General features: G+C 39.4%; 39 protein-coding genes (1 of these 39 only partly in view). 22 read left to right on the top strand and 17 right to left on the bottom strand.

Annotated elements, in window-relative coordinates; all coding sequences use genetic code 11:
• Nucleotides 1–91: 91 nt before the first annotated feature.
• Together J7E57_RS05425 and J7E57_RS05420 are read right to left on the bottom strand one after the other, a co-directional pair.
• On the bottom strand, nt 92–793 hold the full coding sequence (locus J7E57_RS05425; protein ID WP_215125934.1) for a tRNA1(Val) (adenine(37)-N6)-methyltransferase: 702 nt from the start codon (nt 791–793) through the stop codon (nt 92–94).
• A 1-nt stretch (nt 794) separates the two neighbouring features.
• Nucleotides 795–1,175 carry a VOC family protein gene (locus tag J7E57_RS05420; RefSeq protein WP_215125933.1) on the bottom strand — a complete coding sequence of 127 codons (381 nt, stop codon included), beginning with the start codon at nt 1,173–1,175 and terminating at the stop codon, nt 795–797.
• A 268-nt stretch (nt 1,176–1,443) separates the two neighbouring features.
• On the opposite strand from J7E57_RS05420, the gene purL reads away from it, so the two are divergent.
• Nucleotides 1,444–5,106, top strand: coding sequence for a phosphoribosylformylglycinamidine synthase (gene purL, locus J7E57_RS05415; protein ID WP_215125932.1), 3,663 nt, complete (start codon nt 1,444–1,446; stop codon nt 5,104–5,106).
• 737 nt (nt 5,107–5,843) lie between these two features.
• Here purL and J7E57_RS05410 read toward each other — a convergent pair.
• Together J7E57_RS05410 and J7E57_RS05405 are read right to left on the bottom strand one after the other, a co-directional pair.
• The gene (locus J7E57_RS05410; protein WP_215125931.1) at nt 5,844–6,194 is read right to left on the bottom strand and encodes a hypothetical protein; all 351 of its coding nucleotides are present in this window, start codon (nt 6,192–6,194) and stop codon (nt 5,844–5,846) included.
• Between the two features lie 19 nt (nt 6,195–6,213).
• Entirely contained in the window at nt 6,214–7,062 is an 849-nt protein-coding gene (locus J7E57_RS05405) for an energy transducer TonB (protein ID WP_215125930.1), read from the bottom strand.
• 202 nt (nt 7,063–7,264) lie between these two features.
• On the opposite strand from J7E57_RS05405, the gene J7E57_RS05400 reads away from it, so the two are divergent.
• Both J7E57_RS05400 and J7E57_RS05395 read left to right on the top strand, forming a co-directional pair.
• A complete protein-coding gene (locus J7E57_RS05400) occupies nt 7,265–9,439 on the top strand; it encodes a glutamine synthetase III (protein WP_215125929.1) in 2,175 nt (724 codons plus the stop codon).
• Nucleotides 9,440–10,852: 1,413 nt separating this feature from the next.
• Entirely contained in the window at nt 10,853–12,034 is a 1,182-nt protein-coding gene (locus tag J7E57_RS05395) for an AIR synthase related protein (protein WP_215125928.1), read from the top strand.
• A gap of 59 nt (nt 12,035–12,093) precedes the next feature.
• Here J7E57_RS05395 and J7E57_RS05390 read toward each other — a convergent pair whose 3' ends face one another.
• Entirely contained in the window at nt 12,094–12,375 is a 282-nt protein-coding gene (locus J7E57_RS05390; protein WP_215125927.1) for a hypothetical protein, read from the bottom strand.
• 234 nt (nt 12,376–12,609) lie between these two features.
• On the opposite strand from J7E57_RS05390, the gene J7E57_RS05385 reads away from it, so the two are divergent.
• Nucleotides 12,610–13,245 carry an acetyltransferase gene (locus J7E57_RS05385; protein ID WP_215125926.1) on the top strand — a complete coding sequence of 212 codons (636 nt, stop codon included), beginning with the start codon at nt 12,610–12,612 and terminating at the stop codon, nt 13,243–13,245.
• 93 nt (nt 13,246–13,338) lie between these two features.
• On the opposite strand, the gene J7E57_RS05380 is transcribed toward J7E57_RS05385, so the two are convergent.
• Both J7E57_RS05380 and J7E57_RS05375 read right to left on the bottom strand, forming a co-directional pair.
• Entirely contained in the window at nt 13,339–13,926 is a 588-nt protein-coding gene (locus J7E57_RS05380; RefSeq protein ID WP_215164938.1) for a hypothetical protein, read from the bottom strand.
• A gap of 26 nt (nt 13,927–13,952) precedes the next feature.
• Entirely contained in the window at nt 13,953–17,297 is a 3,345-nt protein-coding gene (locus J7E57_RS05375; RefSeq protein ID WP_215125924.1) for a TonB-dependent receptor domain-containing protein, read from the bottom strand.
• 616 nt (nt 17,298–17,913) lie between these two features.
• Here J7E57_RS05375 and lpdA point away from each other — a divergent pair.
• The 9 genes from lpdA to asnS all read left to right on the top strand — a co-directional run bounded on the left by lpdA (nt 17,914) and on the right by asnS (nt 28,927).
• The gene (gene lpdA / locus J7E57_RS05370) at nt 17,914–19,302 is read left to right on the top strand and encodes a dihydrolipoyl dehydrogenase (RefSeq protein WP_215125923.1); all 1,389 of its coding nucleotides are present in this window, start codon (nt 17,914–17,916) and stop codon (nt 19,300–19,302) included.
• A 182-nt stretch (nt 19,303–19,484) separates the two neighbouring features.
• Nucleotides 19,485–20,324: an MBL fold metallo-hydrolase gene (locus tag J7E57_RS05365; protein ID WP_215125922.1), complete on the top strand. Its 840-nt coding sequence runs from the start codon at nt 19,485–19,487 to the stop codon at nt 20,322–20,324.
• Entirely contained in the window at nt 20,325–20,885 is a 561-nt protein-coding gene (locus J7E57_RS05360) for a GNAT family N-acetyltransferase (protein ID WP_215125921.1), read from the top strand.
• Nucleotides 20,886–20,998: 113 nt separating this feature from the next.
• On the top strand, nt 20,999–21,358 hold the full coding sequence (locus tag J7E57_RS05355) for a hypothetical protein (RefSeq protein WP_215125920.1): 360 nt from the start codon (nt 20,999–21,001) through the stop codon (nt 21,356–21,358).
• 758 nt (nt 21,359–22,116) lie between these two features.
• Complete coding sequence (locus J7E57_RS05350; RefSeq protein ID WP_131534154.1) at nt 22,117–22,644, top strand: ferritin; 528 nt, start codon at nt 22,117–22,119, stop codon at nt 22,642–22,644.
• Between the two features lie 1,032 nt (nt 22,645–23,676).
• Nucleotides 23,677–25,125 carry a circularly permuted type 2 ATP-grasp protein gene (locus tag J7E57_RS05345; protein WP_215125919.1) on the top strand — a complete coding sequence of 483 codons (1,449 nt, stop codon included), beginning with the start codon at nt 23,677–23,679 and terminating at the stop codon, nt 25,123–25,125.
• Nucleotides 25,126–25,135: 10 nt separating this feature from the next.
• Nucleotides 25,136–26,071 carry an alpha-E domain-containing protein gene (locus J7E57_RS05340; protein WP_215125918.1) on the top strand — a complete coding sequence of 312 codons (936 nt, stop codon included), beginning with the start codon at nt 25,136–25,138 and terminating at the stop codon, nt 26,069–26,071.
• A 113-nt stretch (nt 26,072–26,184) separates the two neighbouring features.
• The gene (locus J7E57_RS05335; RefSeq protein WP_215125917.1) at nt 26,185–27,174 is read left to right on the top strand and encodes a transglutaminase domain-containing protein; all 990 of its coding nucleotides are present in this window, start codon (nt 26,185–26,187) and stop codon (nt 27,172–27,174) included.
• Nucleotides 27,175–27,478: 304 nt separating this feature from the next.
• Nucleotides 27,479–28,927 (top strand): asparagine--tRNA ligase, encoded by a 1,449-nt coding sequence (gene asnS / locus J7E57_RS05330; RefSeq protein WP_215125916.1) that lies wholly within the window; start codon nt 27,479–27,481, stop codon nt 28,925–28,927.
• 610 nt (nt 28,928–29,537) lie between these two features.
• On the opposite strand, the gene J7E57_RS05325 is transcribed toward asnS, so the two are convergent.
• Nucleotides 29,538–31,199: an FMN-binding glutamate synthase family protein gene (locus J7E57_RS05325; protein WP_215125915.1), complete on the bottom strand. Its 1,662-nt coding sequence runs from the start codon at nt 31,197–31,199 to the stop codon at nt 29,538–29,540.
• Nucleotides 31,200–31,282: 83 nt separating this feature from the next.
• Between J7E57_RS05325 and J7E57_RS05320 the strand changes: the two genes are divergently transcribed.
• Complete coding sequence (locus J7E57_RS05320; RefSeq protein WP_029275823.1) at nt 31,283–31,903, top strand: L-threonylcarbamoyladenylate synthase; 621 nt, start codon at nt 31,283–31,285, stop codon at nt 31,901–31,903.
• A 1,181-nt stretch (nt 31,904–33,084) separates the two neighbouring features.
• On the opposite strand, the gene J7E57_RS05315 is transcribed toward J7E57_RS05320, so the two are convergent.
• Nucleotides 33,085–33,366, bottom strand: a complete 282-nt coding sequence (locus tag J7E57_RS05315) for a hypothetical protein (protein WP_215125914.1) — start codon at nt 33,364–33,366, stop codon at nt 33,085–33,087.
• 655 nt (nt 33,367–34,021) lie between these two features.
• Between J7E57_RS05315 and J7E57_RS05310 the strand changes: the two genes are divergently transcribed.
• From J7E57_RS05310 to nhaA, 3 genes are all read left to right on the top strand, one after another.
• Nucleotides 34,022–39,238: a CehA/McbA family metallohydrolase gene (locus tag J7E57_RS05310; RefSeq protein ID WP_215125913.1), complete on the top strand. Its 5,217-nt coding sequence runs from the start codon at nt 34,022–34,024 to the stop codon at nt 39,236–39,238.
• Nucleotides 39,239–39,276: 38 nt separating this feature from the next.
• Nucleotides 39,277–40,167 carry a type IX secretion system membrane protein PorP/SprF gene (locus J7E57_RS05305; RefSeq protein WP_215125912.1) on the top strand — a complete coding sequence of 297 codons (891 nt, stop codon included), beginning with the start codon at nt 39,277–39,279 and terminating at the stop codon, nt 40,165–40,167.
• Nucleotides 40,168–41,349: 1,182 nt separating this feature from the next.
• Nucleotides 41,350–42,504, top strand: coding sequence for a Na+/H+ antiporter NhaA (gene nhaA, locus J7E57_RS05300; protein WP_215125911.1), 1,155 nt, complete (start codon nt 41,350–41,352; stop codon nt 42,502–42,504).
• Nucleotides 42,505–43,310: 806 nt separating this feature from the next.
• On the opposite strand, the gene J7E57_RS05295 is transcribed toward nhaA, so the two are convergent.
• Nucleotides 43,311–43,676: a winged helix-turn-helix transcriptional regulator gene (locus J7E57_RS05295; RefSeq protein ID WP_215125910.1), complete on the bottom strand. Its 366-nt coding sequence runs from the start codon at nt 43,674–43,676 to the stop codon at nt 43,311–43,313.
• 99 nt (nt 43,677–43,775) lie between these two features.
• On the opposite strand from J7E57_RS05295, the gene J7E57_RS05290 reads away from it, so the two are divergent.
• Entirely contained in the window at nt 43,776–44,306 is a 531-nt protein-coding gene (locus J7E57_RS05290; RefSeq protein WP_215125909.1) for an NAD(P)H-dependent oxidoreductase, read from the top strand.
• Between the two features lie 1,231 nt (nt 44,307–45,537).
• Here J7E57_RS05290 and J7E57_RS05285 read toward each other — a convergent pair.
• Entirely contained in the window at nt 45,538–46,845 is a 1,308-nt protein-coding gene (locus tag J7E57_RS05285; protein ID WP_215125908.1) for a hypothetical protein, read from the bottom strand.
• Between the two features lie 340 nt (nt 46,846–47,185).
• Between J7E57_RS05285 and J7E57_RS05280 the strand changes: the two genes are divergently transcribed.
• Entirely contained in the window at nt 47,186–47,476 is a 291-nt protein-coding gene (locus tag J7E57_RS05280; protein WP_215125907.1) for a helix-turn-helix domain-containing protein, read from the top strand.
• 240 nt (nt 47,477–47,716) lie between these two features.
• Here the strand turns inward: J7E57_RS05280 and J7E57_RS05275 are convergent, their stop codons facing one another.
• From J7E57_RS05275 to J7E57_RS05265, 3 genes are read right to left on the bottom strand one after another with little or no spacing between them, the layout of a single operon-like run.
• The gene (locus tag J7E57_RS05275; protein WP_215125906.1) at nt 47,717–47,857 is read right to left on the bottom strand and encodes a hypothetical protein; all 141 of its coding nucleotides are present in this window, start codon (nt 47,855–47,857) and stop codon (nt 47,717–47,719) included.
• A gap of 41 nt (nt 47,858–47,898) precedes the next feature.
• On the bottom strand, nt 47,899–48,336 hold the full coding sequence (locus J7E57_RS05270; RefSeq protein ID WP_215125905.1) for a hypothetical protein: 438 nt from the start codon (nt 48,334–48,336) through the stop codon (nt 47,899–47,901).
• A 2-nt stretch (nt 48,337–48,338) separates the two neighbouring features.
• Nucleotides 48,339–48,608, bottom strand: coding sequence for an ECs_2282 family putative zinc-binding protein (locus tag J7E57_RS05265; protein ID WP_215125904.1), 270 nt, complete (start codon nt 48,606–48,608; stop codon nt 48,339–48,341).
• A gap of 89 nt (nt 48,609–48,697) precedes the next feature.
• Here J7E57_RS05265 and J7E57_RS05260 point away from each other — a divergent pair, with 89 nt between their 5' ends.
• Nucleotides 48,698–49,708 carry a helix-turn-helix transcriptional regulator gene (locus tag J7E57_RS05260; protein WP_215125903.1) on the top strand — a complete coding sequence of 337 codons (1,011 nt, stop codon included), beginning with the start codon at nt 48,698–48,700 and terminating at the stop codon, nt 49,706–49,708.
• 709 nt (nt 49,709–50,417) lie between these two features.
• Here J7E57_RS05260 and J7E57_RS05255 read toward each other — a convergent pair.
• The 3 genes from J7E57_RS05255 to J7E57_RS05245 form a co-directional block, all read right to left on the bottom strand.
• A complete protein-coding gene (locus J7E57_RS05255; protein WP_215125902.1) occupies nt 50,418–53,681 on the bottom strand; it encodes a DEAD/DEAH box helicase family protein in 3,264 nt (1,087 codons plus the stop codon).
• A gap of 191 nt (nt 53,682–53,872) precedes the next feature.
• Nucleotides 53,873–55,063 carry a restriction endonuclease subunit S gene (locus J7E57_RS05250; protein ID WP_215125901.1) on the bottom strand — a complete coding sequence of 397 codons (1,191 nt, stop codon included), beginning with the start codon at nt 55,061–55,063 and terminating at the stop codon, nt 53,873–53,875.
• Nucleotides 55,060–56,544 carry a class I SAM-dependent DNA methyltransferase gene (locus J7E57_RS05245; protein ID WP_215125900.1) on the bottom strand — a complete coding sequence of 495 codons (1,485 nt, stop codon included), beginning with the start codon at nt 56,542–56,544 and terminating at the stop codon, nt 55,060–55,062. Before J7E57_RS05245 ends, J7E57_RS05250 begins: the two co-directional genes overlap by 4 nt.
• A gap of 201 nt (nt 56,545–56,745) precedes the next feature.
• Here J7E57_RS05245 and J7E57_RS05240 point away from each other — a divergent pair, with 201 nt between their 5' ends.
• Nucleotides 56,746–57,081 (top strand): YegP family protein, encoded by a 336-nt coding sequence (locus tag J7E57_RS05240; RefSeq protein ID WP_215125899.1) that lies wholly within the window; start codon nt 56,746–56,748, stop codon nt 57,079–57,081.
• A gap of 291 nt (nt 57,082–57,372) precedes the next feature.
• On the top strand, nt 57,373–57,671 hold the 5' portion of the coding sequence (locus tag J7E57_RS05235; protein WP_215164930.1) for a hypothetical protein. Its footprint extends 106 nt past the window's final position; only the first 299 of its 405 coding nucleotides appear in the window; its start codon is at nt 57,373–57,375; its stop codon lies beyond the right edge, outside the window.

The raw sequence follows: 57,671 nt of genomic DNA, 5'->3' as shown, positions 1-57,671 counted from the left end.
AAAATGGTGATTAAATATTATAAAAAAACACCACAGCGATTATACAATGTTACCATTGTTCCCTACCCGCTATCCATCCAAAAACCATAAGCTAGAAGGCCAGGAAAAAATCCTTCAGCAATTCTTTATAAGCTGTTGTATGCTCTTTTAAAGATTCATAAATATAAAAATCATTTTCCTTCAAAACCGCTTTACCTTTTTTTAAACAGATCACTTGTCTAAAGGTTGGTTTGCTTTGATCAGAATGAATATGGATCCGCACTACAAGCGATAAATTATAATGTGCAGCATTACCAATAACCACATCAGCTTGTTTTATCGGAAGGATTAACCAAATCATACCTTCATCTGCCAATAATCCACTCGATTTTTTAATGAGCATGCTAAAAAAGTCTTCATCTGCATGTCGGGCTATTCCTTTCCTAAACGCTTCACTTTTTAAATCGTTTACAAAAAAGGGTGGATTAGAAACAATCAGATCGAATTGCTGAGCATAGTGATATTGCTCAATTGATGTGTGGTTAATGGTTAACCGCTCACTGAAAACTGATAATTGAAAATTCTTTCCAGCAGTTTGTGCGGCCTGTTCATCAATTTCTACTGCGTGTATATTTGCTTCCGGAAAACGTTGAGCCAACATCAAGGCAATTACACCGGTTCCCGTTCCAATATCCAATATATTTTTAGGTTTTTCGTGATTTACCATCGCCGCAATTAAAACACCATCCGTGTTAATCCTCATGGCGCAACCCGTTTGGTCGACTTCAAACTGTTTGAACTTGAAAATACTCATCCTAAATTTCGTACAACTCTAAAGGCAAACCATCAGGATCAGCAAAAAAAGTAAAGCGCTTTTCGGTAAACTCATCAATACGGATAGGTTCGGTCGTTACACCCTGATCATTCAAACGCGAAATCTCTTTTTCTATATCATCAACCTCAAAAGCTAAATGACGTAAACCCTGAGCCTCTGGCCGCGATGGCCTTGCAGGAGGGTTTTCGAAAGAAAACAGCTCGATCTGATATACACCATTTACTGCAAGATCTAATTTATACGATTTCCTTTCAGCCCGGTAAACCTCTGCCAAAATGGTAAAACCTAATTTATTGACATAAAAATCTTTCGATTTTTCATAATCTGAACAGATAATGGCAATGTGGTGAATGCGAAGCATAAATAATGATTGAATTTTGAATGAGTAAATGAGTGAGTTAGCGTTTAACAAAAATGCGCATTCTCTAATTGAATTAACCAATAATTATTTCAACATTCTCTCATTCAAAATTCACTCATTCTATCATCAGCCATTCTCTCATTTAATAATTCTCTGTTTCGATCATTACATTTTGACATTCAATCATTCAAAATTCTCTCATTCAATCCTGTAATCACACCAGTTTTTTCATATAAAAAAGCTATTTTTGCAACTTCAAAAAAAAAGCATGATTCATTTCTTCCTTAGTCAATCGCAGGCGATTTTTGTTCTACAAACAGACAAAGCGCTTTCTACCACTGATATTACTAAACTTGAATGGTTATTTGGCGGTGCCAAAATCTCGCAAGAAAAAGCGCTAACAGGCTTTTTCGTTGGGCCAAGAGCAGCAATGATTACTCCATGGAGTACCAACGCAGTAGAGATTACCCAAAACATGGACATGCAGGGAATCATCAGGATTGAAGAATTTAAGCAGGTTGACGAAAGTTTTGCTGATTACGATCCGATGCTTTCTCAAAAATACGACAAGCTCGATCAAGAGGTATATACCATCAATATCAAACCTGAACCTATCTTAGAAATCACAGATATTGCTGCTTACAATAAACAAGAAGGGCTTTCTTTAAGCGATGAAGAAGTTGAGTATTTAAATACTTTAGCGCAAAAATTAGAAAGACCGTTAACCGATTCCGAAGTTTTTGGTTTCTCTCAAGTGAATTCGGAACACTGCCGCCATAAAATTTTCAATGGTAAATTTGTAATCGATGGCGTAGAGCAATCTACTTCTTTATTTAAGCTGATCCGCAAAACATCAGAAGAAAATCCTAATGATATTGTTTCGGCCTATAAAGATAACGTAGCTTTTATCAAAGGCCCGAAAGTGCAACAATTTGCACCTAAACGTGCCGATGAGCCTGATTATTATACTACAAGTGATTTTGAATCGGTAATCTCATTAAAAGCAGAAACCCATAATTTCCCTACTACAGTTGAGCCTTTTAATGGCGCAGCAACAGGTTCAGGTGGTGAAATTAGAGATCGTTTGGCAGGCGGGCAAGGTTCGTTACCTTTAGCAGGAACTGCCGTTTACATGACTGCGCTTTCGCGTTTAGAAGATAATCGCCCTTGGGAAAAAGGCGTTGAAGAAAGACAATGGTTATACCAAACCCCGATGGATATCCTGATCAAAGCATCAAATGGTGCTACAGATTTTGGAAATAAATTCGGTCAACCGCTTATTACGGGTTCGGTTTTAACCTTCGAGCACGAAGAAGATTCCAGAAAACTGGGTTTCGATAAAGTAATTATGCTTGCAGGCGGTATTGGTTATGGTAAAGCCAGCCAAGCGCAAAAACTTAAACCACAGGAAGGCGATAACATCGTTATCCTGGGTGGAGAAAATTATAGGATCGGGATGGGCGGTGCAGCCGTTTCATCTGCAGATACTGGTCAGCACGGAAGCGGCATTGAATTAAATGCTATCCAGAGATCGAACCCTGAAATGCAAAAACGTGCTGCAAATGCGGTGCGTGGTATGGTAGAAAGCGATCACAACTCGATTATCTCTATCCACGATCATGGTGCAGGTGGTCACTTAAACTGTTTATCAGAATTGGTTGAAGAAACCGGTGGTTTAATAGACCTTGATAAATTACCTGTGGGCGACCCTACCCTTTCGGCTAAAGAAATTATCGGAAACGAATCGCAGGAAAGAATGGGCTTGGTAATCGGCAATGATCATATCGAAACCTTACAAAAAATAGCAGACCGCGAACGCTCGCCAATGTATACCGTAGGTAAAGTAACCGGCGATCACCGTTTTACCTTTAAATCTGCAACAACAGGTTTAAAACCTATGGATTTTGAATTGGCCGCCATGTTTGGCAGTTCACCAAAAATCGTAATGGACGATCAAACCATCGATCGTAAATATGAAGCCGTAACATATAACAACAACGAATTAAACACCTATTTAGAACAGGTGCTTCAATTAGAAGCGGTTGCATCTAAAGATTGGTTAACCAATAAAGTAGACCGTTGTGTGGGGGGCCGTGTAGCTAAACAACAATGTGCAGGCCCATTACAATTGCCTTTAAACGACTGTGGTGTAATGGCTTTAGATTTTCAGGGGAAAGAAGGTATAGCCACTTCAGTTGGCCATGCACCACTTTCGGCCTTGATTGATCCTGCAGCGGGTAGCCGCAATGCGATTGCAGAATCACTTTCGAATATCGTTTGGGCACCCCTAAAAGATGGCTTAAAGAGTGTTTCACTTTCTGCCAACTGGATGTGGGCATGTAAAAATGAAGGCGAAGATGCCCGTTTATATGCAGCGGTAAAAGCTTGTTCTGATTTTGCCATCGATTTAGGAATCAATATCCCAACCGGAAAAGATTCGTTATCGATGAAACAGAAATACAAAGATGGTGATGTAATTGCACCGGGAACGGTAATTATTTCTGCCGGAGCAAATTGCGACGATATCACTAAAGTGGTTGAGCCGGTACTTCAAAAAAACGGTGGATCAATTTATTACATCAACCTTTCTAACGATACCTACAAATTAGGTGGTTCATCTTTTGCACAGATTTTAAACAAAATCGGCACAGAAACACCTGATGTTAAAGGTGCTGATCAATTTAAAACGGCTTTTAATACGCTTCAGCAATTAATCAAAGCTGACAAAATCCAGGCAGGTCACGATATTGGTAGCGGTGGTTTAATCACAACCCTATTGGAAATGTGTTTTGCCGACCGCGATTTGGGCGCTTCGATCGATTTGTCTTCACTAGCAGAAGCAGATAGCATTAAAGTATTATTTGCAGAGAACATTGGTATTGTATTCCAGGCCGATGCCTCTGTTGAAGAAACCTTTGCTCAGGCCGGCGTTGCTTTCCATAAAATTGGTGACGTAAATGCATCAGCTAAACTGGAAGTTAAAAATGCTGCTGATCGCTTCAGCTTTGGCATCGACCATTTGCGTGATGTTTGGTTTAAAACTTCATACTTATTAGATAGTAAACAAACCGGAAACGGATTGGCGAAAGAACGTTACGACAATTATAAAAACCATGTATTAAATTACACTTTTCCATTACAATTTGATGGAAAGAAACCTGTAATCGATCCGACTAAACCACGACCAAAAGCGGCCATTATCCGCGAAAAAGGAAGTAATTCTGAGCGCGAACTGGCCAATGCCATGTATTTGGCAGGTTTTGATGTGAAAGATGTACACATGACCGATTTAATTACCGGAAGAGAAACTTTAGAAGACATCCAGTTTATCGGTGCAGTTGGTGGTTTCTCTAACTCTGATGTTTTAGGATCGGCCAAAGGTTGGGCAGGTGCATTTTTATACAACGAAAAAGCAAGAGTAGCCTTGGAGAAATTCTTTGCCCGTCCTGATACCTTATCAGTTGGGGTTTGCAATGGTTGCCAGTTATTTGTAGAGTTGGGCTTAATTAATAAAGACCACGAAGAAAAACCTAAAATGCTCCACAACAAGAGTGGCAAACACGAAAGTATTTTCACTTCGTTAACCTTACAAGAAAACAATTCAGTAATGTTATCTACCCTGGCCGGAAGCACTTTAGGTGTTTGGGTATCACATGGAGAAGGAAGGTTCTCGTTGCCATACGCAGAAGATAAATATAAAATCGTAGCTAAATATGCTTACGAAACCTATCCAGCCAGTCCGAATGGATCAGATTACAACACCGCAATGTTATGTGACGAAACCGGCCGCCACCTGGTCATGATGCCGCACATTGAGCGTTCATTGTTCCAATGGCACTGGGCAAATTATCCGCAAGGCCGTAAAGACGAAGTTTCGCCATGGATGGAAGCCTTCGTAAACGCCAGAAAATGGATAGAGAATAAAAGATAATAGAAAATGTAAAATGGATGATGGAATTAAAAACCATCATCCATTTTTCTTTTACAGCATTCTATAGTTGGATCGTCATTTCGACCGCAGTGGAGAAATCTTTTAACATAGTCTAAAGATCTCTCCATTTCGCTACCGATGAAACCTGTGAAACAAGCAAGCATACCATAAGTAAATAAAAACAAATGCTTAAACCGGCAAGCTTCAGTCGAAATGACGGTTTTTTTTGTATTATTCTAAATGATTTATTTTATCATGAAATGAGCGTTCCGCCTTTCATAGCAGCTGTACGCCCGCCATCGCTTATAGTCCTCGTTTCGCTGCACTCCACTGCGGGCTAACCACTCTGTCGGGTTTATCGAACAAAAACCTGTTCTTATGAACACGGCCTGTTTCTACGCCCGCTATAAACCATTAATAGTGCTACCAGCCCTGCCACCTAAACCCGACCGAAGTGGAAAACCCACAGCCTGAGGTACGAGGGCGAGGATTTGAAACAAAGGGCGGGACTGCAATTACAAAAAGGTGCTGTTCCTGCTTTCCAAAAACAGCAACAATAAACCGCAAGAACAAAAAAAAGGCCCGGGCACCGCCCAAACCGTTTCAATTTACTCAACCTCACATTTTTCTATAAGAGCATTAATAGAAAAATTATTTAGTCGTCATGCTGAACTTGTTTCAGCATCTTTCCTTTGGGGTAGACCCAGAAACAAGTTCAGGGTGACGAATTTACCCCACTAAATCCCCTGAATATCTTTCCTAACCTCTTTACGCCAATCCTTTCCAAATTTCCGGTCCATAAAAGCGGCCACTACTTTATTATAATGTTTAATCGAAATATCCGAAGGCATTACGCATCCAAATTCGTAATAAGAGATATTATATTTCTTTTCAAATATTTCCTGCCCTTTGTAATAGACTGGGGCAAAACCACCCTGTATCAAGAATTTAACCCGCCCATTTTTTAAGTCGTCATTGGCCAGCTTAATACTGTACACCTTCGCACTATCAACTGCTATTTTAGCCTTGGCATTTAATTGCACAGCAGCAAAACAGAGAAACATAAATATTGGAATGAGCTTTTTCATCTTAACTACTTTAGTTAATTTAATTAGAAATCTGAAAATTAATCGCCATATTATACCTTACACGCACTGGAACCCCTTTATTTTTCCCTGGCTTCCATAGTGGCGATTTTTTAATTACTTTAATGGCTTCTTCATCACAACCAAACCCAAGCCCCCTTAGTACTTTAACATCGGTTACAGAGCCGTCACGCTCAACCACAAAGCTCACAAACACTTTACCCTGAACATTTTCCTCCTGTGCCTGATAAGGATACCTTAAATTACGTTCCATATATTTAGACCATGCTTTTGCACCACCGTTAAACTCTGGATACTCATCTACTCCTCCAATCGTTAAAACAGCATTCGGATCACCGTTTTCTGCGCCATCTTTAACTATCCCTGTGCCATTACCATTGCCTTTATTATCTGGGATTACCAAATTAGGAGCTTCAATTCCATCCTGAGTTTTATCACTGATCACTGCATTCTGAATTTCTTTAATTGTAGGTGGGTCAGGAAGATCTACTTTATTTACAACAACAATGTTCTGCGATAAAGCAACGGTTTTAACCTTTACCGGATCAGCTTTAGCAGGCTCAACCTTTTTCTCTGGTTCAGGAGTTTTCGGTTTCATCTGATGAATTACATCAGTTAAATCGACAACCTTTGGCGGAGCTTCTACTATAATCTCCTTTGGAAACAATTTAGCATAAATTAAAGGAGAAAAACACAAGAGGATAAAAAGGCTTCCAGATACGAAAAGTGCTCTTGTCATAATCGATGAAGATTTAGACCTTAATTCATAAGCACCATAGTTTTTGTTGCGGTCTGCAAATACAAGATCGAGCCACTCGGTTTTGTATACGTTAATTAAAGAGTTGAACATAGCTTTTAGTTTTATAGCATGATGCGGCAAAATCAGCAATTCCATAAAACATTTAAAAAATCTATTTTCTTTACAAAAAATGAAATTTTTCATCTGAAAAACATTTTTTTATTTCATTTTCAATAAAATTGATAAAAATAATACGATTCTTTTACGAGAATTAATAAAATATACTATTTTTGACAAAAAACATAACAAATTAATGAAAAGCTTAAGAACCATCGCATTAAAAGAGGCTCAAAACAGAATTTCACCAGAAGTTAAAGCACCAGCGGCAAAAATTTCTGACTTTTTTGGCGCTAATGTATTTGATAAGAGAAAAATGAGAGATTTCTTATCTAAGGACGTATATGAAAAATTAATATCATCTATCAACCAGGGTGAGTTAATTAATTCTGACGATGCCAACCAAATTGCAACCGCTATGAAAGCGTGGGCAATGAGTGCTGGCGCAACGCATTATACGCACTGGTTCCAGCCATTAACTGGTACAACTGCTGAAAAACATGATTCATTTTTTGAGCCAAGTGGCGATGGAGCTATCGAGAAATTTGCAGGTAGTGCTTTAGTTCAACAAGAGCCAGATGCTTCTAGTTTCCCTAACGGTGGTATCCGTAATACTTTCGAAGCTCGTGGTTATACTGCTTGGGATCCTTCTTCTCCAGCTTTTATCATGGAAAGCAAAGCAGGTAAAACACTATGTATCCCTACAGTATTCGTATCTTATACCGGAGAAGCCTTGGATTATAAAGCACCTTTATTAAAAGCATTAGCTGCGCTTGATAAAGCTGCTGTTGATGTTTGCCAATATTTCGATAAAAGCATTACTAAAGTAAATGCATCTTTAGGTATCGAACAAGAATATTTCTTGGTTGATGAGTCATTGTTCAATGCTCGTCCCGATTTATTATTAACAGGCCGTGCTTTATTCGGACACATGTCTGCTAAAGGCCAACAATTAGAAGATCATTATTTCGGTTCTATCCCTGAGCGCGTATTCAGCTACATGGTAGATTTCGAAAACGAAGCTTTAAAATTAGGTATTCCTTTAAAAACCCGTCACAATGAGGTTGCTCCATCTCAGTTTGAGTGTGCACCGATTTATGAAGAAATCAACCTGGCTATCGATCACAATCAATTATTGATGGATTTGATGGAAAAAGTTGCCCGCCGTCACCATTTCCGTGTATTGTTACACGAAAAACCATACGCAGGTATCAACGGATCGGGTAAACACAACAACTGGTCGTTAATTACCGATACCGGTAAAAACTTATTGGCACCAGGTAAAACACCTAAAAACAACTTAATGTTCCTTGCTTTCTTTGTAAACACAATTAAAGCCGTTAGCGAGCATGCCGATTTATTACGTGCAAGTATTGCATCAGTAAGCAACGATCACCGTTTAGGTGCTAACGAAGCGCCACCTGCAATTATCTCTATCTTCCTAGGTTCTCAGTTGAACGATGTGTTAGATGAGATTGAGCACTCACGTATCAGCAAAAAAATCAAAGAAGATAACGCACTTTGGTTAGGTATTCCTAAAATCCCTCAGATTTTATTAGATAATACCGACCGTAACCGTACTTCTCCTTTCGCATTTACAGGTAACAAATTTGAGCTTAGAGCTGTTGGATCTTCAGCAAACTCTTCTGCACCAATGACGATCTTAAACGCGATTATGGCTGAGCAATTGGTTAAATTTAAAGTTGAAGTTGATAAATTGATCAAAAAAGGTGATAAAAAAGACATCGCTTTATTAACAGTAATCAAAAAATACATCAAAGAATCTAAAGGTATCCGTTTCGAAGGTAATGGTTACAGCCAGGAGTGGGAAGATGAAGCTGCAACACGCGGTTTATCAAACATCAAAACTACACCAAAAGCTTTAGATGCTTATTTAACTGAAAAATCTGCTGAGTTATTTGCAACAACAGGTATTTATAGCACACGTGAGATTCATGCCCGTCATGAAATCATGTTAGAAAACTTCTATAAAAAACTACAGATCGAAGCACGTGTAATGGGCGAAGTGGCTAACACTGCCATTATCCCAGCTGCAATTGCTTACCAAAACTCTTTAATCGAAAACGTACAAGGATTAAAAGCAATTGGTGTAGATAGCAAAGTTTCTATCGATATCGTTAAAAAATTATCAGAGCATTTAGAAATTGTTAAAACCAATATCGATGCGATGTTAGAAGAACGTAAATTAACCAACAAAATCGAAGATACCCGCGAGAAAGCGATTGCTTACGATGAGAAAGTTAAATCTTACTTCGATATCATCCGTTACCACGCTGATAAATTAGAGCAAATTGTTGACGATAGCGTTTGGCCTTTACCAAAATTCAGAGAATTATTATTCATGAAATAAGAAAGGCGTAAGCTAAAAGGTTTAAGGCGTAGGGTTTACTCTACGCCTTTTTTTGTTGATTCATTGGCCATTGGTTCGTTGGTCATTGGTTTCCTTTGCAAGTAAACTGTCAAATAAAAACGGTAAACTGGTTAATCGATCAATTATTAAAATCGGTTAAGTTATCCCCCACCACAACGTCCTCCTGAACTTGGTTCAGGATCTAATCGAAAAGTGGATTACGTTGACAAAGACCTTTTTTTGAAAAGCAGTACCAATGCTTATCGGTTAATCCAGTCCTGCTTTCCTTCCTGCTGTAAAGTTTTCTTCAAATTTAATCCTTCGTTTACAGCATCCATGCAATCAGGTTTATTTCAGATAGGCCTGTGCACAATGTCATTAAATTAAGGGATAAATCTCAAAAAGATGTCACCCTGAGGGATAATTTATTTTATAAAAATCAATATGAATGACTGAAGAATTTTAAAGAGGTGAGTTGATTAGAAGTATCGTCATCTCGATCCCGAAGATTCGGGAAGAGATCTTTAAATTTGATTTCAATAACATAGTTCAAAGATCTCTCCACTACGCGTTGCTCCGGTCGAGATGACGATCATTCCATTGGAGTCTGTCAATGATAGCGTAGTCGAAGGGCAATTATTTGCGATTTATCAATCTCAAGATTCCTCGACTACGCTCTCCACAGGAGTCCTTTGGACAGACTGACAACCGCGGCGCTTAACTTAATGATATTGGGCCTGTGCAAGAAAAAAACCGCCATAACGAACCAGCCCGCTGTATCTAAGCCCGATTGTACGGATGCCGTTTTATTTGTTTAATATTTTTCCTGTTCCATAGCTTAAAAACGGCAGGAGGAAAAGCGGGGCTGCAAGCCGCCATGAAAAACGGACATTCACTTCCAAAACCTATTCAAATGATATTGTTTCCATCATAAACATCTGTGTATTAAGTGCATTAGCAATCCGTTTTTTTTATGAAAAGTAAGTTCAATGCTCATCGGTTAATCCAGTCCTGCTTTCCTTCCTGCTGTAAAATTTCTCCATTTTTTAATTCATCGTTTACAGCATCCATGCAATCAGGTTTATTTCAGATAGGCCAGTGCAGGAAAAAACCCGTCCACAAAGAGCCTACCCTTTATACCTAAGCCCGATTGTACAGATGCCGTTTTACAAGTTATTTTTCCCTGTTCCAAAGCTTTAAAACGGCAGGAGGAAAAGCGGGGCCGCAAGCCGCCATGAAAAACTAACGCTCACTTCCAAAACCCCTTTAAATGATATTATCAAAACAAGCCTGTTCAAACCAAACCTCAATCACAAACCAATATTCAATCTATCGACTTCGGACTCCCGACTTCAGACTTTTCTGTCTTCCACTCTTTTACCTTCCACCTTAAAAAACTATCTTTGCGCCAACATGAGTGATAACAGGTACAATCAACGTGGCGTTTCTGCCTCAAAAGAAGATGTGCACAATGCCATCAAAAACATCGATAAAGGAATTTTCCCTAAAGCATTCTGCAAAATCATCCCCGACATTTTAGGTGGTGATGAGGAATATTGCAATATCATGCATGCAGACGGCGCAGGTACCAAATCTTCTTTAGCTTACGTATACTGGAAAGAAACCGGAGATATTTCGGTTTGGAAAGGTATTGCACAAGATGCCATCATCATGAATATCGATGATTTAATCTGTGTGGGTGCTACCGATAACATTTTGTTATCCTCAACCATTGGAAGGAATAAAAACCTGATCCCGGGCGAAGTGATCGCTGCTGTAATTAACGGTACAGAAGAAATTTTAGCCGATCTGCGCGAACAAGGCATCTCGATTTATTCTACCGGCGGCGAAACTGCCGACGTTGGCGACTTAGTGAGGACGATTATCGTCGATTCTACGGTAACCTGCCGCTTAAAGCGAGAAGATATCATTAGCAACGATAATATTAAACCAGGCGACGTAATTGTGGCCCTAGCGTCATCCGGACAAGCCACTTACGAAACCGAATACAATGGTGGTATGGGATCGAACGGATTAACCTCTGCCCGTCATGATGTTTTCGATAAAACAGTAGCCAACAGTTACCCTGAAAGTTTCGATCCGGCTGTTCCATTCGATCTGGTTTTCTCCGGAAAGAAACAATTAACAGCAGAAATAGATATTGAAGGATTCGGCAAAACTACGGTAGGTAAATTGGTATTATCCCCTACGCGTACCTATGCACCTGTAATCAAAAAGATTTTAGAAAGCCATCGCAGTCAGATTAATGGTATTGTACATTGCAGTGGTGGTGCGCAAACCAAGGTATTACATTTCATCAATGATGATATCCACGTCATCAAGAATAACTTATTTCCTATTCCTACCCTATTTAAATTGATCCAAGAACAATCGGGTACCGATTGGAAAGAAATGTACAAGGTATTTAATATGGGGCACCGCATGGAATTATATGTTCCTCAGGAAATTGCCGAAAGCATTATCGAAATATCAAAAAGCTTTAATATAGATGCGCAGATTATTGGTCGTGTAGAAAAAAGCGATCAGAAACAGGTAACCATCGAAAGCGAAAAAGGAACTTTCGTTTATAACTAAGCATTAAGATACAATTTAAAAAGGCTGCTGAAAATTAAATTTCAGCAGCCTTTTATTTATTACTCACGGTCTACAAATTTATGGAAGGTACTCTCCTCTCCATCTGCTTTTTTATCCTGATACAAAAAATCGAGTTTATTGTCATCAAAGGTTTTAAAAAAGGTATCCCAATCGGTTTCCTTTAAGTCTGAAGAACTGTCGCTATGCTTTGGGAAATGTATCCTTAAAATACCACCGCCTTTGGTTTTTGCTGTATCTGCAACTATTGCCGGTACACCGCCATGTTCCTCTGCCCAGGCTTTTATTGTAGCATGATCATGGGTCTGTTTCGAAGTGCTCATTGTTTTAAAAATATTAGTTTTAAATAAATAGACTAATATTAAAATCAATTTTTGGCAGAAATGGTTTTAGTTATAATAAAAAACATCGCTAAGACAACAATTTAATCTAATGCACAGCTGGCTACCATTATATCTTTATCGATACATTATTAAGTTTTATCGGTACATCATTTAATTTTGCTGAGATAAATGTATATTGGATTTAAATAAATTACTCCAAATAGGAATAACGTTATGATCAATGTATATCTTCTTGGTGCAGGCAAACATGCTACAGAGCTTAGCGAGTATTTTAATGGTAATAACGAATATCAATTAGCAGGATATGTAATAAACCTGGATAATGCCGCTAATCATCCAAATATAGCCAAGCCCGTTATTTCTTTGCCATCTTTTTTAGAAAAACATCCTGCTGCTTTAAATATTGCATTAATTGGTGCAATAGGCACTTATGAAAGAAAATCGATCATTGAGCTATTAGAAAGCAAGGGCTATCAATTCATCAATATCATCCATCAACACAACTACATCAGCCCTTCAATTAAAATCGGTTATGGCAACTGTATTGCGCCAGGCTGTGTAATCAATGCAAATGTGCATATCGGTAATCACTGTATTGTTAATTCCAACTGCAACATCAGTCACGATTGCATACTAGAAGACTATGTGACCATTTCTCCCGGCGTAACCATTGCCGGAAACGTAAACATTAATGAAGGTGTTTTTATCGGATCTGGCGCAACTGTAATTCCTGGAATAACCATCGGTAAAGGCGCCTACATTGCAGCAGGAGCCTGTGTTACCAAAGATGTTCCGCCGCATGTTATGGTTGCAGGTGTGCCTGCGAGGGTTAAAAAAACAATAGATTAAGCGATCTGAAGTAATAAATATTTCAGAAGTTGATATAAATAAAAAATCCCCGATCAAATGATCGGGGATTTTTTATTTATATTTTTAGAACTACTATAATGCAGCTCTCAATCCAAATTCAGATAGTGCAAAAGTATACTCCGCAAGTGTAGCGTTCGATGCATCCTGAGCGACAATAATTAAACTTGTTCCTCTTGATTGAGATGCTACTCCATTATTTACTGTGAAAAGGCCTTTTCCTATTTGACTTAAGTTAAATGTGTAAGTAAGACCCCAAACAGTATTACTAGAATTTCCGTAAGTACCAGTTGCAGTAACCACAGGTGCACCTGTTGCTGGGTTAGCCGTAGCAGTCAAAGAAACGTTAGTTGCCGTATATAGTATTGTTCTTACAGAACTACTTACAGCCGTAGCACTTGTTTGTGTGTTGGCCAAATAATAAACAGTTAATTTAGGTATTACCTTTGAAGGAAAGAGTTTTTCACCAACAATGTAATTAAGTGTTACCACACTAGTTCCAACAGTACCTGTTGCAGAAATAGCGGCACCTTTGGCCAACTCAATAGTTGTACCACCTGTACCAGAAACTTCTTTTTCAGCATTAGGGTCTTTTTTGCAAGCGCTCATTGATAAAACAACAATGCTAGCCGTAACCATAACTTTTGATAATATATTTTTCATTTTAATCAATTTAAAAATTTACAGCCTTAGTTGAAATTATAACGTACACCAAACTGCATGTAATAGGTTGATGAAATGGTTTGTGAAGTACCAAATGACTCTCTCACGATATCGCCTTGTGCATTAGCAACCCTAAATGTAGGTTTTGTTGTTGCACTGATAGATGATACGTTTTGAGGAACCAAGATAGCAGCGTTATTTGCAAAGTTCACATTTCCCCATTTACGATTTAATAAATTACCTACGTTGAAGATATCAACTGTAAACTGAAATGAATTTTTAGATTTTCCGTAGTTTCTGAAAACTTCCTGCGTTAATCTAAAGTCGAACTGATTCCTCCAAGGTAATAATGCACCATTACGCTCAGCATATTCTCCTTTGTGTTTGCTTAGATAAGGATCATTATTAACATAATTCATAAAAATATCACTCTGTTCTTGGGCACTATATGGTTTTGCATATCCAGTTGTTCCGGCAGGAATATTTACAAAAGTTATCTCAGATGGATCACGCGGGATGTAGATTAAATCATTTGTCTGTCCATCACGGTTGAAATCTGCACTATAGCTATACGAATATCTTCCTTGTTGCGATCCAGAATAGAACAATGAGAATGAAGTAGCTAAATTCTTTAAGTATTCTTTTCTGTATGAAATATTAGCAACAATACGATCTGGGGTTAAGTTTTGAGAATAACTTAAAGTTGGGTTATTAGGGTTTGTTGAAGTAAATGGAATAGACCATAAATTTAACAATTGGTCACCACTACCATCACCGTAATTACGTTGATCAGATCTGGTATAAGCGATCATTGCAGATAAACCTCCTTGAAATTGTTTTGTTAATTGTGCAGTAGCTTGCCAGTTGTAACCACCTTTAGCATTCGTCATTTGAACAACGTTTAAAGCTGAAGTACCGGTGGCACTTGGAAGACCAGCAGATGTAATGTTTACAACTTGTCTAGAGTTTACAGAACTTCCGTAAAATGGTCTGTTATCCGGATAACCAGGGATATTTAATGCTGTTGGGGCTTGTAAGTTTACATTTTCAGCAACTGCTACATTAAGATCTTTTCCATAAATGCCTTCTAGTGTAGCAACTATACCACCAGGTAGTTTAAAATCTACTGCTAAGCTTGACTTCCAAGTTTGAGGGAACTTTAAATTAGGAGACATAGCACTAATTGTTCCGGGAATACTTGTTCCAGCTGCCGGAGCTGCTGTAGTTAAGTTTGGCGCAATGCTTGGGTTAAAGAATGGTGTTGATGCTCCAGAATAAACCTGAGTGTACTGAAGTAAACCAGCATCACCAGATTGAGAAACGATCCATACGAAAGGTACACGACCGGTAAAGATACCTGAACCACCACGAACCTGTAGTGACCGGTCACCCAATACATCCCAGTTAAAACCAAAACGTGGTGAATAAGTTAATTTGGCATCAGGTAAAACTCCAGTATCAACTTTTTGCCCATTCGCAAATGTTTGCGCTGCAACTAAAGGATGTGTTCTAATCTCCGAAACATCAGGATATGTTGCTCGTTCAAAACGGATACCAGCAGTAAGCTTCAAACGATCAGAAATCGTAAACTCATCCTGTAAATAAGCAGAATATTGGGCAAATTTAAAACTTGGATAAGCTTGAGAACCATCAGCAGTTAATGGATAAGTTACTGAATACTGCAATGGTCTTGCATTATTATAAAAATCAGCATAAGAAGCGAAAGTATAAAAACCGGTACCAAAACGTTGGAAACCATTTTTGGTTGTGCTAAACTCAGCTTGTAAACCCAAAGTAATGTTATGTTTGCCTAAAGCTAAACTTAAGTCATCAGAGTAAGTATAACCTTTAACATCCCTTAAGTTTCCGTAAGTAAAAGGCTCATAACCAAAAGTAGTTAACACACTACCAGCTGATGTTCCGCTTTGAGTATTATTTAAAATATCAACCAAAGGAAAAGGAGCACTATCAGAAGCCCTAGGATCATTCTGATGAGAATAAGTAGCACGCAAAACGTTTGTTACTTTACTACCAAAGTTTGAGTTTAACTCAGCTACTGCAGAGTATAAATTTGCTGCCTGATAGTAATTTGAGTTTGAAAAATTCAAACCTGCATTTGTTGCAGTTCCGGATCTATTATTACCATAACCCAAATTGCCTGTTACACCAGAACCTGTAACTGAGGTACTGGCAGGACTTGGAGACTGACTCTCAACCTGGTTGTAACGAACACTAAAACGGTGGTTTTTAGAAATATTCCAATCTAAACGGGCAAACATTTTCTCGTTGTCGCTAATATTCGAATATCCTTGATAAACCCCTGGATCATAACCATACTTAGAAATCAAGTAGGATTTTAGCGCATCTAAATCAGATGCAGTTGCAGGAGCAACAGTAGATACACCACTATTATAAGGCAAACTTGGGGTTGCAGCAATCCTATTATTTCCTGGCTCAGTAGTGTGTTTCTTCTCATAGTTAACAAAAAAGAACAACTTATCTTTAATTATCGGTCCACCTAAACTAAAGCCATAATTTTTCTCATCCAATTTTTGTAATACCGGAATCCTATAAGTTTCACCAATTCTTTTCCCTTGCTGTTCCTCACCACGCATGGTGTAAAATGCATTTCCAGAAAATGTATTCGATCCAGAACGTGTTACAGCTGATACAGACCCGCCAACAAAACCTGATTGACGAACATCATAAGGAGTAACATTAATTGAAATCTGTTCTAATGCATCTATCGAAATTGGAGAACCGTTAGCGGGAATATTTTGACCAATACCGAACTGGTTATTAAAGTTCGCACCATCAACTGTAAAGTTATTCGAACGGTAGTTACCACCACCAATTGATGTACCATTTGCCTGTGGCGTTAAACGGGTTAAATCATTAACACTACGTGAAATGCTAGGTAAACTTTGAATCTGTTGTCTAGTAACTACTGTACTAGCACCACTCTTATTAGAATTCATGATGGCGTTACTGCTTTGACCAACAACTTTAACCTCTGCTAAAGTTGAAGTATTATCGGTAAGCGTTAAATTTAAAACATAAGGTTCACCTAATTTTAAATAAAGTTCAGTTTGTTTCTCTGGTCTGTAACCAACAAAACTAATTTCAATGGTATAAGGACCGCCAACCCGCATACCACCGATGGTAAAACGGCCATCGTTGTTTGTAGATACCGAATAAACAGTCCCAGTTGGTGTATGTGTTGCTTTAACACTTGCACCAGGTAAGGCGCCTTTGGCATCCTTAATTGTTCCTGTCATTGATGATGTGGTTACCTGTGCATTTGCACAAAAAGTAAAACCTACAAATGCAACAATAACCAGTACTAATCTTAAAAGTAAAGATTTCTTCATACTTTGTTTTTTAAATGTTTTTTGTTGTTGAATAATAAATCTAATAGGGATATTAATGCCGCAAATGTACCCAATAAAATTTAACACATTTTAACATTCAATGTTAAATTATCGTTAAGTATGGCAAAACTTTTCAACATTTAACATCATTTAAGGTAGTTATAACTTTCAGTTTATCAATACTTTGATAAGAGAACTAAATTTTTAACAATAGAAGCTGTTTTTAGTTATAATTTAAGCAGAAAATAAGCTACAACAATGATATTTTTCAAATAACAACAACTCACAATAAATATTTACTAAAAAAATAGACAGTTATATAAACCAACTACACTATTTTATTTGACTATCTACAAATACTAAAGCTTTAAAATGCGATGTTAAATTTAAAGCAACAATATTCAGTCATTGTAAATTTTAACTGCCATTGCAACATTGCCCTTATCAATTGATATTTTTTTTTTAGTTTTGGCAATCGTTGAATTAAAAAATTCAATGTCGTAAGGTGATTGTAGAAAACTATCAACACGAGAATTATCCTTTATATAGGAGACTCCTTCAACAGAAGATTACATTTACACAAAACAATTAAAAAGCAAATCTCTTTAAAATAGATATGAATTACGACGTTATTGTTTTAGGCAGCGGCCCAGGTGGTTATGTAGCTGCAATCAGAGCTTCTCAATTGGGACTAAAAGTTGCAATTGTTGAGCGTGAATCATTAGGTGGTATTTGTTTAAACTGGGGCTGTATCCCTACTAAAGCACTTTTAAAAAGTGCCCAGGTTTTCGAATATATTAATCATGCTGCTGATTACGGAATTACGACTGCCGGTGCAACCGCAGATTTTGCTGCTATAGTAAAACGCAGCCGTGGCGTTGCCGATGGCATGAGTAAAGGCGTTCAGTTTTTAATGAAAAAAAATAAAATTGACGTCATCATGGGAACTGGTAAAGTAAAACCGGGGAACAAATTAGAAGTTAAAGGTGCTGATGGTTCTCAACAAGAACTAAGTGCAAAAAATATCATCATTGCCACAGGTGCACGTTCAAGAGAATTGCCTAACCTGAAACAAGACGGCAAAAAAATTATCGGCTACCGCCAGGCAATGGTACTTCCTGAATTACCAAAAAGCATGGTAGTAGTAGGTTCTGGTGCTATTGGTGTAGAATTCGCCTATTTCTATGCTACCATGGGCACAAAAGTAACCATCGTAGAATTTATGGATAACGTTGTTCCGGTTGAAGATGAAGACGTTTCTAAACAATTGTTACGCAGCCTCAAAAAAGTAGGTATCGATGTCATGACATCAGCAAGTGTTGAATCTGTTGATACCAGCGGTGCAGGCTGTAAAGTTTCTGTTAAAACAGCTTCAGGCATGCAGACTATTGAGGCCGACATCGTGCTTTCAGCTGCTGGTATTGTAGCCAACATCGAAAACATTGGTTTAGAAGAAACCGGTATCAAAACGGAGAAAGGTAAAATCGTTACCGACGAATTCTACAATACTTCAGTTAAAGGTTATTATGCAATTGGCGATGTTGTAGGCGGTCAGGCACTTGCCCACGTGGCTTCTGCAGAAGGTATTATCTGTGTAGAAAAAATTGCTGGTCAGCATGCCGAGCCATTAGATTACAACAACATCCCGGGATGTACCTATTGCACACCTGAAATTGCTTCAGTAGGTTACACCGAAAAAGCAGCAAAAGCAGCAGGTTACGAATTGAAAATTGGTAAATTCCCGTTCTCTGCATCAGGTAAAGCAAGTGCTGCCGGCGCTAAAGATGGTTTCGTAAAATTAATTTTCGATGCCAAATACGGCGAATTATTAGGCGCACACATGATCGGTGCCAACGTTACCGAAATGATCGCTGAAATCGTAGTTGCCCGTAAATTAGAAACGACTGGTCACGAAATGATTAAATCTGTTCACCCTCACCCTACCATGAGCGAAGCCATTATGGAAGCTGCAGCTGATGCATACGGAGAAGTAATACATTTATAAGGTAGAAGGTTTGAAGGTGGAAGGCATAAGGCGCCAAAACCATAAGTAAAACCAATATCATTTACAAAAACCCTTTAGTTAAAGCTGAAGGGTTTTTGTATTTTTAGCCAATTCCAGTCTTGATACTAGATATTAATTACTCGATACTAACTACTTGGTACTAATTACTTGATACTACAAAAATGAAACTCCACACCATAAACACAGGCTTATTTAAATTAGATGGTGGCGCCATGTTCGGCGTTGTACCCAAGGCCATCTGGCAAAAAACAAACCCTGCTGATGCGAATAACCTTTGCACCTGGGCCATGCGTTGCCTTTTAATCGAAGAGGGTAATCAATTGATTTTAGTGGATACCGGGATTGGAAACAAACAGGACGAAAAGTTTTTCAGTCATTATTACCTGCATGGGGATGACTCGATGGAAAAATCGCTGGCGCAATTGGATTTCAGTACGGCCGATATTACTGATGTTTTCCTCACACACCTTCATTTTGATCATGTTGGCGGGGCAATAGTAAGAGAAAACGAGAAACTGATACCAGCCTTTAAAAATGCGCATTATTGGAGTAATGAAAAACATTGGCAATGGGCAGTAGCGCCAAATGCAAGGGAAAAAGCTTCTTTCTTAAAGGAAAACATCCTGCCGATCCAGGAAAGCGGACAACTTAAATTTATTGATGAAATAGAAAATATCGAATGGCAAAAAAATATCAACATCAGTTTCGCCTATGGCCACACCGATGCCATGATGCTACCTAAAATCAGTTACAAAGGCAGAACCATTGTGTATATGGCCGATCTTTTACCTTCAGTTGGGCATCTTCCCCTACCTTATGTAATGGCTTATGATATGTTTCCGTTAAAAACATTGACTGAGAAACAAGCTTTTTTAGAAGAAGCCGTTAACAACAACTATATCTTATACCTGGAGCACGATCCAGTTAACGAATGCTGTACTTTACAAAGAACAGAAAAAGGAATCCGTGTGGCAGAAACTTTTAACCTGAGCGATATTTAAATGATCAGACCAGCCAAGCCAATAGATGCAGAAGAAGTTGTACCACTGGTTATTCAGGCAATGGGCAAGCTGGCGAAGAAATTAACCAATGTAGAAGATGATGGAATCATTAATCGGATCTTTAAACATTTTTTCCAACAAGAGAACAATCAATACAGTTACGAAAATACCTTGATTTATGAAGACGAGGGCAAAATTCTAGGATCTTTAAATGCCTATGATGGTGGAAAACTCCTAAAACTCCGTCAGCCATTTTTAGCATACCTGGCTGAGCATTACCAGGCCAATGACAATAATCCAGGCACCGAAACCCAAAGCGGCGAATTTTACCTCGATACCATTAGTGTTAATCCAAATGCTCAGGGAAAGGGAATAGGAAAACAGCTCATTAAAGCAGGAATTGATTGGGCTGAACAACTTGGCCACCACAACATCGGCTTATTGGTAGAACAAAACAACGATCGGGCATTAAAGCTTTACCAGAATATGGGCTTTGCTATTCAAAATGAAAAACAATTTATGGGCGGATTATACCATCATATGGTCTTTAAGGTCAAATAAATAACCATCCAATATCGTTTTTGTACCGCCAAACGCTCCGCACCCAACGCTTCTCTAAATTTATTTTCATTTTTATTTGTATTTAATCTAAATAATACCAATTTTTGTAACCGATGGAAAAAGCGTGTATCGATATTAATGAACTGGTTAACGTATTCTCAAATACCCATGGTTCTATTTATCAATCAGATAAATTAAACTGCTTTTATGTAGATTTTGGTGGCAAGTTTGCCCGTTACAATTGTCTGTCGCTTCAAAAATTAAAAAAGGTTGTAGAAGATATTGATATTGAAGCACTCCTTTTAAATACCCACAAAGCCGATTTCGAACTAGTTACCTTTAATGGTTGCGAACACATCTATTTATTAAGTGCCTTAGAAATTATTGCTTTAAAAGATTTGTTGCAAGGTACTTTTACTATGTTCAAATTAAATCACCTCATCAGCGACTGCCTTTACAGACTGGTTTATTAGTCGTTAGTTCAGTGGTTCATTAGTCATTAGTTTATTGGTAAGTTTAAATTGCTTATTGGTTAGCCGTATAAATTGGTTAATCGGTTAATTGTCTATAATGGCTAACTGCTTACATCAAACTACTAACTGAAAATTGCCAACTAAAAACTGTATTGCATTAATTACATCCATTTTTCGCTCAATTCTATTCGACGCGTCATACTGAACCCGATAGCTATCGGGTTGTTTCAGTATCTATTATACTAGAAAGATCCTGAGATAAACTACAATTGACAGATTCTAAAAATCGGCGTCATCTCGACCGGAGCACCGCGTAGTGGAGAGATCTTTGGACTAGATTAAAAGATCTCTCCACTACGGTCGAGATGACGATTCTTCGTGGCCTATCAATTCGCTAAAATCCCTTGTCATTAGTTGATATTGATTTTTATACAATAAGTCACTCCTTAGGATGACGATCACGATGTAAATTTCGATATACTGCCCTATTCTCCAATCCTCAGTTATTCACATGGACTTAATTCATTGAAAACTACAAACTGAAAATTGCCAACTAAAAACCAGCCTTTATCCTTCTGATCCTCAAGCACTATCCGTTTGGCGTTATTCAGCTATCCATTTCCACCTCCCCTCCCTTATTTAAACTGATTACAAATAACTAATTATCAGCAATTTAGACTAATTTCATATAGCAAATAAATCACACAATATGGTTAATTTGATGTTACATTTGTATCATTAGTTAAGCAAAGAAAATTATGAAAGACTTAATGCGCATTAAATGTTTAATATCACAGGATATTGAAACACTATTAAATCAGCAGATCAAAAAAGAAGCCCACTCTTCATCACTATATTTATCAATGTCATCTTGGTGTGACCAAAATGGATTCGATTTTTCAGCAGATTATTTCTTAAAGCAATCTGAAGAAGAAAGAGTACACCAGCTTAAATTGTTCAAATATGTTTTGGATATGGGTGGAAACGCAATATCTCCAGAAGTTTCGGGCATAAAAACCGAATTTGCTGGATTTAGAGAAGTTTTCGAAGATGCTTTAGAAGCAGAAATCGCCATTACCCAAAGCTTTAAAAACCTGGCTTCTAAATGCCATAAAGAACAGGATTTTGTAACCATGGAATTCTTAAACTGGTTCTTGAAAGAACAACGCGAAGAAGAATACAAAGCACGCAGGGCATTAGAATTATTCGAAGTGATTGGCGAAGAAGGCACAGGAAGATGGGAAATTGATAAACATGTGAACAAAATCACCTATTCAGAAGCATAAACAACAACAAAACATATATTAAAAAGCTATCCCGATTAAAGTCAGGATAGCTTTTTTTTGCAGTTAGAATCCCTACGAGGGATCGTCATTTCGACCGTAGCGGAGAAATCTTTTAAGCATAGCCCCAAGATATCGTCCCCGTTTGCAACGGGGATGCACGAGAAAAGCGATTTTATCGCACTAAAATAATCCTTCCCCAATAATTAGTAACTTAATTAGTCTGCGTTTTCCTCTTTTAAATCTACGGGAAAAACTTGGGCCCGCTTCCCCCTGATAATGTAGAAGAATAACGCTGGGGTCTGTTATTTCGAGATGGAAATTATTTCATAAAAATCAATATCAATAACAGGGGATTTTAAAGGAGATAGATAGTCTCGAAGTTTTAATTAAACATTTCTTTTTAAGTTACATACCCCCATCAACTCATTCCGGTTTTTTCTACCATATAAGATATTAAAGGTTCATATAAGCTCAATACCCTCATGTTTTCTTAAATTCCTTATATGGCTACAATTCAGTTCACCATCTCCTAGGAAACTCGAAACTCAATAAACACAACTTATAACACCTTCCTACAGGAACTGTTACCTTAAACTTGTTTAACATTTAATTGTGCAGAAAACATCAACAAAGATTCATTTAAATGAAATACAATTGAAAAAGCTAAAAAATCAGTCCGATAAAAAGAAAAGCTCCGTTTTACCGGAGCTTTTTTGGTTTAGGATGTTTGGTCTATGTTGATTATGAATAAGTCTTAATGCTTTTTGTAAAAAAAGCGCCGTTGCCAGCGCTTTTTTTAAACCAAATATATAATAATAATTAACGAGCATTACAAAAGTACAAACTTTATTCATATTATCAAGTATTTTTATAAAAAAAATTTAAATATTTAATTAAAAAATATATAAAAGCTTATAATTCAGTAATAAAAAACATAATAAACAGATAATAATCATATAAAAATTAATTTTTTATACAAAAACATTAGTTTTTTACTTACAAAATCATAATTTAAGGAAATATTTAAGCAAAATGATAGAAGATTTTATAAAAAATTACTTTAATCATCCCGAAACTTACGATGAAATGTTCCTAAATGGTGATAACTATAGAAAACACTATTCAAATTTCATAAGAAACTTTTCTAAAGAATCTCTCGAAAACCTGAACAAAAAGGAAGAACTCGCAAAAAAGCTGTTCATGAGCCAGGGTATTACCTTTACGGTATATGATAGTGGCGAAGGAATCGAAAAAATCTTCCCTTTCGATATCATTCCGAGAATTATTACCTCAACAGAGTGGAGTTTTATAGAAAAAGGAATAAAACAGCGCTTAAAAGCACTAAATCTTTTCTTAAAAGATGTTTATAGCAATCAATTTATCATAAAAGACAAAATTGTGCCCATAAATGTAATCTATTCTTGTCCGCATTTTGTAAGAGAGATGCACAATGTAAACGTATTACACGATATCTATATCCATATTGCCGGAATAGACCTGATAAGAGATCACGATGGAACATTTTATGTATTGGAAGATAATCTGCGCACACCTTCGGGGGTGAGCTATATGCTCGAGAACAGGGAAATTACCAAAAGATTATTCCCCGACCTTATTCCGCAGTGCGGCGTAAGAAGTGTAACCGAATACCCTGCCACATTATATAAAAATTTAATGAGCCTCTCTCCCAGAGCTGTTTCGAACCCAACAATTGTACTGTTAAGCCCCGGCATGTATAATTCTGCCTATTATGAACACACTACTTTGGCGCGTTTAATGGGCGTAGAGCTGGTAGAAGGACGCGATTTGGTGGTTAAAGATCAAAAGGTATTTATGAAAACCACTACAGGCCTGCAGCAGGTGGACGTGATTTATCGTCGTGTAGATGACGACTATCTTGATCCGCTGGTTTTTAATCCGAACAGCGTACTGGGCGTTGCAGGCCTAATGGGTGCCTATCGTAAAGGGAATGTAGCCATTATTAATGCAATAGGCAATGGCGTAGCCGACGATAAAGCGGTCTATACTTATGTACCAGATATGATCAGGTACTACCTGAACGAAGAACCCATTTTAAAAAATGTACCCACCTACCAGCTCAGCAATAAAGATGAGCTTGATTATGTTTTTGCAAACATTAATACGATGGTAATTAAAAAAACCAATGGAAGTGGTGGATATGGCATGTTAATGGGGCACGCCGCCAGCGAGCAGGAAACCGAAGAATATAAAATTGAGATACTCAAAGATCCGCGGAACTTTATTGCCCAACCCACCATCAGCTTATCCTCCGCCCCGTGTTTTATTAATGGAAAACTGGCTCCGCGCAGAATAGATCTTCGCCCTTTCGCTTTAAACGGGCCAGATGGCATTTCAATTGTTCCGGGCGGCTTAACCAGGGTAGCTTTAAAAGAAGGTTCGCTAGTCGTAAACAGCTCGCAAGGCGGCGGTAGTAAAGATACATGGGTTTTAACTTCTTAGAATACAGAATATGTTAAGTAGAGTTGCATCAAGCTTATATTGGTTAAGCAGATATGTTGAGCGCAGCGACGGTATGCTGCGCATGTTAAAAATAAATTACGCTTCCTCACAAGACACCATACAGGAATTTACCTGGAAGCCCGTAATCAGGATTTTTTCATCAGATGATGAGAATGAACTGTTAAATATCCAGCACGATAGCCGTGCCGTGATAGAATACCTCTTGTTAAACCGCGAGAATCCTAATTCGATTTTAAACATTGTTACCCTGGCACGGGAAAATGCACGGAGCGTTCAGGAACATATACCAAAAGATTTATGGCAATGCCTAAACGAGTACTACCACACCGTTAAAGATGAAAAGCTATTGTGGTATGTACAAAAAGACGATCCGGTTACCGCATTAGATATCCTGATTAAACAAGTAATGCTGTATAACGGAACAGCCGATAGCGCAATGGAACGTGGAGAAAGCAGAAGTTTTATGAATATTGGCAAACACCTGGAAAGAAGCATCCAATCGGTTGATATTTTGGACATTAAATTCAGCTCGATAAGCAGTAACCCTGATCTGTTGACCGATATATCGTATTGGAAACATTTATTGCTTTCGTTAGGTGGTTATGAACTGTACCTTAAAACCTATAGACAGGGTTTCGATGCGAAAAATATCATTGAGCTGGCTATGCTCAATAACGATTTCCCTCGGTCGGCACTGTACGCCATGAATAATATTGATAGATACTTTAACCGGCTAAAAAGCGAAAGCAATATCGAACATTACAACAACTTATCTTTTAAAATAGGGCGTTTAAAAAGTATGATTACCTATAGCTCGGTAAATACCATGAACGAAGAGCAGTTGCATCATTACCTTACAGAAATCAGAGCTGAACTTTTCGGCATCGGAAACCTGTTAAATGAATATTATTTCGCAAATTCATAAATAGTTTTTTAACCACAGATAAACATGATTAACACAGATACTATTTCCTTTTTTTGATTTTTCATCTGTGTTTATTCTTTTTATCTGTGTAACCTATAATAATAAAAACCAATATGCCAATTTTCAAAATCAAACATATCACCAATTATAAATACGAATTGCCCGTTCGGGACAGTGCAAATCAGATTATTTTATTTCCGATTAAAGATGATTACCAAAAAGTGGTTAAACACGACCTGAATATCTCTGGAAGCCCGGAGATTGAAATCTTTATCGATTATTACGGCAACGAAGTGGGAACTTTTACCCAAAATGAGCCACATACCCAACTTAAAATCTTTTCTAAAGTAAGTGTAGAAACTTTTGCCAAACCATTACCGCAAGATGATATGTTTAGCAGCGAACAATGGAACAGTTTAAGCGCTTTAAAATTTGAAGTGCCTTATATCGACTATTTACGACAGGAAAGTTTTGATGGCATTGTCCAATTAAAAGAAACGGCTTTAAGCATTAAAGGGCCTGAAGATACACCTTACCAAACCGCAATAAAATATTGCGCTGATGTTTTTAATAATTTCGAATACATTAAAGGGGTAACTGCGGTAGATACGACCATTAATGAAATCCTAAAGCTTAAAGCAGGTGTTTGCCAGGATTTTGCACATGTATTAACGGCCATGCTACGGTTAACAGGCATTCCGGCAAGATATGTGAGCGGTTACATCTGCCCCAACAGGGATGGTATGCGGGGCGAAGGTGCTACCCATGCCTGGGCCGAGGCCTATCTTCCCGAATATGGCTGGCTGGGCTTAGACCCTACCAACAATTGCATTGTTAACGAAAATCATGTACGCTTAGCTGTAGGCCGGAATTTTACCGATTGCTCGCCAGTAAAAGGTGTTTACAAAGGCGGTTTCGAACATATTATGGAGGTAAATGTTTCAGTAGGTTATAATGATGAGGATTTTAACGATAATGAAACCTATTTTCAACCGAAAGAAGTGAATTACACTAAACCATCTGGAACAATAACCACAGCCAGAACACAAAACAGCTATCAACAATACATGGAGGCCATCCAGCAGCAACAACAGCAACAATAGTTTGGAGTTGGGAGTTTTTAGTTCGGAGTTGACAGTTTCCAATTATCAGTTGATAGTTTTCAGTTCATCATTACCAGTTCGGAGTTTTTAGTTGGGAGGCTGCCAGTTTCCAATTCTCAATGATCAGTTGAGGTTTGTTAATTAACAGCTTTGAATTGGGAATTTGCTGTTACAGTTAACCGATTAAAACAATTAACCAATAATGATTCGATTGGCCTCATGCTAAAAAACTGAAAACTGTATACTGAAAACTGCTAACCGATACGTTTTTTTTTCTAAATTTGCGCCTTTTACAAATAACAATATGATTAAGAGACAGCAAATTAAAGATTTATTAAAGTCGACAGCATTTGACACAGAAGTAACGGTTATGGGATGGGTTAGAACTTTCCGTAATAATCAGTTTATTGCATTAAATGATGGGTCTTGCATGAGCAATATCCAGGTTGTGATCGATTTTAATAATTTACCTGATGAGCTGTTAAAAAGAATAACTACCGGTGCAGCCATTTCTGCAACAGGTAAATTGATCGAATCGCTTGGTAAAGGACAAACCGTTGAGATTAAGGCAACAACTGTAGAAATTTTGGGTGATAGCGATCCTGAAAAATTCCCATTACAACCAAAAAAACACAGTTTAGAGTTTTTACGCGAAATTGCACACTTGCGTTTCCGTACCAATACTTTTAATGCCGTTTTTAAAGTACGCCATGCTTTGGCTTTTGCCATTCACCAATTCTACAACGAACGTGGTTTCGTATACATGCACACGCCTGTAATTACAGCAAGTGATGCAGAAGGTGCCGGCGAAATGTTTAAGGTAACCACTTTAGATTTCGACAACACACCACGTACAGAAGATGGTAAAGTAGATTTCTCGCAGGATTTCTTCGCCCGTGCCACCAACTTAACCGTATCAGGACAATTGGAAGGTGAGTTAGCCGCAATGGCCTTCGGACAGATTTATACTTTCGGACCTACTTTTAGGGCAGAAAACTCAAATACAACACGTCACCTGGCCGAGTTCTGGATGATTGAGCCAGAAGTTGCCTTTGCCGATTTAGAAGATAACATGCAGCTTGCAGAAGATATGATGAAGTATGTAATTAAATATGCTTTAGACAACTGCAAAGATGAATTAGAATTCTTAAACACACGTTTAGCCGAAGAGGATAAACAAAAACCGCAGAACGAGCGCAGCGAATTTAGCCTGTTAGAGAAATTGGATTTCTGTTTAAGCAACGAGTTTGAACGTTTAACGTATACGGAGGCCATCAGGATTTTAAAATCTTCTAAACCAAACCAGAAGAAACAGTTTAAATACCTGATTGATGAATGGGGAGCTGATTTACAAAGTGAGCACGAACGTTACCTGGTAGAAAAACACTTTAAAAAACCGGTAATCTTAACTGATTACCCTGCTGATATTAAATCGTTCTACATGCGCCAGAATGAGCCAGATGCAGAAGGCAGACAAACTGTTGCAGCAATGGATATCTTATTCCCAGGCATTGGCGAAATGATTGGCGGATCGCAACGTGAGGAACGCCTAGACCGTTTAACTAAACGTATGGAAGATTTAAACATTCCACAGGAAGAACTTTGGTGGTATTTAGATACCCGCCGCTTTGGATCAGCTCCGCACTCGGGTTTTGGCCTAGGTTTCGAACGTTTGGTATTGTTCGTAACCGGAATGACCAACATCCGTGATGTAATTGCTTTCCCAAGGTTCCCGAAAAACGCTGAGTTTTAGGAAGGTTTAGGGTTTAGGGTTTAGGGTTTAGGGTTTAGGGTTTAGGGTTTAGGAAAAACAAATAGCCCATTATCAAAGAAGTCAAGTTTTAAAAACTTGACTTCTTTTTTTGCATTATTAAGACCCTGAGATAAACTACCTTACAGACTTTAATATAAGGGTCGTCATTGCTGAGGAGGAACGACGAAGCAATCTTTCATGCTAGTGGTCCCGCTATAAAGATTGCTTCGTCGGCTGAAAAAGCCTTCTCGCAAAGACGATGCCCTCACAATGTGAGCACAACCGAATTAATGTACGCTAAACAAATCATGGGTTTGAACAATCGTCCCAGCGGGACGTCTCATGGGTAGCCAATTGTACAATTGGCGTTTTCGTTGCGTAGGAACGTTTGGTGATTCACCCGTTAATACCTCTTCATTACTGGCCACCTAAACCTGGATTGACACGGATGCCGATTATTCATCGGCAGAAGCAAAAAGCAGGACTACAAAACCCAAGCACCACTGCCCTTGCTTTCCAAAAAAAAACAATTTCGCACAGGCCATGGCCAAACTTCCACAGTTCTGCCTACACTTAACCCCCTTTAAACTTCGTAAGTCAGCTCCCGCTTTTAACGTCCATCATCATGCATGGTATCGCCATACGGATTCGCATGCGCATAATCTACTGCCGAAACCTTATAATCGGTTGGCGCAAAACTAGCCGAAGTGCTCAGCGCCATACCTAGTTCGTAACGCGTTGGGTAAGGTGTTTTTAACAAGCTACCTGCCGGGATATACGGAAAACTCTCTAAATAACTCTGCATTACACTCGGACTCACCCGCCTGTTGATATACGCCCTACTTAACTGATGCGTTTCTCTTAAACCCGCAGCCCCCAATAGCTCTACAGCACTGGCTACGGTTAGGTTATGGAAGTTTTTAACACGAACGGTTTTATCTTCTACCACAAGGCCTTTCATTAAACTCTGATCTTGTGTAGCCACGCCTGTTGGGCAGGTATTGCTGTTACATTCTAAAGCCTGAATACAGCCCAAAGCGAACATCATTCCGCGGGCAGCATTACACATATCGGCACCAAGCGCTATATTTTTAACCAGATCGAAACCTGTTGCCACTTTGCCCGATGCGATAATTTTAATGTGTTTTTTCAGATCAAAACCATTCAAAACATCATATACAAAAGCTACACCTTCGCGCAGTGGCATACCTACCGAATTTGAAAACTCCTGTGGCGCAGCACCTGTTCCGCCCTCGCCACCATCAACGGTAATAAAATCAGGATAAATCCCGGTTTCTACCATGGCTTTACAGATGGCGTAAAATTCGCTTTTACGACCGATACAAAGCTTAAACCCTACAGGTTTACCGCCAGATAAATCCCTAAGTTTTTTAACAAATTCGATTAAACCCATAGGCGTATTAAAAGCCGAATGTGCAGGAGGCGACAATACATCTTTACCTGCGGGCACCAAACGGATCCGCGCCACCTCTGGTGTTACCTTTTTGGCTGGGAGCATACCACCGTGACCTGGTTTAGCTCCCTGAGAAAGTTTAATCTCGATCATTTTCACCTGATCGGTTTTTGCCCGCTCGGCATAAGCATCATAATTAAAGGTGCCATCGGCATTACGGCAACCAAAATAACCGGTACCAATCTGCCAGATTAAATCGCCTCCGGGCTGACGGTGATAATCGCTGATGCCACCTTCGCCGGTATTGTGTGCAAAGTTACCCATTTTAGCACCACCGTTTAAAGCCAGAATTGCATTCTGACTTAAGGAGCCAAAACTCATGGCTGATATATTATAAATACTCGCAGAGTAAGGTTTCTTACAATCCGGGCCACCGACAGTAACACGCGGATCTAAATTTAATTCGTGGTGAGAAATGGCGGCAATACTATGACTTAACCATTCGTAGCCGTTATCGTAAACATTTAACTGCGTTCCGAATGGAATGGTATCGTTATCTTTTTTAGCGCGCTGATAGATTAATGAGCGGTTTAACCTGCTATAAGGTGTACCGTTCGTATCGCTCTCTACAAAATACTGGTAAACTTTCGGCCTCAATTCTTCCATAAAATACCTTAATCGGCCAAAAACCGGGTAGTTCCTTACAATACTATGCTTGGGCTGATATAAATCGTAAATACCAAGAATTACAAAAGGACCTGTGAAGATGAATGTCCACCATAAAAAGGGATGGTACAAGCCCAGCATAATGGTTAGGGCAATTAAAAATGCAGCAATTGCGACGAAAGCTTTTCTCATAATAATAGATTAGCGTATGTTTTGTTGGTACAAAGATTAGGATTATTAAACAACTGACACCATTAATTTGTTATTTTTACGCTATGCTTATTAAGATTTATCCAGAAAACCCGAACGAAAGAGCCATTGAACAAGTTGTTGAAGTGTTGAAGAAAGGTGGTTTAATTATCTACCCAACCGATACTATTTATGGTTTGGGCTGCGATATCACCAATCCAAAAGCCATCGAAAAGATATGCAGAATACGTGGTATCAAACCCGAAAAGGCCAATTTCTCTTTTATCTGTCACGATTTAAAACACATTTCTGATTATATTAAACCGATTGACAATACCACTTTCAGGGTATTAAAAAAAGCACTACCGGGACCTTTTACCTTTATTTTTAATGCGAACAACAACGTACCCAAACTATTGAGTTCTAATAAAAAAACGGTGGGTATCCGTGTACCCGATAACAACATTGCCCGTTGTATTGTAAAAGAACTGGGTAACCCTATCCTATCTACTTCGATAAAGGATGACGATGATGTAATCGAATATTCTACCGACCCGGAATTGATTCACGAAAAATATGAAGACCTGGTTGATCTGGTAATCGACGGTGGTTACGGCGATAATGATGCCTCTACCGTAATTGATTGTACCACAGGCGAGTTCGAAGTGATCCGTGAGGGTAAGGGAAATATCGAGGAGTATTTATAAGATCTTTACTGCATAAAGCCAGATAACCTATTGTATTATAATATCTGATTACTTTTTTGGAAGTGAGTGGTCCGCTTCCATGTGGCGACCTTCAGCCCTGCTTTACACTTCAAGTCCTCATCCGATGCTAATTTAGTACCGATTTATCGGTAAAGGATCGGATTGCGGGCTTTCCGTTTCAATCAGGCTTAGTAACAATGGTTGGGATCCATTGAGCACAAATCTTTAAAATATAATAATTAGCGTTTAGCTGTTTAAATCGGCAGGAAATATGCGCCTTACAATATGCTCCATTCTATCGGCAACCTGCTATCGGCCTAGGAAAGATGGAAGGAGAAAACGTTAAAGCTTTGCACCTCCTTTCACCCCAACACTGCCCAGAGGCAGCATACCCTTTCCGATCCTTCATCGGAACTTGTGCTGGCGACCAATAAAGCTTTGACGAATTTATCCGACATCAGATCCAAGCCTTTCAGTTATGCCCTTGTGTTAGTTGTTTTTAACGGCAGGCATGCTTTCGCTGCGCTCAGGTTTGTTTCTTTTCTATCAAGAGAAAAGAAAAGCCGCTCGGCGGCGGTGAGCCGAGGCAAGCCCGAGCCTGGGGTAAAGAATAGCCAACACATTAAGATTCCCGCCTGCTCGGGAATGACGAACTATGTTTACGAAAAGTCCAAAGATCTCTCTGCTACGGAGATGACGACCCAGCGTACCCCTCATAGTTTCAGAGGAATAAATCTACGGATGCCTGTCTCTGCACCCTACAGTATGCTCCATGCGATCTGCACCCTGCTATCGGCCTAGCAGATTTTCGCAGGAAAAAGCACGGAAATATGTGCACTTCCCCTCGTTACCCCACAACCCAAGGCAGGATCAAGCGGGTGCGATGGGATAAGCCAGGGTAAGAGCCTCGATACTGCCGCTATCAAGATTTCCGTAGGTTTTTACAAAAAAAGATGCAAGCCTTGATCTTTTGTTTCTTTATCATCAAGGATAAAGAAAGAACCCTGAGCCAAAGGCAAGACCGAGCAAAGGACGACAGCCTAGCGATTGCTTTAAGGTTCCCGCCTGCGCGGGAATGACGACCGCATTAGAAATCATCTCTATCCATCATGCTATCTCCTCCCTGCTACCGGCCTAGGAAATGATGGAAGGAGAAAACGTTAAAGCTTTTGCACCTCCTTTCAACCTACCACTACCCCGAGGCAGCACAGCCTTTCCGATCCTTCATCGGAACTTGTGCTGGCGACCAATAAAGCTTTGACGAGTTTATCCGACATCAGATCCAAGCCTTGATTGTTTGTTTCTTTATCATCAAGGATAAAGAAAGAGCCCTCGGCGGCAGTGAGCCGAGGCAAGGCTGAGCAAAGGGCAAAACCTCCCCTTGAACCATAGTAATAAGATTGCTTCCTCGGCTGAAAAAGCCTCATCGCAATGACGAATTTATTGTAGTAGAAATAACGCATGATAAAGAAAGAGCCCCTCGGCGGCGGCGAGCCGAGGCAAGACTGCGCGAAGGACAAGAATAGCGATAGCTTTAAGGCTCCCGCCTACGCGGGAACCGATAGCTATCGGATGACGATCGTATCATAGCGAACGCCTTAAACCCTTATCCGCCTATCGGCACCTTTCCCCTGAAGGGGAAAGGGCTAATTCCCAACAGCAATAGGAGCCTAAAATTTATCAACATCCAACCTAAATACCAAAGAAATATATAAATTTATATTTTAATACCTTACTCCACAAGCTTTTAACAAAACAAACAACTAAAATTAACCTCATTCTAATACTGAATTAATATTCTACGCTTATTTTCGTAACCTAATCATTCTATATGGCGCTACAATTACTCCAATAAAGCTTTCCAGCTAAAAAAATCGTTGTCAGGCAAATAATTTTCGCACAATTGCTATAGGTATTTGCCTTATAGTAGTGATGATTTGCACTGAATGATCAAAAATCTTCTAATTACAATCCTTATTATTCTATATGGCAAAACGCTACTTCTGATCATTCGAATCCTCTCGGGACCGTTCCCGAAAAATAAAGCTTACGCTTAATCCGCTTCGCTAACTTATTCAAAAAGATTAATTCATCATTTCATATCCCTAAAAAACTTATATGAAAAAACTTTTACTATTATGTTTTACAATGCTTTTGGCAACTTCGTTGTTTGCCCAAAGTTTTAACGGAACCTACAATTTCAGTAGCGTTTCTACCACTACAGGTAAAACGGATCCCACCCCGGTTCCAACCGCAACCGGAGTTACTTTTGGTTCTTTTACGGCTAATGGAGCTGTTTCCGTAAACCCGAACGCAGGTGGAAGGTTTTCTTTCACCAGTCAGCCTACAGGCGCAACCAATGCCAGTGATGTTTTTACCGGCACAATAGATTTAACCAAGTATTACGAAGTAACCATCACGCCTGTTACAGGTTACACCCTAAACATTACGGGGATTAAATTCACCCTGCAACGTTCAGGAACCGGGATCAGGCAATATAGTGTACGATCGAGCAAAGACAGTTATGCGGCTAACTTACCAGCCGCTGTATCGCCCGCCAATACAGATCTTCAGGTTGTAACAGGAAATATATTTCAGGTACTGGATGCAGCAACAGCTGCTGAGGTTGGCAGTACCATTACCTTAACAGGTTTTACCAGCATTTCTACAGCAACTACCTTCCGCTTTTATGGTTACAATGCCGAAGCTGCCGGAGGTACATTTAGTATAGATGATGTAGTTATTTCCGGATCTGCAGTTTCTGGTACTGACAATACCCCTCCTGTAAATACGGCCTTATACCCAAAAACATCAAATATTACCTCAACCTCTTTTAGCCTTACCCATAATATCGATGAGCCGGGTAAAACTTATTATGTTGTTACCGCATCAGGCAGTCCAGCCCCAACACCTGCACAGGTAAAAGCTGGATTAAACGGTAGTGGTACCGCAGCAATTAAATCTGGCACTTTGATCAATGCAGCCAATACAGATGTTAGTACGTCCATTACCGGATTAACCGCAACTACAAATTATGCAGTGTACGTAGTGGCAGAAGATGCTGTAAGCACACCTAATTTACAAACTTCGGTTACGCTCCTAAATGTAACAACACTGGGTTTGGCAGATGTTACGCCACCAGTAACCGCAGCCACTTACCCAAAAACCACAACGGTTACCACTACCACAGTAGATTTTATCAATAACATTAACGAAGCGGGTACCACTTATTACGTACTGGCACTTTCAGGAGGTACAACTCCAACGCCTGCACAGGTTAAAGCTGCGCAGGATGGTACCGGATCTGCAGCCTTAAAATCGGGTTCTTTTATTAATACAGCCAATACAGATGCCAGTGCATCCATTAACGGATTAACAATTGGCACTGGCTATACCTTATATGTGGTGGCACAGGATAATACCGGCAATTTACAAACCACTGTGGCCACCGTTGATGCCACAACTGCCAATCCGCCTTTGGTAAGTTCGCCCATCATCATCAGCCAATATTACGAAGGTACATCCGTAAACAAGTGGATTGAGCTAACCAATTTAACCAACGCGCCCATCAACACCTCAACGCCTCAATTAAAATTAGCTTTATACAATATTTCGGGCGATGCGGGTAACATCAACATCACTGGTACACCATCACAAACGGTAAATTTAAACTTCACCATCCCGGCTCATGGCTCCGTACTTTTGGGCAATACGGGCAACAGCAACACCGAAGTACCTTACCTAAGTACTGCCAGTGCTATATTAAACAGCAATACCGTAATCAACTTTAACGGTAACGATGGTGTGGCCCTTTTAGATGCCAATAACAACATTATCGATGCTTTCGGTCAGGGTGTTAACACAAAAGATGTTTCTTATGTAAGAAGTTTGAATGTAACGGCCCCTAGCCCAACTTATGTAGACGACGATTGGACCAGAACACCACTGGCTACCGTTCAAAATGCCATTGATGATGACGATGCCAATAGATTGGGTGTACATTTCCCGCCTAACTTACCTGCCTGCGCCGCGCCAAGCAGCCCTGCAACCGCATTGGTTTTTAGCGCCGTAACCACAGGCAGCATCACCGCTACTTTCACTAAATCTGCCGATGCCAACGAATACCTGATCATCAGAAGTTTAAATGCCACCTTAAGCGCGCTTCCTGTTGATGGTACCACTTATGCCATTGGTTCTGCTTTTGGTGGGGGCACGGTAATCAATAAAATTGTAAACAATAGTTTTACCGATAACAATTTAAACAGTTCTACTACTTATAACTATTTTATTGTCCCATTAAACAACCTTTCTTGTACCGGCGGACCGAAATATTTAACCACCAACATTTTAACCGCAGCACAAAGCACTAAAACCCTATTGCCCTGTGCCACTCCAACCGCACAGCCTACCGGTTTCACCATTACCTCCGCTAACTATAACTTTATCCAGGCTTCTTTCACCGCCGCCAGCGCAGCTGATGAATACCTGGTGGTGATGAGTACCAGCAACACCTTAACCGCAGCACCGGTAAACCAAACGGTTTATAATGTTGGCGATGCTTTAGGTGGTGGTATCGTGGTGAAAAGAGGAACGGGCACTTCATTTATCAGAAATGGTTTAACCCAGAACACCAATTATTACTTTTTCACTTATGCGGTAAATAGTGCCTGCAGCGGTGGCCCTTTATATTTAACCACACAGCCCCTTTTAGGAAACTTTAAAACCGGCATCCTCGATGTAAACAAACTCAATTTCTATTATGGTAACTTACACAGTCACAGCAGTTATTCTGACGGAAATAAAGACGATTTAACCAAAAAACCAGAAGATGATTATGCTTTTGCCAAAACGGCGATGAACCTCGATTTCCTTGGGATATCAGAGCACAACCATACACAGGCCGGCATGTCTTTAGCCAACTGGCAACCGGGTATCATTGCAGCCAAAAATGCAACCACTTCTACTTTCGTTGCTTTGCATGGTATGGAATGGGGCGTAATCAGTGGCGGCGGACACGTAATTGTGTACGGTATCGATTCACTGATCGGCTGGGAGCCCGGCGAAAACCAGATTTATGTACCTAAGAGTACTTATACCGGACCAGCGGGTTTATTCAGGATCATTAACCGCCATGGTTTAAATGCCGTAGCTACTTTGGCCCACCCTAATACTACCGATTTTAACAACATCTCGGCCACTTACGATTTAAGTGCCGATAGCGCCATTGTAGGTGCGGCCTTAGAAAGTGGTCCTGCGTTTTCTACCAATGTTACCTATTCCGATCCCGCCAGCTCAATGAGTTATTTAAGTTATTATAACCGCATGCTGGCAAAGGGATATCACCTTGGTGCAAGTATTGATCATGATAACCACAATTTAACTTTTGGTAAACACACCCGTGCCAGGTTAGTGGTATTGGCTCCTGCCCTTACCGAGAACGATTTATTGGATGCAATTAAAAAGATGCGTTTCTATGCATCACAAGATTCGGCTGCGAAAGTCGTTTTCACCATCAATAAACAACCGGTAGGCAGTGTATTTAAAACCGCCGGTGCGCCACAGATCTCGGTGAGTTCGATTACCACAAGTGCCGTAACCAGCATTAAAATTTTATACGGAACACCTGGAAGCGGTACCAATCCGGTAGAATTAACCACCAGCCCAACCGCAAGTTTAACCTATACCGATAATGCCCTGGCCAACCTGGCCACAGGCTATTATTATGCTGATATTGTAGAGGCAGATGGAAGCCGGATCATTACCTCTCCCATCTGGTATACCAGGGATGATGCAACCGTTAAGAAAGATCAGAACATTACCTTTGCCACCACCAGAACGGCTACTTATGGCGACCCTGATTTAGTTGCAGGGGCTACGAGCGACAATACAGCCATTAACATCGAATATACCAGCAGCGATACCAATATTGCCACCATCAGCAATAACGATATCCACATTGTAAAAGCAGGTACAGTAACCATTACGGCCAATCAGCCTGGAAATACCTTCTTTAATCCGGCAGTGGCTAAGCAACAGGTTCTCACCATTTCGCCTAAAGCGATTACGGTAACAGCAGATGCTAAAACCAAGGTAGAAGGAACAGCTGATCCGGCATTTACTTATGTTTCGGCTCCGGCATTGATCGGAACTGATGCCTTTACGGGTGCTTTAACCCGCGATTTAGGTGAAACAGGAGGCGATTACCTGATCAAACAGGGAACACTGGCTTTAAGCACCAATTATGCCATCACCTACAAACCCGCAAATCTGCATATCAATGCTAAACCTGTAGCGGCATTAAGTGGCAATGTTTCTGTTCCACAAAATGCTACCGCTCCGGTAATCACCTTTAGTGCAACAGCAGGCACGGCACCCTTTACTTTTACCTACAATATTAACGGCCGTACCAGTCAAACCTTAAAATCAACAAGCAATACAGCAACCGTAACGGCGCCAACCAGCGTTGTTGGAACGTTTGTTTACACCATTACCAATATTGCCGATGCCTTCAGCACCCAAGCGCAAAATGTTTCTACTACCGTAATTGTACGCCCTTTACCATTGGCTACCATTTCGGGTACCACATCGGTATGTAACTTCGGTACCCCGCCCAACATTACCTTTACAGGATCAGTTGGAACGGCACCTTACACTTTCACCTATACCGTAAACGGAGGTACTAACCGTACCGTAACCACAAATTCAACTACAGCAACCGTTAGTGTAGCCACCAGTTCGGCGGGTACATTTACCTACAATTTAGTAAGCGTGGCCGATACTTATGCCAATCAGCTACAAACCGGAACAGCTACTGTAACCGTAAATGCCTTGCCTGTGGTTTCGGTCAGCAGCAACAAAGGTTTATCCATTTCTAAAGGTGACGCGATCATTTTAACGGCTACCGGCGGTACACAATACAGCTGGACAGGCGCTGAGGTTGTTAGCGGACAAAGCACTGCTGCATTAACCATCCGGCCGAAACAAAGCGGCACTTACAAAGTAACGGTAACCAATGCGAGCGGTTGTATAAGCGATCAGAGCATTGCAATTACCGTAACCGAAGATTATAAGTTAGAAGCCAGTACCGTAGTCACGCCTAATGGTGATGGGTACAATGATAAGTTTATCGTTAAAAACATCGATTACTATCCAAACAATACCCTGAAAATATTCGATAAGGCCGGGCGGATTTTATATACCAAACACACCTACGCCAACGATTGGGATGGAACGGTAAACGGTAGCCCATTGAGCGAAGGCACCTACTATTACATCATCGATTTAGGTAACGGCATCGGTACATTCAAAGGTTTTATCAACATCATTAGAGACTAATTACAGACATGAGAGCAATTACAAAAAACATAAAGCAAATGCGTCGCGTAACGTTTCTATTTGCTGCAGGCACATTATTTTTGAGTTCAGTAAAAGCGCAAATCCTTCCACTCAATGCACAATATTTCCAGAACCGTTACCTCGTTAATCCATCAATGGCAGGTATTACCGAAGGTTTTAACATCAACGGCAGTTTCCGCAAGCAGTGGTCGAACATTCCAGGTGCACCCATTACCCAGAGTGTAACATTAGATCAGCAGGTAAACAAAGTGGGTTGGGGAGTAAACGTATATAATGAGAAATCGGGCGGAATACAACGTACTAAAGCCGTAGGAACCTTTGCCTACCACCTGCCCTTAAACAACGACGATCAGAAATTAAACTTCGGGATCTCTTTTGGTGCAAGTCAGGATAAACTGGATTTGAGCAGTGTAAGAAACAGCGATATTAACGATCCATCCATCGCCCGTTTTAACGATCGGGGTTATTATTTAGATGGCGATTTCGGGATTTCTTATACCTCTAAAGGATTAACCGTTGAAGGTGCCGTTCCAAACATGCGTTCGGTTTTCAGAAAAGACGATTTAAACTATGCTGATAAACCCACGTTTTATTCGGCAGTAAGTTATAAGTTCATGCTGGGATCGGGTATTAACGGAATCAGCCTCGAACCTAAAGGTGTTTTCAGGGGCATCAAAAATTACGAAAATTTATGGGATGCCGGTTTAAATGCAAATTTTGCCAACGATAAATTATATGTAATGGCCATGTACCACAACACGCAAAACGCCACCGTTGGTTTTGGCATGAACTACAAATCGACCTTATATTTTATGGCTTATTACAATACCGCAACCTCGGCCATTAGTGGTTATACCGATGGCGATTTTGAAGTGAATATCAGGGTGAATATTGGTAAGAAGCCTTAACTATTTTAAAGAACTGTCGTCATCCTCGCGCATGCGGGGATCTTAATGCAACAAAACGAAAAGCCGCAGATCTAAGCATCTGCGGCTTTTTATTGATCGCATTCCCACCGATCCGCCTAACCCCTATCCGCCTATCGGCACCTTTCCCCTGAAAGGGAAAGGGCTAAAAAACAAATTACCGCACCCTGCAATATGCTCCCTGCGATCTGCACCCTGTTATCCGGCCTAGCAGATTTCATTGAAAGACAAAACACAACTCTCAACTTTTGACGTAAACACAGTTTAAAGATTTCTCTCCCGAAGGTTCGGGACTGCGTTCCAGTCGAAATGACGGATTTATCGCAGTAGAAATGATGCGAACAATCCCTCTACTCCCTGCTATCCGGCCTGGGATATGATGGAAGGAGAAAACGTTAAAGCTTTAGCACCTCCTTTCAACCTACCACTGCCCCGAGGCAGCACGCCCTTTCCGACCCTTCGTCGGAACTTGTGCTGGCGACCAAAAAAGCTTTGACGAATTTATCCGACATCAGATCCAAGCCTTGATTGTTTGTTTCTTTATCATCAAGGATAAAGAAAGAGCCCCCTCGGCGGCGGTGAGCCGAGGCAAGCCCGGGTAGGTGGCAAAACGAACCCCTATCCGCCTTCCGGCACCTTTCCCCTGAAAGGGAAAGGGCTTAAAAGACAAATTATCGCTCCCTGCAATATGCACCATGCTATCCGGCCTAGGATATGATGGAAGGAGAAAACGTTAAAGCTTTAGCACCTCCTTTCAACCTACCACTGCCCCGAGGCAGCACGCCCTTTCCGACCCTTCGTCGGAACTTGTGCTGACGACCGATAAAGCTTTGACGAATTTATCCGACATCAGATCCAAGCCTTGATCTTTTGTTACTTTTGGATCAAGCCAAAAGTAAGAGCCCCTCGGCGGCGGTGAGCCGAGGCAAGCCCGAGTCCAGGGTAAATAAGACAAAGGACAACAGTATAGCGAACGCTTTAAGATTCCCGCATGCGCGAGATCCGATAGCTATCGGATGACGACCGTATTAGAAACTATCCCTATCATCATACCCTCTGCTCCCTCCTGCGCAGAAATAAGAAAGTCAAATACTCCCTTTCAAACATTACATTTCTTTACAAAAAATATCCCCTTTTCCTTCTTCTTTCACTATTTTTACCCCTATGGCTAAATTGATTAATCTAGAAGTATTTCAGCGTTTCTTTCGCTCCGGACAAGTAGGCGGTTTCTTATTATTAATCTGCGTGGCCATCTCCTTACTGATTGCCAATACCGCTTCCAAAGAAAGTTTCGAAACCTTTTTAGCCACAAAATTAGGCTTTGGTCCTGTAAACTACAGCATCCTCGCCTGGATAAACGATGCCTTAATGGCCATATTTTTCCTCCTCGTCGGACTCGAAATCAAACGAGAACTCGTAGAAGGCGAACTATCTTCCGTTAAAAGTGCAGCCTTACCCGTAATTGCAGCGCTCGGCGGAATGCTTGTACCTGCATTAATTTATACCTTATTCAACAAAGGCGAAAGCTCCGCATCTGGCTGGGGCATCCCGATGGCTACTGATATTGCCTTTGCCCTCGCCATCATCGCGATGCTCGGTAAAAGCGTGCCCACCAGTTTAAAAATATTCCTGGCCGCATTGGCCATTGTCGACGATCTTGGTGCCATTCTGGTCATCGCGATCTTTTATACCCACCAGATTTATTTCGAGTACCTCGCTATGGCTGGGGGTATCCTCGTTCTTTTAGGACTGATGAACTATTTCGGCGTAAAGAACCTGGTATTTTACCTCATCCCCGGTATCTTCCTCTGGTATTTCATCCATCACTCGGGCATCCATGCCACCATTGCAGGTGTACTGCTGGCTTTTACCATCCCTACAAACGAAACCGACATCAAATCGCCCTTAGAAAAACTGGAGCATTTTTTAACCACTCCAGTTAACTACATCATTATGCCCATTTTTGCATTGGCCAATACCAACATCACTTTCCAAAAAGAAATGCTTACCGGACTGGTTTCTCCTTTAGGCCTCGGCATTATAGTAGGCTTATTCGTGGGTAAAACCATTGGCGTAACCTTTTTCAGCTGGCTCGCCGTGAAACTGAAATGGGCCGATTTACCCACCGGAGCAGGCTGGAAACACATTTTAGGTTTGGGCATGCTGGCCGGAATCGGTTTTACCATGTCGATCTTTATTGCCCTGCTCTCTTTTAGTGAAGCACTGCATGTTTCGGAAGCGAAGTTTGCAATATTAACGGCATCAATACTATCGGGTGTGGTAGGTTTTGTGTTTTTGAAATCGGTAAAGAAGGCTTAACGGCAAGTTTAACCGCAAAGGGCACAAAGTAGGTCGCAGAGAGCGCAATTATAAAGCTTGATTTGTTTCATCATTTCGACTGAAGTGTAACCACAGAGGACACAAAGTAGAACACAGAGGGCACAGCATGTGAGTGGCAATTAACCGATTAAAGGTAAAATCATTCTTTGCTTTTGCAGGCTCACTAGCGTCGTCATTTCGACTGAAGCGTGCCGATTCTTCATCGGGAGCGAAATGGAGAAATCTTTAAACTATGTTTTCGCTTACTTTCCAGCGCCTTAAACCCCTATCCGCCTATCGGCACCTTTCCCCTGAAAGGGAAAGGACTAAAAAACAATTATCGCACCCTGCAATATGCCCCTAGCTATTTGCACCATGCTATCCGGCCTAGGATATGTGGAAGGAGAAAACGTTAAAGCTTTAGCACCTCCTTTCAACCTACCACTGCCCCGAGGCAGCACGCCCTCCCCGATTCTTCATCGGGGGCTTGTGCTGGCGACCAAAAATAGCTTTGACGAATTTATCCGACATTAGATCCAAGCCTTGATTTTTGGTTACCTTTTTATCAAGAAAAAGGTAAGAGCCCCTCGGCGGCGGCGAGCCGAGGCAAGACTGGGCGAAAGGCAACAACATAGCGACAGCTTTACGATCCTCGCATGCGCGGGAATGACAACCTTATTATAGCGAGCGCCTTAAACCCCTATCCACCTATCATTTTCAAACCTTCCGCTTTACCCCTCGAGGTATTCTCTTCGAATAAAAGAGATAAGCATTGCGTTTTGGATGCTGAGCTTAAACAAACCAGATCAAAACTCCCCTAACAGACTTTTATGCTTTACCCCCCACCTTTCGAGTTCATTAATAATCGGCCTCAATTCGAGGCCAATTGCGGTTAGTTCATATTCCACCCGTAGCGGAACCTCGGCGTAGATGGTTCGCTTAACAATTTTATCCGCTTCTAATTTACGTAGCTGTAAGGTTAACATTCGCTCGGTAATATTTGGCAAACGTTGTTTTAACTCTCCGAATCTGAGTTTACCGTTCATTAACCACGAACAGATCACTAAAGCCCATTGCCCGCCGATAATGTTTGCAGAATAAACTTCTAAACACTCATCAGCTAAAGCTTGTTTGTTAGCATAGTTGGTTGAGGTTTCCTTGATTTTAGACATACTTACATTTTTTATAGTACCTTACAATTGGTCGCTAATTTACAAAATAAGCGGTTATGCATCTATTTTTGCGCTTTATAATCATCATAATTTGTAAAAATGAAAACATTAATCGTTGTAACCCATCCCGATATTAAAAATTCCGTAATCAACAAGCGGTGGATTGAAGAATTAAACAAATACCCTGATAAATACGTAGTCCATCAACTGCATGAAGCCTATCCAGATGAAAAAATTGATGTATTGGCAGAACAAAAGCTGATTGAACGACATAACAAAATCGTATTCCAATTTCCCTATTATTGGTTCAATTGTCCCGCACTTTTAAAAAAATGGATGGATGAAGTACTCACCCATGGATGGGCCTATGGCAGCAAAAGTGGTTATAAATTGGCTGACAAGAAAATCGCCCTGGCCATTTCTTTGGGCGTAGATGAACAGGAACTGCGTCCATCAGAAAAGTATAAATATCCCTTAGCAGAATTAACCCGTCCGTTCGAACTTTCTTTTGAATATGTAAAAGCCGATTACCGGCCCCTGTTTGCTTATTATGGAATGGAGTATAACACGTCGAAAAAATGGATAGAGGAAAGCGTTCCTTTGTATTTGGATTTTTTAGATTCGTTATAAAGTAAAAAAAGTTATTATTTGCTTTTTGGTTTAACCGCGAAGAGCGCTAAATTTTTACCACCGAGTGCACTGAGTTTTACACAGAGCAACACAGAGAGCAGTATAGCCTTTTAGGCACCCGGCTCCCGTACTTAGTGCCCTTTCTCTGCGAACTTTGTGGTAAAAAAGACGTTATTTGTTTTTTGGTTTAACCGCAGAGGGCACAAATGACGATCGTACTATAGCGAGCGCCTTAAACCCCTTTCCGCCTATCGACACCTTTCCCCTGAAAGGGAAAGGACTAAAAAACAAATTATCGCACCCTGCAATAGGCCCCTCGCTATCTCCTCCATGCTATCCGGCCTAGCAGATTTTCTCAGGAAAAAGCACGGAAATCTTTGCACCCCCTCTTCATACCCCACAGCCCAATGCAATATAAAGTCCCGATTTTTCATCGGGGCCTCCATATTGCCGCAATAAGAATTTCGATAGCTTAGTTCAAGAAAGGATGCAAGCCTTGATCTTTTGTTACTTTTGGATCAAGCCAAAAGTAAGAGCCCTCTCGGCGGCGGTGAGCCGAGGCAAGCCTGAGCCAGGGCAAAAAAAGCAACCGCTTTAAGATTCCCTCCTTCGCAGGAATGACGACCGTATATAACGAGCGCCTTAAACCCCTATCCGCCTATCGGCACCTTTCCCCTGAAAGGGAAAGGGCTAAAAAACAAATTATCGCACCCTGCAATATGCACCTTGCTATCTGCTCCCTGCTATCCGGCCTAGCAGATTTTCGCAGGAAAAAGCACGGAAATCTTTGCCCCCCCTCTTCATACCCCACAGCCAAGGCAGGATCAAAGCGAGAGCGGTGGACTATAGCAAGGGCTAAGAGCTTCGATGCTGCCGCAAATAAGATTTCCGTAGCTTTTTACAAGAATTGCGCAGCAATCTTTTATACCTATAAAAAACAATATGATCACATAAAAAACGATGCAAGCCTTTCAGTTATGCCTTTTTGTTAGTTTTTTTTAACGACAGGCATGCTTTCGCTACGCTCAGGTTGGTTACCTTTTTATCAAGAAAAAGGTAAGAGCCCCCTCGGCGGCGGTGAGCCGAGGCAAGACTGGGCGAAGGGCAAAACCTGCAATTGTCATTCTGAACGCAGTGAAGAATCTTCTAATAAAAAGATCCTTCGTACCTCAGGATGACAGCGAGAGAATGACGACCGTGTTTATGATACTGTAAACAAAATATCATCCCATTACGTCCGCTTAACCACATACCACTTCTCCATACCCTCCACAAACCCTTCAAAAAACTCCTTATAATACCCTTTCGGTACCTGCACCCTAAAATTTACCCTACTAAAAAACCAAACCAGTTTATAATCCATTTCTGCCTCAAGCAAATACCACAAATATGTTTTCACCCGATCGCAAACCAAAAACAGCGCAACACTATCGCTACTTAATTTCAACAACTTCCCCTTTACCTTAAGCTTCAATTCCAGTTCGTAATAATCGCCCTCATCCCTTAACACAAAACTTAAAACAGGTACCTCCATCGAAAATTCAATCAGTTTCATATCCCGCATTACAGGTTTGCCCGCAACATTGCGCATACCATAGGTGTAGAGGTAGTGTGTAAAACGTTGTTGCATCAATAGCGGTAAAGCCTTATTCCATAACTTTAAAAGTACCAGCTGGTTAGCATCGTTAAGTTTATTGGTTTCGGCTACCTTTTCGGGCAGGTGGCCATTAGCGTTAAAGCGTATGGCAGCTAGCTCTTTCATGGCTAAGCAAATGCTGTTTAGCTCCTCCTGTTGTGGCGAGAGGCTTATGCCATCCACATCTTGCGGATTCAACACGAAACGTTTAAAAGATTTAACCGTTTTAAGGTAGGCCGTGGCCAAAAAAACATAAGGAATTAAAAAAGGATAATGGTTGGTGTGGAAATTAAGCAGATCGGTATTGGCGAAACAATAACCAATGCTAACCGGTGCCAAACGTGCCACAGCATGTTTATCCAATAGCCTTTCTCGTGGTACTACCGTGCGTTCGGTAACATCCGGGAAATAATCGCCAGGCCTAAACAAACCACTAAACTTTTTCTTCAATGTAATGCTGAAACCGCCAGTTTTTTTCACCACATCTACATATTTCGATCGCTCCCTATCCAAAGCAAAACATGCTGGCCAGTAATATTCCTGAAAATCGCAGTAACCACTCCGCATCATAGCCCGCAAAGTAAGGTAAGCATAACGCCCAAGGTAGGTTTCGTCCGTATCAACATTACAGCTCACCAACAGGCAATCGTATGCTACCCCAATGTAAACCCTAATTGCTTCTTCCCCTTCCAATTTAACATGAACGGTTAACAAACCCTGATCGAAAGAAAGCGATGCTATGGCCAACTGCTCAGGCTTTTTACCTACACTAAATGTGCTATGCAATCCGATAGCGATCTGATCCAGCACCGCTAACCTTAACACCCTGCTCTCCTTTTCAAAAGGCAGTTGATAAAACCGCGAAAGTGGTTTCCCTGCAATAGTAACTGGTTTAGTCATCATACTCGTATGGTTTTACGAGTCTTGCAGTATGAAGAAACACTATAGCTGGGCTCTAAATACCATCTACCGGGCTTCTCACGGCCTTGCCAACGGAATTACAATAGAGCCCATGATGCTATAGTGCGCACTAAAAGTACGCAAAATATCACCATAGGCATTAATCTATTGTCTCGTTGGCTGTTTACTGTGAGAATTTGGTAGCCGAGACTCTTTATTAACACCTAATTTATACACGAATGTAATAATAAAAGTTTAGATATTCTAAAGTATTCTTTAAACAATCAAATGAAAAATATAAAAATTATCAAGTAAAATTTTCACTTGGTATGTTTATCAAAAAATGATTAGAGTGAAAAAGAAGTCGGAGCTTACAGAACTTGGCAAATACTTAATTTTGAAATCTGCTAACAAAGCAGAAATTTATAGGAAGACGAGTATTACTGAGTCTCGCTTAAGCCTACTAAGTAATGACGCGAGCACTAAGCTTTCTGGAGAAGAACTATACTTGATAGCTCTTGCACTAGATGTTGAGCCGGGCGATATGGCCAAAACGATTTATAAAGGAGTTAAGCTAAACAGTATTGAAGATCAAGAAGCATTAGCAGCTAAAAGTAGGAAACAGAAAGGATAGTTCTTTCGAATGATCCCGGCTTTTGGTAAATAAGCGAAAAGTGCCACTATTACCAGTAGCGACAATTCAACATTAATTGCCAGCTCGTTAAACTATCAGCCCACCTTTAATAGGATTGAAAAATGTAGACTTATACGAGAGATTATTAGCAAGCGAAAGAGAGTGGAGATATTGAAAAATAGCTAGTAGAAGTAATTATAAAAGTAAAAGCCCGATCTGCGATGATTGGGCTTTTTGATTTTAAAGCATTCTTACCTCATCTTCAAAATATACCTGGATGCCGAGTTTATCAATAGATCTCTTAATGTCTAACATTACTGGTTCATAATTCACCGGAAATGCCATCGCAAATTGAGCATTCTGATACTCTGGTTTGTCCATTGAGCTTAAGGTTGTAAATAATGCGTCCGCTCCGTGAGAATTTATAGCGTAAGCATTTGGCGATGCTTATTATTTCTCTGATATTCATCATCCCATGTCAGTTCTACCAATAGCTTATCTGGAGAACCGATATGCATAAATAAACTCATCTCTGTACCATCCTGTGGATTTAAAAACTCATACGGAAAAGGATTACTTCCACCAATAAACTCACCACCACCTAACAGCTTTATATCAATGTTATTGGCAACCGCCTTACCTGCATTATACACTTTGATAGTTCTCCGCCCCTTTTCTCCTTTCATCACATTGGCCCGGATAACTGCTCTTTTTTGTTCAATGGTTTCAGCCTCTTGTTTCTGTAACTGATAAGCATTAATTTGTACTTCTTGCTGCTTTAACCTCCTATCATGAGCAAAATAAGTAAAAACCGAAATTAATAGTGCAACACCTGCAATCAATAAATTTAAAGTATCCATCCCTATTTAATTTTAATGAACTTATTCCCCTTAAATACAGCTTTTAATGATTTCTCAAATGCTGCCTTAATTTCCTTACCAACATCTTGCTTCATATCCTCAACTGCACTACTGATCTGTTCCTGGTTAAACTCGACCAGTTCTTCATAACCGCCCAGATATTCACGATTGCAGGTTTTACATTGCACATAACTTTTGTCTTCATTAAACTCAAAAGCTGCACCTCCACAGGTTGCACAGTTTAATGGCACTGTAATTTGTTTGTTTTTCATCATCGTTATTTTAACACCACAAAGTACATACACACCGATGCAATGTATTTGCACAACAAACTTTATCTTTAGTCATCTAAAAACAATCAATGGCCTCTAACAAACATGCTTCCATCCGTTACCGTGTGCTCGACAAGTGTTTTGCCAATCCGGTTAAAAAATATTTCCTGCCTGATTTAATAGCTGCCTGCAACATTGCACTAAAGGAAATAGATCCTGATAGTAGGGGAATAAGTAAGAGAACCATTCAGAACGACATCATCCACATGGAAAATGCCGAAGGCTTTAGTGCGCCTATTGGTCATTATGTTGATGGCAAGAAAACCTATTATCGGTATAGCGATAAAAATTTCTCCATAGATAAACAACCTTTAAACCAGGCTGAGCTCGAACAAATTAAAGCAGCCATGCAGGTATTGTCTCATTTTAAAGGCATGCCCCAATTCGAATGGCTAAACGAACTTAACCCTAAAATGGAAAATGCACTCCTAATGGAGAGAGATACTGCGCCTATTATCGGTTTCGACAATAATAATTACCTAACTGGTATAGAGCGATTGGGTGAACTCTTCCACGCCATACTGTATAAAAAGCCACTTTGTATCAGCTACCAGTCTTACAAAAGAGCTGAACCCTCAAAACAATTGCTCCACCCCTATTATCTTAAACAATACAATAACCGTTGGTTTTTATTAGGCTTAAATGCCAAACTAAATAAGATCACCAACTTGGCCTTGGACCGCATTAAAGCCGTTGACGAGGAACCAATTCTTTTTATACCAAACACAATCGATTTTGAAGAATATTTCGACGATATCATTGGTGTAACTTTACCCGAAGATGCAGCAAAAGAAAAAATTGTTCTGAAATTTGCTTCATCAGCCTCTCCTTATGTTTTTTCTAAACCCTTACACCACTCGCAAAAGAAAATCGACTATACCAATGAAGAACTCACCATTTCTATTGAAGTGATCCCTAATTACGAATTGGAGAGTTTGATATTAGGTTTTGGGGAAAGAGTAAAAGTACTAGAGACACAAAATTTTAAATTAAAGATTTACGAGCGATTGAATAATGCATTATTGATTAACAAAGCTTAATTCGTTTCATTATATATTTGAGAATCAAAATTCAAAGTTGATTGCTCTTTCTATTTAAAATTTATATTACAATACTTAACAATAAAGCATATACAAATTATGAAAAAAACCAGCAACATGACCGCAAATGAGACTGTCATAATAGTTCTTTTACACCTCTTAACACCAGTTATATTGTTATTGCTTTATTTTCAAACAGACTTATCATCGTATTCTAATATACAATGGATCAAATATTTATTCAGTACAATAAGCTTAATAATAATATTTTATGGATTTAACCGATTAGAAAAGAATGTACTACTGAAAGTTCCAGCATACTATATTATAGCATTTGGATACATTATTTGTAATATAGTATTCTTTGCATCACTTTATTTAGAAAAAGGAATTTCAAGCTCAACAGTACTAATTTCACATGATAAAACCGTGTGTTTTTATTTTTCAATTAATAATTTTCTGAATAGACAAACTCCATTTATTCCTAATCAGTCAATGCAACTCCTGGCATTACTTCAGACCTTTTCCGGCTTCATTACTTTTGCATATTTAATACACAAATTCACTATGTTACATACAATTAAATCAGAAAATCAGTAACTATCCCTAATAATTTATTAAGAAAAAATTTAAGACGATAATTCTTTTGTAATAAACGAAAATAATTAATGCTGTAATTTATTGGTAAAAATGTCTTCTTGTCAAACAATTACGCTATTCCTTGATTTAATGTATCAATTATTTTAATAATCTTAAAAGCGTCCTCTTCTTGAAACAAACCCAAAACACCACCTTGATTAATATCTGTAAAGGGCCTATCAAATAACATGCTTTTATCGATTGAACCGTTTTGAGTTAAATAGTTGATCAGCGTGTTCATAAAGGTCATTTGTTCCGCCGAAATATTTGGACGGTTGATAAATTCAGCAAACATTTCTTTTGCAGCTGCAGCTTCAAGCCCAATAATCGAACGTATAAAGTGAATAAAATCCTTTCCGTTTAATGCTTCATCTAAATGTGTTGCAGCAATTGGATCTTCTTCAAACAATAATGTTTTAATCTGTTCCAATTCTTCACCGGAGATGGGTTGATTATTTTTGATCTTATTAATCACCAGGAATGTTCTATGCTTTCTGATAAATGATTCAACACGCGCCTGGTAGGTAGGTAAGCCTATGTAAGGTTCTAAAATATCATGCACAACAATATCTCCAGTTAGCTCATCTGTAAAATTAGTATAAATTTTAGGTTGCTTTGGCTTATCCAAAAACTTCATCAGCTCCCTTATCTCTGTTCTTAAATTCTCTAAGGTTTTCAGATCTATATTTTGCCAGAATGTATCATTCAAAGCTTGCTTTAGTAAATCTTTCTTGGCCGCCACATGTGGTATGGTAGTTTGTTTCAGCAATTCGCTAGCTGTTGTTTTAGCCTGGGATATTAAATTGGCAATAGCCTTATCTTCATTTAGATAAGCATCCATTATACGATAGCTGATTACGTCAAATTTCTTGGCATCAAAATCGGGATCTGAATTTATAATCAGATGAATAATGGTTTTATTTAAATAACGGACTTTATCTTCTGACAGATTATTCCAGTAATTACGATCAGAAAAAAGTTTTATTAAACGCAAATGCGGTCTATTAACAAAACTATTTTCATTAAGTTTGATAATCTCTGCATGTAATTCGTCGAGTAACTGATGTCTAAATTCATTAAGTTCATCATCTTCTAATAAGTTTTCCGGGTTAAGGGCCAATTTAACTTTTAACTGAAATACCCGTTGAGTGATAGAAATTGTAGCACTTGGCTCAATTCCTTTCGGGTTGTCACCAAAGAATTCAAGGTTTCCACAATAATCAAATATGTAAAATTCCTTCTTATCCTCGCCGATTTCAAAGATATTTTCACAAAGCCTGGTTCCCCTACCAACCATCTGCCAATATTTAGCACTCGATTTAACAGACTTAAAAAACACAAGATTCAATATTTCTGGCACATCAATACCCGTATCGAGCATATCAACAGAGACCACAATCTGAGGCAACTTAGTGGCCACTTTAAATAAGTCAATCGTATCTTCTGGTTTATCCGAAGAGTGCGTAACTACTTCTAAAAAATGTCCCTTTAAACTGGGATACATTTTATCAAAACAGGTTTCGATAAACCTTGCATGTGATTGATTTTTTGCAAAAATAATGGTCTTACCAATGGTATCCCCATTATTCACTTTTAAACCGTTATCCATCAAAAGCTGAATCACTTTATTTACCGTGTTTTCGTTAAACAGCCAATCGTTTAACGCTGCTGAGCCCACCTCATCAGGTACATTATCTTCACTATCAGCAAAGGTTTCTTCGAATTTTAATTTATCTTCTTCTGATAATTCTGCATATTTTATGCCTTCCCTTGGAAATTTCAGAGGAACCAACATGGCAACCGGAGGCACTAAAAACTTATCATCAACAGCACGGTTTAACTCATAAGAAAAAGTAGGCACACCAGTTTCCAGTTGAAAAAGTTCGTAAGTGTCTTTATGAGTTTCTGCTTTGGGTGTAGCCGTTAATCCTAAACGAATGGCATCAAAATAATTAAAAATGGCTTTATACTTTTGATAAATGGACCGGTGTACCTCATCAAAAATAACCATATCAAAGTACCCAGGGGTAAACAAGCGTTTTTCGCCCACAAACTCATTATCTATACAATTGATCATGGTTTGATAGGTAGAGAACACCATTCGAACCTGATCGGAAGTTTTATCTTTGGTTAAATTTACCGATGTGAGCTGGGGTAAATAATCGTTGAATGACTTTTTAGCCTGACTAACTAATGGATTTCGATCGGCTAAGAACAATACTCTTTTTACATGGTTCGTTTTAATCAGTACATCAACCAAAGCCGCAGCGGTACGGGTTTTACCGCTTCCTGTAGCCATAATAAAAAGTAAATCGCGTTTATGATTAAGCAACGATTCTTTAGCCCTTTGGATGGATTCGATCTGATAATATCTACCCGCAATATCAACATCAACGGCCTGCTCGGCCAAAGGCGTAGCAATAATCCGGCGATTTACCAATCTTTCTAAATCTTCCTGACTATAAAATCCCTGAACCTCCCGAGGTGGATAATTAAAATCATCCCAAATATAATGCTCAAAACCATTGCTGGCGAACAATATCGGGCGGGAGCCAAATTCTTTTTCTAAAGCATCGGCATAACGGCTCGCTTGCTTTAAGCCTTTATCTCTACCATCAACGGTAGTTTTCTTGGCTTCCACAACGGCCAAAGCTTTGCCGTCATTCCCAAATAAAACATAATCCGCTCTATCTGTTCCTTTTGCACTTTGTTTTAATAAATATTCTGATTTTGTTCCTGCCTCCCCAACATTCCAGCCAGCTTCCTTAAGTAAAATATCGATATAAAGCTCACGTGTTAACTGCTCCGATGGACTACGATAAGTTAAACCTGCTGCTGTTTCGGTAACCGCTTCTTTGAGTTTTATCTCAGTAAGATCAGCTATTGCTTCATTTGCTTTAGCCCCTATCTTTTTAATATCAAATGGTTCGCTTTGTAATTTATCGCCATAGTAACTGACTATCCATTGTGCAAAAGCATGTAAGTTGATGATGCAGGTGTAAGCATCTTTAAAACTGATTTTCTTTTTACTTACATGAACAGCCAGGTTACCCGTTTTGCGGATGGCATTAATATCGGTAAATAAGTTATTGCCAACCAAGCGCACAAAACCAGGTTTATGCATTAAGGAATTCAGCGTATTTTCATCATCTTCATTGATAACTTCTAAACCACGGTCGGTTTCGAACATCCAGATTACCATTTCTTCTAAGGCCTTGCGACAGAAAATGGAACAGGCCTCAGCATCTTCCTGCAAAAAATTCTCAGCTTTGTGTGCCTGTTCGTAGAAAGATTCAAAATTACCGGCTAAGAAATGAAAGTTACCTGAATACATAATTATTAAGGATGAATTTGGTTGGACAAATTACAAAATTTTACACTATAATATCCAACCATTAACATCCCGTCTGTCATTCTGAGCGCAGCGAAGAATCTTTCCAAAAAAAACACTTATAATATCTTCAAGCTCACTAGAGGAATAGAGATACTTCACTACTTTCAGTATGATAAAACCTTAATAACTACCTAATTAAACATCTTTTGTAATAATGCCTGAAATAAATTTTCTGATGCTTTTATCTGCGCCTTAACTTTCTCTTTTTGTAATTCGATGTTTTTAATTTGCTCGTCGAATTGGTTTTGGAGAGCGATTGGGGGATAAATTATTGGAATAGCCCTAACAGCGTCTTTTGTAATTGTCTTGGTTACAGCACCAAAAACCCTTTTTTTAATTTGGTAATCACCATATTCAGATTTTAGAAAATAATAGATAAAGATAGTATTCAAATCTTTAAATCTTAGCAGAAACGAGTTCATACCTAATGATACTGGTCTATTTAATTGTGGCATCAAGTATACATTTCCTGCACTTCCAATTTTATTAATTATAATTTCTCCACCAAACACCTTGGACTTCTCTAAGAAAAAATATGCTTCTTCAGTGATGTAATTCACATCTGTAAAATTATTATTCTCAAGGTCAGTAGTTCTTACCATTATTGCATAATCTTTATCCTTCGAAAGCTTAACTTTTTTACTCAAAATTTCATAACTACCGTTAGCATGATAATCCGTTAAAACATTAGTGAAATCTCCCAAATTTCTCGTCTCCCACCCTTTTTCATTTTTAACAGGATCGCCGAACATATCAATAAAAAGACTTTGTGCTAAAGCATCATAATGTTTTAGCATTTCTAAGTCTTTTTTCCGTAAAGCATCTGCTTTATCTAAAATTTCGGCAATTTGTTTTTGAATGGGTAATGGAGGAAGAGGAATTTGACAATCTTTTAAATAGCGTTCAAGTTGAAGATTTATTATTCCCGTAGTCTTATTCTGATATTTTAAAGTTTCGCCTGTCAAGTGATTATTGAATAAATACCAGAATACAAATTTGGGATCTATATTATATGGCCTTAATCCACTGGTAAAATTATTGCATAAAAAAACATCGTTAGCATTGTCAAAATAAACAACTCTTCCAACAGGTTGCTTAGGACTTCCCCCAGATTTTTCAATAATTGTGTCGCCGACTTTTAATGCTTTTTGATCAATTTTTTTTATTGGAATATCTCTTTTTACTACATCAGTATAGTTAATCGAACCATCATTATTAAAATTTGTAGTTCTTAAAACATTTATATTACCTTCCCCATCACCCCATTCACCTGAAACAGCTTTTGAAATCAATGTTGATAGCTTTACTCTTTCCCACTTCATATCAATTCTTGCGCTAGCATAGTTTTCAAATCAGTCATCAGAGCCGTTCTTTCTTCATCTAAAACCGAAATCTGGCTAATAATGGTTTCAGGTTTTTCATACGTTTTTTCTTCATGCACCACTTCTTTATAGCGGTTAATGCTTAAATCGTAATTGTTCTCTTGTATTTCTGCTACAGGCACAAAAAAGCTTTGCTCAGTACGGCTACGATTTTGCTCTATGGCGGCGGTGCGGTTATGCCAGCGGTTTACAATGTCTGGTATATTGTTTTCAGTTATAATCTGCCGTTTATCGTCCAGACTTAATCCGTCTGCTTTCATATCATAAAACCAAACTTTATCAGTCCCACCTGCACCTGTTTTGGTAAAGAACAAAATGGCTGTGCTTACTCCTGCGTAAGGTTTAAACACACCACTCGGCATACTGATCACTCCTGTTAACTGGTTATTTTCTATAATTTCTTTACGGATCTGTTTGTGAGCGTTGCTGCTACCAAATAAAACACCATCAGGTACAATTACGGCTGCACGGCCGCCTACTCTAAGTCCACGTAATATTAAAGCCAAAAAAAGCAATTCAGTTTTAGTGGTTTTAACCACGCTGCTTAAACTGCTGTCAACCGCTTCTGCATCTAACGAGCCTTTAAAAGGCGGATTAGCGAGGATTAAACTTGCCTGGCCCTTGAAACCGCTATTGGCCTCACTCAAAGCATCAACATCAATAAGTTTTGGATGCTCTATACCATGTAAAAGTAAATTCATAGCACCAATGCGGATCATCGTCGCATCGAATTCCATTCCCAAAAACATATCGCCTTCGTAGCGTTTGCGGGTGACTTCGTTATTCAATATATCCGGGTTTTGCTCCAACACATATTCAGCTGCTTTCACCAGGAAACCTGATGACCCTGCCGATGGATCACAGATGGTATCTTCAATAGTGGGCTGTGTCATCTCCACCATCATCCTAATGATGTGGCGGGGTGTACGGAACTGCCCGTTGGTCCCTGCAGTGGCTATTTTGCTTAATAAATATTCATAAACATCACCTTTGGTATCGCGGTCGTTCATATCTACTGCTGACAATAAATCGACAACCAATTGCAGTAAACGAGGTGTAGGAATCATAAAAGTGGCTCCTTTCATATATCGGTTAAACACCGAATCGCTTGCCGCACCTTTATTCTTCATAAAATCGAAAACACCATCTACTTTACGGAAATGTTCGAACATTTCTTCAGCACCCAAATCTTTAAAAACGCTCCAACGGAGGTTTTGCTCTTCGGCTTTATAAATGGGATTGGTAACGGTTGTACCTAAGATCCTTGCTTTATTGTCTTGCAGAATTTGCAGTTCATCTAACCGTCTAATAAAAAGAAGATAAGTAATTTGTTCAATAACAGTTAAAGGATTTGAAATTCCTCCTGACCAAAAGGTTTCCCAGATTTTATCTATTTGTGATTTTAACGATGAGTTTAGCATGAATATTTTTGATTAATAGTTTGCAAAGCTAATATAAAATCAGTTTTTAATAAGGCAAAATAAAGGCTAGTTATATCTTTTCATCATTACCCTTCCATCCCTTTGAGTAGTAGCGTTATTTAATTCTTTCACCTAACAATCTCCTGTGCAAATACACTGCATAGGTGCCATTCATCTTTGGATTATAAAGAAAAGAAAGTTATGAACAATCCAAAGTTTCAGATATTTCAGAGTTCAAGGAATTCAGAATATTATTACAGGTTAAAATCGGTTAATGGTGAAATTATTTTAAGTGGTGAGGGCTACAAGAGCAAACAAAGCTGTAAAGATGGAATCGCAAGTGTAAAAACAAATGCACCTTACGACAACCGTTACGAAAGAAAAGACGCACTTAGCAACTACACTTTTAACTTAAAAGCAGCTAATGGCGAAATCATCGGAAAAAGTGAAAGTTATACCACATCTGCTGGCAGAGAAAATGGTATTGCAGCTGTAAAACGCGATGCGCCAAATGCTCCGACCGAAGATTTGGCTTAACGTAAAAACTTTAAACGAAAGGAGGTATTTAAAATGGCGAAGAAATCATCTTATCGGGATGCTGGTTCAGGTCAGTATGTTAAAAAAACATACGCAGACAAACATCCAAAGACGACTGTTAAGGAGACCGACAGGAAGTCTAAATAGTGATTGAGACATAGAGTAATTCTCTATGTCTTAAATTTTTCTATATTCTTAAATAAACATATTATTTCTTTTCTATCAGTTTAAATTAAAAAAAATGTTTTTTTTCAATTTAAATTTGCACCTTGGGCTTATCTAAATAAATAAATGAGTCTGCTCTCTCAAAAATCCGAAATGAACTATTCTTCTGCAGAATATCTACAAAAAGGATATTTCTATTGTTCAGCCGTACACTGCGCTTATTATAGTTCCTTACAATTGATGCGGCATATAATCATACATAAAATTGGCAAAAGTGCTCTGCAGATCAAACAAGAAAGCGGAAACGACCCCGAAAACAGGGGGTTCCACCAATATATGATTAAACAAACAGCAGATTATCTTTATATTAAAAACAAAAAAGACATGGCTCTGTTTGTTACTAACATGAACAGCCTTAGAAAGCT

Origin of the sequence: Pedobacter sp. ISL-64 (assembly GCF_018613605.1) — a bacterium.
Taxonomy (GTDB): Bacteria; Bacteroidota; Bacteroidia; order Sphingobacteriales; family Sphingobacteriaceae; genus Pedobacter.
The sequence above is the reverse complement of the archived record's forward strand: the minus strand, read 5'-3'. Positions and strand labels throughout refer to the sequence as shown.

What these genes read in the sequence shown, in the direction of transcription:
- J7E57_RS05290 (WP_215125909.1), top strand. Translation starts at nt 43,776, where the DNA reads ATGAAAACATTAATCGTTGTAACCCATCCCGATATTAAAAATTCCGTA.
- J7E57_RS05250 (WP_215125901.1), bottom strand. Translation starts at nt 55,063, where the DNA reads ATGAAGTGGGAAAGAGTAAAGCTATCAACATTGATTTCAAAAGCTGTT.
- J7E57_RS05400 (WP_215125929.1), top strand. Translation starts at nt 7,265, where the DNA reads ATGAAAAGCTTAAGAACCATCGCATTAAAAGAGGCTCAAAACAGAATT.
- J7E57_RS05295 (WP_215125910.1), bottom strand. Translation starts at nt 43,676, where the DNA reads ATGTCTAAAATCAAGGAAACCTCAACCAACTATGCTAACAAACAAGCT.
- J7E57_RS05350 (WP_131534154.1), top strand. Translation starts at nt 22,117, where the DNA reads ATGAAAGACTTAATGCGCATTAAATGTTTAATATCACAGGATATTGAA.
- J7E57_RS05385 (WP_215125926.1), top strand. Translation starts at nt 12,610, where the DNA reads ATGATCAATGTATATCTTCTTGGTGCAGGCAAACATGCTACAGAGCTT.
- J7E57_RS05315 (WP_215125914.1), bottom strand. Translation starts at nt 33,366, where the DNA reads ATGCGTTATTTCTACTACAATAAATTCGTCATTGCGATGAGGCTTTTT.
- J7E57_RS05240 (WP_215125899.1), top strand. Translation starts at nt 56,746, where the DNA reads ATGAACAATCCAAAGTTTCAGATATTTCAGAGTTCAAGGAATTCAGAA.
- J7E57_RS05340 (WP_215125918.1), top strand. Translation starts at nt 25,136, where the DNA reads ATGTTAAGTAGAGTTGCATCAAGCTTATATTGGTTAAGCAGATATGTT.
- J7E57_RS05375 (WP_215125924.1), bottom strand. Translation starts at nt 17,297, where the DNA reads ATGAAGAAATCTTTACTTTTAAGATTAGTACTGGTTATTGTTGCATTT.
- J7E57_RS05355 (WP_215125920.1), top strand. Translation starts at nt 20,999, where the DNA reads ATGGAAAAAGCGTGTATCGATATTAATGAACTGGTTAACGTATTCTCA.
- J7E57_RS05345 (WP_215125919.1), top strand. Translation starts at nt 23,677, where the DNA reads ATGATAGAAGATTTTATAAAAAATTACTTTAATCATCCCGAAACTTAC.
- J7E57_RS05270 (WP_215125905.1), bottom strand. Translation starts at nt 48,336, where the DNA reads ATGGATACTTTAAATTTATTGATTGCAGGTGTTGCACTATTAATTTCG.
- J7E57_RS05365 (WP_215125922.1), top strand. Translation starts at nt 19,485, where the DNA reads ATGAAACTCCACACCATAAACACAGGCTTATTTAAATTAGATGGTGGC.
- J7E57_RS05285 (WP_215125908.1), bottom strand. Translation starts at nt 46,845, where the DNA reads ATGATGACTAAACCAGTTACTATTGCAGGGAAACCACTTTCGCGGTTT.
- J7E57_RS05380 (WP_215164938.1), bottom strand. Translation starts at nt 13,926, where the DNA reads ATGAAAAATATATTATCAAAAGTTATGGTTACGGCTAGCATTGTTGTT.
- J7E57_RS05390 (WP_215125927.1), bottom strand. Translation starts at nt 12,375, where the DNA reads ATGAGCACTTCGAAACAGACCCATGATCATGCTACAATAAAAGCCTGG.
- J7E57_RS05395 (WP_215125928.1), top strand. Translation starts at nt 10,853, where the DNA reads ATGAGTGATAACAGGTACAATCAACGTGGCGTTTCTGCCTCAAAAGAA.
- J7E57_RS05305 (WP_215125912.1), top strand. Translation starts at nt 39,277, where the DNA reads ATGCGTCGCGTAACGTTTCTATTTGCTGCAGGCACATTATTTTTGAGT.
- J7E57_RS05255 (WP_215125902.1), bottom strand. Translation starts at nt 53,681, where the DNA reads ATGTATTCAGGTAACTTTCATTTCTTAGCCGGTAATTTTGAATCTTTC.
- lpdA (WP_215125923.1), top strand. Translation starts at nt 17,914, where the DNA reads ATGAATTACGACGTTATTGTTTTAGGCAGCGGCCCAGGTGGTTATGTA.
- J7E57_RS05280 (WP_215125907.1), top strand. Translation starts at nt 47,186, where the DNA reads ATGATTAGAGTGAAAAAGAAGTCGGAGCTTACAGAACTTGGCAAATAC.
- J7E57_RS05310 (WP_215125913.1), top strand. Translation starts at nt 34,022, where the DNA reads ATGAAAAAACTTTTACTATTATGTTTTACAATGCTTTTGGCAACTTCG.
- J7E57_RS05405 (WP_215125930.1), bottom strand. Translation starts at nt 7,062, where the DNA reads ATGTTCAACTCTTTAATTAACGTATACAAAACCGAGTGGCTCGATCTT.
- J7E57_RS05425 (WP_215125934.1), bottom strand. Translation starts at nt 793, where the DNA reads ATGAGTATTTTCAAGTTCAAACAGTTTGAAGTCGACCAAACGGGTTGC.
- J7E57_RS05320 (WP_029275823.1), top strand. Translation starts at nt 31,283, where the DNA reads ATGCTTATTAAGATTTATCCAGAAAACCCGAACGAAAGAGCCATTGAA.
- asnS (WP_215125916.1), top strand. Translation starts at nt 27,479, where the DNA reads ATGATTAAGAGACAGCAAATTAAAGATTTATTAAAGTCGACAGCATTT.
- J7E57_RS05335 (WP_215125917.1), top strand. Translation starts at nt 26,185, where the DNA reads ATGCCAATTTTCAAAATCAAACATATCACCAATTATAAATACGAATTG.
- J7E57_RS05360 (WP_215125921.1), top strand. Translation starts at nt 20,325, where the DNA reads ATGATCAGACCAGCCAAGCCAATAGATGCAGAAGAAGTTGTACCACTG.
- J7E57_RS05275 (WP_215125906.1), bottom strand. Translation starts at nt 47,857, where the DNA reads ATGGACAAACCAGAGTATCAGAATGCTCAATTTGCGATGGCATTTCCG.
- J7E57_RS05265 (WP_215125904.1), bottom strand. Translation starts at nt 48,608, where the DNA reads ATGAAAAACAAACAAATTACAGTGCCATTAAACTGTGCAACCTGTGGA.
- J7E57_RS05260 (WP_215125903.1), top strand. Translation starts at nt 48,698, where the DNA reads ATGGCCTCTAACAAACATGCTTCCATCCGTTACCGTGTGCTCGACAAG.
- nhaA (WP_215125911.1), top strand. Translation starts at nt 41,350, where the DNA reads ATGGCTAAATTGATTAATCTAGAAGTATTTCAGCGTTTCTTTCGCTCC.
- J7E57_RS05245 (WP_215125900.1), bottom strand. Translation starts at nt 56,544, where the DNA reads ATGCTAAACTCATCGTTAAAATCACAAATAGATAAAATCTGGGAAACC.
- J7E57_RS05420 (WP_215125933.1), bottom strand. Translation starts at nt 1,175, where the DNA reads ATGCTTCGCATTCACCACATTGCCATTATCTGTTCAGATTATGAAAAA.
- J7E57_RS05410 (WP_215125931.1), bottom strand. Translation starts at nt 6,194, where the DNA reads ATGAAAAAGCTCATTCCAATATTTATGTTTCTCTGTTTTGCTGCTGTG.
- purL (WP_215125932.1), top strand. Translation starts at nt 1,444, where the DNA reads ATGATTCATTTCTTCCTTAGTCAATCGCAGGCGATTTTTGTTCTACAA.
- J7E57_RS05325 (WP_215125915.1), bottom strand. Translation starts at nt 31,199, where the DNA reads ATGAGAAAAGCTTTCGTCGCAATTGCTGCATTTTTAATTGCCCTAACC.